Origin of the sequence: Streptomyces sp. NPDC050988, assembly GCF_044456225.1 — a bacterium.
Lineage (GTDB): Bacteria > Actinomycetota > Actinomycetes > Streptomycetales > Streptomycetaceae > Streptomyces.
In genome coordinates this window covers 219,926-275,403 of record NZ_JBITFQ010000008.1, presented here as the reverse complement: position 1 = coordinate 275,403, position 55,478 = coordinate 219,926, and the positions used below count along the sequence as shown (strand labels likewise).

Here is a 55,478-nt window from a genome sequence, read left to right as displayed (position 1 = left end):
GTCCGCCTGGAGCATCTGGAGGATGTCCTGATCGATGGCGTCCAGCGGACGCGGCGGCGGCAGGGAGGATCCGGCCTCCGGCCCCTCGGCCATTTGTTCAGGTGCCATGTCCCCCCGCCTCCCTACCATGGACGTACTGCGTCCATCTCAGGCTGTGGAGAACCGTTTGTCCACAGCCTGGAGGTGCCTGTAGCCAAAATGTGCCGACGACCGAACAATCGGTAGGTGAGGCGCGTCACTCTCGGCACGCCTCTCGAAGCCGCCCACGAGGAGGTGCCGACATGACGGTCATGGAGCAGCGAGGCGCGTACCGGCCGACCCCGCCACCCGCCTGGCAGCCCCGCACCGACCCCGCGCCGCTGCTGCCCGACGCGCTGCCCCACCGCGTCCTCGGCACCGAGGCGGCCGAGCGGGTCGACCCGGAGCTCCTGCGCCGGCTGTACGCGCAGCTGGTGCGCGGCCGCCGTTACAACGCCCAGGCCACGGCCCTCACCAAGCAGGGCCGCCTCGCCGTCTACCCCTCCTCCACCGGCCAGGAGGCCTGCGAGGTCGCCGCCGCGCTGGTCCTCGAAGAGCGCGACTGGCTCTTTCCCAGCTACCGCGACACGCTCGCCGCCGTCGCCCGAGGTCTCGACCCGGTCCAGGCGCTGACCCTGCTGCGCGGCGACTGGCACACCGGCTACGACCCGCACGAGCACCGGATCGCGCCCCTGTGCACACCGCTCGCCACCCAGCTCCCGCACGCCGTGGGCCTCGCGCACGCCGCCCACCTCAGGGGCGACGACGTGGTCGCGCTCGCCCTGGTCGGCGACGGCGGCACCAGCGAGGGCGACTTCCACGAGGCGCTGAACTTCGCCGCCGTCTGGCAGGCCCCGGTCGTCTTCCTCGTACAGAACAACGGCTTCGCGATCTCCGTCCCGCTCGCCAAGCAGACCGCGGCCCCGTCACTGGCCCACAAGGCCGTCGGCTACGGGATGCCCGGCCGCCTGGTCGACGGCAACGACGCCGCCGCCGTGCACGAGGTCCTCGGCGACGCCGTCGCCCACGCGCGCGCGGGCGGCGGTCCCACGCTCGTGGAGGCGGTCACGTACCGCATGGAGGCGCACACCAACGCCGACGACGACAAGCGCTACCGCGGCGACTCCGAGGTCGAGGCCTGGCGCGCGCACGACCCGATCGCCCTCCTGGAGCACGAGCTGACCGAGCGCGGGCTGCTCGACGAGGCCGGGATGCGCGCCGCGCGCGAGGACGCCGAGGCGATGGCAGCGGACCTGCGCGCGCGCATGAACCAGGACCCGTCGCTCGACCCCATGGACCTCTTCGCGCACGTCTACGCCCAGCCCACGACACAACTCCTGGAACAGGAAGCACAGTTGCGGGCCGAGCTGGACGCCGAGGCACGCCACCACGAGAACGAGAACGAGAACGAGCACGATTCGGAAGGAACGGCCCGATGACCACCGTCGCGGTGAAGCCGGCCACCATGGCACAGGCCCTCGGGCGCGCCCTGCGGGACGCCATGGCCGACGACCCGGCCGTGCACGTCATGGGCGAGGACGTCGGCACCCTCGGCGGCGTCTTCCGCGTCACCGACGGGCTCGCCAAGGAGTTCGGCGAGGACCGTGTCACGGACACACCGCTCGCCGAGGCGGGCATCCTCGGCACGGCCGTCGGCATGGCCATGTACGGGCTCAGGCCGGTCGTGGAGATGCAGTTCGACGCCTTCGCCTACCCGGCCTTCGAGCAGCTGATCTCGCACGTGGCCCGTATGCGCAACCGCACGCGCGGGGCGATGCCGCTGCCCATCACCGTGCGCGTGCCCTACGGGGGCGGCATCGGCGGCGTCGAACACCACAGCGACTCCTCCGAGGCGTACTACATCGCGACCCCGGGCCTCCATGTCGTCACACCCGCGACGGTCGCCGACGCGTACGGACTGCTGCGCGCCGCCATCGCCTCCGACGACCCGGTCGTCTTCCTCGAACCCAAGCGTCTGTACTGGTCGAAGGACACCTGGAACCCCGACGAGCCGCAGGCCGTGGACCCGATCGGCCGCGCGGTCGTGCGGCGACACGGCCGCAGCGCCACGCTCATCACGTACGGGCCGTCGGTGCCCGTCTGTATGGAAGCCGCCGAGGCGGCGCGCGCCGAGGGCTGGGACCTCGAAGTCGTCGACCTGCGCTCCCTGGTGCCGTTCGACGACGAGACGGTCTCCGCGTCCGTACGACGCACCGGGCGGGCCGTGGTCGTACACGAGTCGGGCGGCTTCGGCGGGCCCGGCGGGGAGATCGCCGCGCGGGTCACCGAGCGGTGCTTCCACTACCTGGAGGCGCCGGTGCTGCGCGTGGCCGGGTTCGACATCCCGTATCCGCCGCCGATGCTGGAGCGCCACCATCTCCCTGGCGTCGACCGGATCCTGGACGCGGTGGCGCGGCTCCAGTGGGAGGCACAGAGCTGATGGCACAGGTTCTGGAGTTCAAGCTGCCCGACCTCGGTGAGGGGCTCACCGAGGCCGAGATCGTCCGCTGGCTCGTCCAGGTCGGCGATGTCGTCGCCGTCGACCAGCCCGTCGTCGAGGTCGAGACGGCCAAGGCGATGGTCGAGGTGCCCTGCCCGTACGGCGGAGTGGTCACGGCCCGCTACGGCGAAGAGGGCACCGAACTGCCCGTCGGTTCCCCGTTGTTGACGGTCGCGGTGGGGGCACCCGCCTCCGGCGCACTGGCTTCCGGCCCGCTTGCCTCCGGCCCCGGGGACGAGGCCAAGGACGAGGGCTCCGGGAACGTACTCGTGGGCTACGGCACGCAGGCGCCTCCGGCGCGGCGCGGACGGCTGCGGCCGCCGGGGGCCGGATCGGCTCCGGGGCGGCGGTCACCGGGTTCGTCGTCCGTCGGCGGGCCGGTCCCGGACCGGCTCGGCAACGCCGGTGGGGCGGCCGGGACCGGGGCGCCGGGAAGCCGTCGCGCCGGTCTCCCGGACGCCGACCTGGCCGTCGCGTCGGCGCCTGCCGCGCCCACCGCGTCCGCCGGGTCCGGCACAGTCACCCGTCGTCCCGTACGGGACGAGGAGCCGGTCGCGGACAGGACCGGTGCCGATGCCGGGCGCCGGGCCGACGGCCCCGTGCCCGTGATCTCCCCGCTCGTGCGCAGGCTGGCCCGGGAGAACGGGCTTGACCTGCGGGAGCTGGCCGGCTCGGGTCCAGACGGGCTGATCACGCGCGCGGACGTCGAGCACGCCGCGCGGGCCGCCGCGTCCGCCCCGACCGCCGCGCGGCCACCACAGGCCGCGGCGCCCGCGCCCGCACCGGCCCAGTCGCCCACAGCCACGCACGCGCGTGGCACGCGCATCCCGCTGAAGGGCGTCCGAGGCGCCGTCGCCGACAAGCTCTCCCGGAGCCGGCGCGAGATTCCGGACGCGACCTGCTGGGTCGACGCCGACGCCACGGAACTGATGCACGCGCGCGTGCTGATGAACGAGACCGGAGGGCCGAAGATCTCCCTTCTCGCCCTCCTCGCCCGTATCTGCACCGCCGCGCTGGCCCGTTTCCCGGAGCTCAACTCGACGGTCGACATGGACGCCCGGGAGGTCGTCCGGCTCGACGCGGTGCACCTCGGGTTCGCCGCGCAGACCGAGCGTGGGCTCGTCGTGCCGGTGGTGAAGGACGCGCACACGCGGGACGCGGAGTTCCTGAGCGCGGAGTTCGCCCGGCTCACAGAGTCGGCACGGACCGGGACGCTGACACCGGCGGAACTCACCGGCGGGACCTTCACGTTGAACAACTACGGAGTGTTCGGCGTCGACGGCTCCACGCCGATCATCAACCACCCCGAGGCGGCCATGCTCGGCGTCGGCCGGATCGTCCCCAAGCCCTGGGTGCACCAGGGCGAGCTGGCGGTGCGGCAGGTCGTGCAGCTCTCGCTCACCTTCGACCACCGGGTGTGCGACGGCGGCACGGCGGGCGGATTCCTCCGGTATGTGGCGGACTGTGTGGAACAGCCCGCGGTCCTGCTGCGGACCCTGTAGCTCCCTCGGCCCGTACGACCTCGTCACCACCCCCGTCCACATGCTGTGCACGGGGGTGGAAATGATCCATCGGACGCCCATACTCGGGGGGTGACCGCGTACGAGCGTCCCAGCGCACCCGGTTCCTCCGGCAGGCCCGGCTCCTTCGTCGGACCCGGTTCCTCCGGCGCACTCGGTGCGGACAGCCGGGACACGGTCGGCCATGACGCCGTCGTGCTCGCCGGCGGCGCCTCCCGTCGCCTCGGCGGTGCGGACAAGCCCGGCGTTCGCGTGGGCGGCCGCGCGCTGCTCGACCGCGTCCTGGCCGCCTGCTCCGGCGCGGCCGTCACGGTGGTCGTCGCGGAGCCCCGGCCCACCGCGCGTCCGGTGGAGTGGGCGCGCGAGGACCCGCCCGGCGCGGGTCCGCTGGCCGCCCTCGACGCCGGCCTCCGGCACACCACCGCCGCGTACGTCGTGGTGCTCTCCGCCGACCTGCCGTTCCTGGACGAGAAGACGGTCGAGCGGCTGCTGACCGCTCTTCAGGAAGCGGGAACGGAGGGCGTGTTGCTCACTGACTCCGGCGGCCGCGACCAGCCGCTGGTGGCCGCGTACCGGAGTGCGGCGCTGCGCCGCGAGCTGGCGGCCCTCCGTGCCGAGCACGGCGAACTGGCCGGGCTGCCGCTGCGCCGGCTCACCGGTGCGCTCGAACTGACCCGTATCACCGACCCCGTCGCGTCCTTCGACTGCGACACCTGGGACGACATCGCCGCCGCCCGGGCACGTATCAGGGAGCATGGGCACGTGTTGGATGAATGGATCACCGCAGTCAAGGACGAGCTCGGCATCGACCTGGACGTCGACACCGGCACCCTGCTCGACCTCGCCCGCGACGCCGCGCACGGCGTGGCCCGCCCGGCGGCACCGCTGACCACGTTCCTCGTGGGGTACGCGGCCGCGCAGGCCAAGGGCGGCCCCGAGGCGGTCGCGGAGGCCGCCCGCAAGGCGACGGCACTGGCACTGCGCTGGGCGGCGGAGGCGGACGACGGCACCGCACCACCCCCGACGGCCCCGTCCGGCAGGGGAACCGGCACCAGCAGCGGGACCGGCCCGGGCAGCGGCACCGACGGCGGGACCGGTGCCGGGACAGCTGCTCCCGAAGCCCGCCCGGACGCCGGATGACCGCCCCGGGGCGGTACGAGGAGGTCGGCCTCGACGACCTCGACGTGGAGGAGGCCCTCGCCCTGGCCAAGGAAGGCGGTGCCCAGGTGCCCGACGGTTCCGGAGCCACTGGAGGCTCTCCTGCCGTGCCCCCGCCGTCTCCGGGGGGCGGAAGCCGGGAGCACGGGCAACACACCGCCGGAACCGCCGACGGAACCTCCAGGTCCCGCACGGCCGAGCACGGCCACCACAGGGCGACCCCCTGGCCCGAGGCACGCGCCCTCGCCGGACGGGCCCCCCGTCCACCGGACGCCCCCGTATCCGTATCCCTCGACGCCGCGCTGGGCCTCGTCCTCGCCGCTCCCCTCACCGCCCTCACGGACCTCCCGTCGTTCGACACCTCCGCGATGGACGGCTGGGCGGTCGCCGGGCCGGGGCCCTGGGACGTCCGGGCAGAGGGAGTCCTCGCGGGTCACGCCGAGCCCGAGCGCCTCACCGACGGCGAGGCCGTCCGTATCGCGACCGGCGCGCGGATCCCGCAGGACGTCACCGCGGTGATCCGCAGCGAGCACGGCCGCACCGACGAGAAGGAACGTCTCCACGCGACCCGCGAGGTCGTGCCCGGGCAGGACATCCGTCCCCGGGGCCAGGAGTGCCGCTCCGGCGATCCCCTCCTGCAGCGCGGCACGGTGATCACCCCGGCCGTGCTCGGGCTCGCCGCGGCCGCCGGATACGACACCGTCTCGACTCTCCCCCGGCCCCGCGCCGAAGTCCTCGTCCTCGGGGACGAGTTGCTCACCGAGGGCCTGCCCCACGACGGACTGATCAGGGACGCGCTCGGCCCGATGCTGCCGTCCTGGCTGCGCGCGCTGGGCGCGGACGTCATCGCCGTACGCAGGCTAGGCGACGACGCCGAAGCCCTCCGCAAGGCCCTGAAGAACTCCGACGCCGACCTCGTCGTCACGACCGGCGGCACCGCCGCGGGCCCCGTCGACCACGTGCACCCCACCCTGCGCCGCATCGGCGCCGAACTCCTCGTGGACGGCGTCAAGGTGCGCCCCGGCCACCCCATGCTCCTGGCCCGCACCAAGGAGAACCAGCACCTCGTCGGCCTCCCCGGCAACCCCCTCGCCGCCGTCTCCGGCCTGCTCACGCTCGCCGAACCCCTGCTGCGCACCCTCGCGGGACGCGCGGCCCCGGAGACGTACACACTGCCCTTGAAGGAGACCGTGCACGGCCACCCGTACGACACCCGGCTGATCCCCGTCGTCCTGCGCGAGGACCGGGCCGTGCCGCTGCACTACAACGGACCGGCCATGCTGCGGGGCATCGCCGTGGCCGACGCGCTCGCGGTCGTGCCGCCGGGTGGGGCGCGCCCCGGCCAGGAGCTGGAGATTCTCGACCTGCCCTGGGCGACGGCCGGGATCGGGGTGTGTTTCACGTGAAACTTCCGGGCCAGGACGCCATCGCCCGTCACGCGGACGAACGCGTCGTCACCCGCCGGGTGAAACTGCCTCGCCGACGGGTGGAACATCCGCTGAGGCAGGTCGCCAAACGAGTCACCATCGCGCTGCTCGTGCTGGTCGGCACCGCCCTCATCGTCTACGCCGACCACGACGGCTACAACGACAACTCGGACGGCTCGGTCGACCTGCTCGACGCCTTCTACTACGCGACCGTCACGCTCTCCACCACCGGATACGGCGACATCACCCCCGTCAGTGACGCCGCCCGGTTCACCAATATCTTCGTGATCACGCCCTTGCGCGTGATGTTCCTGATCATCCTGGTCGGCACCACTCTCGAGGTCCTCACCGAACGCACCCGGGAGGAGTGGCGACTGAACCGCTGGAGGACCGCTTTGAGGGAGCACACCGTTGTCATCGGGTTCGGCACGAAAGGCCGCTCCGCGATTCAGACCGTGTGCGCGACGGGGCTGAAGAAGGAGCAGGTCGTGGTCGTCGATCCCAACTTCAAGGTGATCGACGCGGCGACGGCGGACGGATACGCGGGCGTGGTCGGCGACGCCACCCGCAGTGACGTACTGATCCGAGCCGAGGTCCAGCGGGCCCGGCAGATCATCATCGCGACGCAGCGCGACGACACCGCCGTGCTCGTCACGCTGACGGCCCGGCAGCTCAACCGCGGGGCGAAGATCGTGGCCGCCGTGCGCGAGGAGGAGAACGCGCCGCTGCTGAAGCAGTCCGGCGCCGACGCCGTCATCACCAGCGCCAGCGCGGCAGGCCGCCTCCTCGGTCTCTCCGTGCTCAGCCCCAGCGCCGGCATGGTCATGGAGGACCTCATCCAGCAGGGCAGCGGCCTGGACATCGTGGAACGGCCCGTCATAAAGGTCGAGGTGGGCAAGGGCGTCCGCGAGACCGAGGATCTGGTGGTGAGCGTCGTACGAGGTCACCGCGTCCTCGGATACGACGATCCCGCCATCGGCAAGCTGCAGTTGACGGACCGTCTGATCACCATCGTCCGGGCCACCCCGCACACCCAGGTCGCACCGGACATGAGGCCACTGAGGCAGGACTGAACTTCGCTCACCGGGGGGCGCAGGCCCGGGCATTGGACTTTCGGCAGTGTCGGACCGCCCTCGACGTCCGTACCGTCGCGTGCATGGACAGCGTGGCGATCAACGGTGTGGCCCCGGCCGGGAGGGCCGGTTCCCGGCCGGTTCTCGATCCGGGCGGTCTTCTGACGGCGGGCGCCGTGCTGGCCGCGGGCCTCAGCATGGTGAGCCTGTGGTGGGCCGTCCCGACCGGCGTCGTCGCGTTCCTGGCGGGACGGCGGCCCGGGCCGACGGGGGCGACCGTGCTTGAGTGAGGACCGGCTGGGAGCACGCCGAGCAGTTGCAGCGCGAGCAGCGCCTGGTCGCGGATCAGGCACGGCTGCGGGAGCGGGCACGCATCGCGCAGGACATGCATGACGTACTCGGCCACGAGCTGAGCCTGATCGCGCTGTCGGCCGGTGCTCTGAAACTCGCGCCGGGTCTCGAAGAGCACCACCGAAAGGCCGCGGGCGACATCAGGATCAGGGCAGCGGGCGCGGTGGAACGGCTCGGAGAGGTGATCGGTGTCCTGCGGGAGGAGAACGACGACGCGCCGCTGCGCCCGCTCGGGGCCGACCTCACCGAGCTGACCGCGGAGGCTTCGTCGGCCGGGCTCATGGTCGAGTTGCGCATCGAGGGCGAGGCGGACGAGCTGCCGCCGATGGTCGAACGGGCCGCTCACCGCGTCGTGCAGGAGGCACTGACCAATGTCGCCAAGCACGCGCCCGACGCGACGGTGACCGTCCACGTGACGCATGCGGCCGCGGAGACAAGGGTGGTGGTGGAGAACGGCCCGCCCTCGTCCGCGACCGGTGCCCGGCCGCGGGGCGGCGGGCGTGGCCTCGTCGGGATCGAAGAGCGTGTGCGGTTGGCCGGTGGCTCGTGCGATCACGGCCCGCGTGGCGAGGGGTTCGCCGTCGTCGCACGGATTCCGCACGCACCCCCGGCACAGCCGTCACCACCCCTCACCTCCACGGTGTCGAGGTCCGACCGCGAGCTGCCGCAGGAACATCTGCGCGCTCGCCGCCGTGCCGGCCGGGCCTTTGTGGCCGCCCTCATGGTGCCTCTGCTGACCGGGGCAGTGCTGGGCGGAGCACTGGTGGGGTGGGAGATGCTCTCGGCGTCGAGGTCGGTCCTGGACCCGGGCGACTACGCCCGTCTGCGCGTGGGGCAGGATCGCGTCGAAGTGGAGCGTGTCCTGCCGGACCGTCAGACGAATCACCGGCCGTCGGCCGCCGAACCGAGAGGACCCGGTATGACGTGCGAGTACTACGCGATGACGGCCGACCGGTTCGACGACCGGTCCGGGGACGCCTACCGGCTCTGCTTCCGGAAGGACACGCTCGTGTCCCTGGCCGCCCTCACTCCGTGAGCGCCCGATGATCCGGGTGCTGATCGCCGACGACGAGCCGATGATCCGCGCGGGGGTGCGCGCCGTTCTCGCCACGGATCCGGACATCGAGGTCGTCGCCGAGGCCGTCGACGGGCACGACGCGGTGGAACTGGCCCGGCGCCACCGACCGGCGGTGGCCGTACTCGACATCCGCATGCCGGGGATCAACGGCATCGAGGCGGCGGCGGAGATCCGTAACACGGTGCCGGCCACGGGCATCGTCATGCTGACGACGTTCGGTGAGGACGACTACATCCTCCAGGCGCTCGGCGGTGGCGCGGCCGGCTTCCTGATCAAGTCGGGCGAGCCAGAGGAACTGATCAGGGGCGTTCGCGCGGTGGCCGAGGGCGCCGCCTATCTGTCACCGAAGGTCGCGGCCCGGGTCGTCACGCACCTCGCCGCGACGGGCGCGGGCACCCTGGCCGGCCGGCGCTCCGCCGCCCGCGACCGGGTCGGCGCTCTCACCGCCCGGGAACGGGACGTGCTGGCCTTCCTCGGCAGCGGGCTGTCCAACGGGCAGATCGCCAGGCGGCTGCAGGTGGTGGAGGGAACGGTCAAGGCCCATGTGAGTTCCATCCTGGCAAGGCTCGGTGTGGACAACCGGGCCTCTGCCGCCGTCGTGGCCCACGAAGCCGGAGTCCTTCCTCCTCCGCCTCCCCGGTCGTGACGCCCGCAGCTCCAGCGCTGACGCCGACCGCTGTGCAAGCGGCATGAACGCGAGCAGTACAGCCGCCACCACGGTTCCGCCGAGCACCGCACCGGCGAGTACATCGTGCGGGTAGTGAACCCCCACGAGGACCCGTAACAGCGCGGCGGCCCCCGCCAGCGGCAGCGTGACCGCGGCGAGGCGGGGCCGCAGCAGGGCCAGGCCGACCGCGAGCCCGGCGGCCAGGGTGGCGTGGTTGCTCGGGAACGACCAGTCACCCGCCGCGGGGCACTCCGCGATCACGTCGGCCGTCATCGGCAGCGCACGACAAGGCCGTTCCTCGTCCACCACCAGCTTCACGGCCTCACTGAGCGCGTAGGCCACGACGGTGCCGAGGCCGGTCAGCACGGCTCCCGCGACCCCTCGCGCGCTCCCGCGGCGGACCGCCGTCCAGCCCGCCCAGGCCAGCAGCATCCCGAGGATCACCAGCGTGCCCTCGGTGGCCACTTCCAGGAGTGGCCCCAGCCAGGACGGTGCGTCCGCCGTCCACCCGGTCACCGAGCGGTAGGCTGACACCGAGGATCCGTCGGTGACCTCGATCGCTCCGGCCTTTCCCAGCCCGCCCGGGGACCGCCAGGAGCCGCCCGGGGAGAGCGCGGCGACTCCTCCCGCACCCATGCCCAGGATGGCCGGCGCGGCCGGCAGCCGACCGGCCCTGATTCTCTCTCGCGACGCTTTTTCCATACGGCCTGAACGTAGAAGCGGGGGCAGCCGCGAACCCCGGGCCGAATGGCAACGCCCGGCCTTGACGATCGTCGGGGTTGACGTGATCGGGCACACGCGACTGTTGCCCGGTACCTGGCAGGGACACGCTGTGTGACAGGAGTAGCGTCGGCCCCATGAAGGCAGTGACCATCACCCAGCCCGGCGGCCCCGAAGTCCTCAAGTGGACGGAGGCGCCGGACCCCGTTCCCAGCGACGGGGAAGTCCTCATCCAGGTGGCGGCGAGCGCGGTGAACCGTGCCGATCTGCTGCAGCGGCAGGGGTTCTACGATCCGCCGCCCGGCTCGTCCCCGTACCCGGGCCTCGAATGCTCCGGGCGGATCGCGGCGCTGGGTGCCGGTGTCTCGGGGTGGGCCGTCGGGGACGAGGTGTGCGCGCTGCTCTCGGGCGGCGGGTACGCCGAGAAGGTGGCCGTGCCTGCCGGGCAGCTGCTGCCCGTGCCGGAGGGGGTCGGGCTCGACAAGGCGGCCGCGCTGCCCGAGGTGACCTGCACGGTCTGGTCCAACGTCTTCATGATCGCCCATCTGCGCCCCGGCGAGACGCTCCTGGTGCACGGCGGGGCGAGCGGCATCGGCACCATGGCGATCCAGCTGGCCAAGGCCGTCGGCGCGAAGGTCGCCGTCACCGCGGGGAGCAAGGAGAAGCTGGACTTCTGCGCCGAACTCGGCGCGGACGTGCTGATCAACTACCGCGAGCAGGACTTCGTCGAGGAGATCAAGGCGGCCACCGACGGGGCGGGCGCCGACGTCATCCTCGACAACATGGGCGCCAAGTACCTGGACCGCAACGTCAAGGCCCTCGCGGTCAACGGCCGGCTCGCGATCATCGGTATGCAGGGCGGCATCAAGGGCGAGCTGAACATCGCGACGCTCCTGGGCAAGCGCGGCGCCGTCACCGCGACCTCGCTGCGCGCCCGTCCCGCCGGGGAGAAGGCGGCGATCGTCGCGGCCGTACGGGAGCATGTCTGGCCGCTCGTCTCCGCGGGTCACGTACGTCCGGTGGTCGACCGCGAGCTGCCGATGAGCGACGCCGCCGCGGCACACCGGGTGCTGGAGGAGAGCGGGAACATCGGGAAGGTGCTGCTCACGGTCCCGTAGGGCTCGACGTCCGGGCCTGGCCGGGGGCGCGGGGTGAGGCGGACCGTGGGCCGCCCCGGCCCCCGCCCCCGTCTCAGCCCCGCCGTACGCGCAGTGCGACGAACGCGAGGCCCAGGCCCAGACCGATGAGGACCAGTCCGCTGCCGAGGGGCAGGACCCGCAGGACGGGTTCCGAGGCGCGTACGGGGCGGCCGGCGGCCTGCTCGGCATCGACGGGCGGCTGGGATCCCGGCGCGGTGTTCCCGGGCGTCTCGGGGGCGACAGCGCCTTCCGACTGCTCGCTGTCCGCTGGCCCGTCCGGGTGACCGACCCCGGCGCCCTCGTCCAGTGCCCCGTCCGGCGCCTCCTCCTGCGCCTCCTCCTCTGCCACTTCCTCTGCCTCTTCCTCCGCCTCCTCCGTCGGCGCGGGCGGCCGGCCCGGCCGCTCGCGTCCCTCTCCGGCCCGGCTGCCTGCCCGGGACTCGCCGGGCGCGGGTTCGTAGGAGGAGACGTACGGGACGGCGTACGACATCGGAGCGGGGCCCGCCAGCAGGACCAGCAGCAGGCCGGTCACGGGCAGGGGGCGGAGCCATGGAGTCACGTCGGTGACCCCCTCCTGGTGCGAAGGAACCAAGATCGACGGCACCAGAGTCACACGGGGCGCCCGCACCGGCATCTCGATCGTCCGGGTGCCGACGCGCTCACCCTCAGTGACACCCTTGGCGCGCACAGATGTACGGGGTACAGATACCGGTTATGTCGATACGTCACGGTCTGCTGGCGCTTCTCGAGCGTGGGCCCCGCTACGGGTCGCGGCTGCGCACCGAGTTCGAGGCGCGCACCGGCTCCACCTGGCCGCTGAACATCGGGCAGGTCTACACGACTCTGGGCCGGCTGGAGCGGGACGGTCTGGTCGTCCAGCAGGGTGCGGACGAGGCCGGACACGTGCTGTACGCGCTGACGGACGCGGGCCGGGCCGAGCTGTGGTCCTGGTTCACGCGTCCGGTGGAGCGCACGAACCTGCCGCGCGACGAGCTGGCGATCAAGCTGGCCATGGCGGTCGGGGCGCCGGGGGCCGACATAAGGGCGATCGTGGAGACACAGCGGCGGTATCTCTCGGAGGCGATGCACACGTACACCCGGATGCGGGCCCAGGCGCTCGCGGAGGGACCCGGGCACCGGGACGAGGTGGCCCGGCTGCTCGTCCTGGAGCACCTCGTCTTCCGTGCGGAGGCCGAGATGCGGTGGCTCGACCACTGTGAGGCCCGGCTGCTGCGCCTCGCGGACGCGGCGGCCACCGATCCGCCGCAGCCGCCCACGCCGCCGGTCTGACACACGACGCCGGTGCGTACATGGTGGATCACGCCCGGGAGGGGGCACCAGGGTGATGAAGTGTGCGGGTGCGAGAGAATGGCGGCATGGAGATGCCGAGGAACGAAAGGTCGCCGGAGAACCCCCAGATCCTGGTCGTTGGCCAGGACGGGATGGCTCTCGGCGGCGGAGGAGACGAGGACTCCCGTGAGGTCCCGGTGACGGAGATGGTGGAGCAGCCCGCCAAGGTCATGCGCATCGGGAGCATGATCAAGCAGCTGCTGGAGGAGGTGCGTGCGGCACCCCTCGACGAGGCGAGCCGGGTCCGGCTCAAGGAGATCCACGCCAGCTCGGTCAAGGAGCTGGAGGACGGGCTCGCCCCCGATCTCGTCGAGGAACTGGAGCGGCTGTCGTTGCCGTTCACGGACGACGGCATCCCTTCCGACGCCGAACTTCGGATCGCGCAGGCCCAGTTGGTCGGGTGGCTGGAGGGGCTCTTCCACGGGATCCAGACCACCCTGTTCGCCCAGCAGATGGCGGCCCGCGCCCAGCTGGAGTCGATGCGCCGGGCGCTTCCGCCGGGTGTGGGCGGCGGCGAGGAGGACGGCGACGATCCGCGTGCGGGCGGCCGTGTCGGGGGTCCGTACCTGTAACTACGGGCCGTACCCGTACCCGAATCTGAATCCGAACCTGCATCCGTAACTCCGACGACTCCCATCACTCCGAACAGCGCGCGGACGAAAGGGGCCCGGCAGAAATGCCGGGCCCCTTCGCGTGTCCGAACGGTCTTGGTGCGGGCGGTCCTGGTGCCCGAACGGTCAGGGAATCAGGCGGGGTTGCCCGTCGACACATAGAGCTGGATCTTGGGCATGCTCTTGGGGTCGACGTCCGCGTCCGCCGCGGGGATCTGGCTCATCACCGTGTCCTGGCCGTACGCGTTCTCGTCGACCGGCTGGCTCTCGTACTGCCAGCCCGCCGCTTGCAGGCAGGCCTTCACCGAGTCCATGTTCTTGAACTTGAAGTCCGGGACCTTGATCTTGTCGGCGTCGTTGTACGACTCCTCGGGCTCCGTGCACTCGGTCTTCTCGATCTTCTTCGTGGTGTCGGGCCCCTTGTGCCCGGCCACCGCGGACGCCGACGCCGACGCGCTGGATTCCGTACCGCCCCCGTCGTCGTCGCCCCCGCCGCCCAGCTGCAGCGCGGCGATCAGCCCGCCGACGGCGGCCAGCGCGACGACGATCGAGCCCACGATCACCGGCATGTTGCTCTTGCGCCCGCCACCGGAGGCGGGCGCCGAGGGCTGCTGCGGCGTGATCGTGTACGGCGGCGGGGTCGAGTAGCCCTGCTGCGGGGAGTACGCGGCGGTCTGGGCCGGCGTCGGGTAGCCGCCCTGCTGCGGATAGCCGTACGAAGGGGCGGGCGTGGACGAGTGCGCCGGGGTGGGCGGGCCGTAGGGGCCCGGCTGGTACGGCGTCTGTACGTTGCCCTGCGGAGCCTGGGCCGACTGGTCGACCGGCGGGAACACCGCGGAGCCGACACCGGCGCCGCTCGACGTCTGGGCGCCCGGCACGATGCTCGGCGGTGCGGCCTGGAACGACTGGGCCACGCGCAGGCACTCGTCGCGCATCGACTCGGCGCTCAGGAAACGCTCGTTGGGGTTCTTCTTCAGGGCGCGGGTGATCAGCGCGTCCACCGCCGGCGGCAGCGAGCGGTTGACCGAGGAGGCCAGGACGGGCTCCTCCTGGACGTGCGCATACGCTATGGCCAGCGGCGAGTCCGCCTCGAACGGCAACCGCCCGGTGACCAGCTGGAACAGCATGATGCCGACCGAGTACAGGTCCGAGCGGGCGTCCACGCCCCGGCCGAGGGCCTGCTCCGGCGACAGGTACTGCGGGGTGCCGACGACCATGCCGGTCTGCGTCATCGACGTCACACCGGACTGCATGGCGCGGGCGATGCCGAAGTCCATCACCTTGACGACGTTCCGCTTCGTCATCATCACGTTGCCCGGCTTGATGTCGCGGTGGACCAGGCCCATCTCGTGACTGATCTCCAGCGCCGCCAGCACGTCCGCCGTGATCTTCAGGGCCTTGTCGGCGGGCATGGCGCCGAACTGGGCGATGTCCTGGTCGAGGACCGAGCCGAGCGGGCGGCCCTCCACGTACTCCATGACGATGTACGGAGTCGGGGCGCCGGACCCCGCGGCGGAGCCGCTTTCGAGCAGCGTGTCCTCGCCGGTGTCGAAGACCGAGACGATGTTCGTGTGCGTGAGCTTGGCCACCGACTGGGCCTCGCGGCGGAAGCGCTCGCGGAAGGCCTGCTCACGGCCGAGTTCGGTGTGCAGTGTCTTGATCGCGACCTGTCGGTCGAGCACCGCGTCGTACGCGAGATGGACCGAGGCCATGCCGCCCTCGCCGAGCAGGTCGCGCAGTTGGTAGCGCCCGCCGGCGACCGAACGCCCCGCGTACCGGCCGTGTGCGCCGTCCTGGCTCATGTCTCTGCGTCCCCCATCGGCGTGCCCCGTCACGCGGGCCGAAGCTGCTGATGTGGCCCCCGAGGCGGTGATCCTTAGTGTTATTCCCGGCCAAGTCTGCCGGAGGCCACTGACACGTCAAGCTCGGTGCCCGTTCCGTGACCGTACGCGAAAGAAGAGTCGCGGAAGCGTTACAGGTGCCGTACGGCCGGTACACAGAATTTGCACCCGCGGACCGGGTGTGGGTTTCATGGCCGGTCCATCTCGGGTCGGCCGCTCACGCGGAGGCTGTAGCGTGGCCCGACGGAGACCGTAACAACCACCGCGCGTACTTCGACCGGTGCGGACAGAAACGACGGCGAGGACTGATGGCACAGCAGCAGCGCGCTCAGGGCCCGTCCGACCCCGAGGCGACTGGCGGCGGTATGTCAGATGCGCCGGAGTTGTGGGGTAACGGCGGGCTGGTCGGCGACGGCCGGTATCGGCTGACCCACAGACTCGGCCGGGGCGGCATGGCCGAGGTGTTCGCCGCCGAGGACGTCCGGCTGGGGCGCACGGTCGCGGTCAAACTGCTCCGCTCCGACCTGGCCGAGGACCCCGTGTCCAAGGCGCGGTTCACGCGCGAGGCACAGTCGGTGGCCGGGCTCAACCACCATGCGGTGGTGGCGGTCTACGACTCCGGCGAGGACGTGGTCGGCCACCAGGTCGTCCCGTACATCGTGATGGAGCTCGTCGAGGGCCGCACGATCCGTGACCTGCTGCTCAACGCCGAGGCGCCCGGGCCCGAGCAGGCTCTCATCATCGTCTCCGGAGTGCTCGAAGCGCTTGCTTATTCGCATCAGCACGGCATCGTGCACCGCGACATCAAGCCCGCGAACGTGATCATCACCAACACCGGCGCGGTCAAGGTGATGGACTTCGGCATCGCGCGCGCCCTGCACGGCGCCCAGTCGACAATGACTCAAACCGGCATGGTCATGGGCACGCCCCAGTACCTCTCGCCGGAGCAGGCGCTCGGCAAGGCGGTCGACCACCGGAGCGACCTGTACGCGACGGGCTGCCTCCTCTACGAACTCCTCGCGCTGCGGCCGCCGTTCACCGGTGAGACCCCGCTTTCGGTGGTCTACCAGCACGTCCAGGACATCCCGGTGCCCCCTTCCGAGGTCTCGGACGCGGCGCCGCCGGAGCTGGACGGCCTGGTCATGCGCTCACTCGCGAAGGAGCCGGACGACCGGTTCCAGACCGCTGAGGAGATGCGCGGGCTCACCCAGTACGGGCTGCAGATGCTGTACGACCAGGGCGGCCACACCGGGACCTGGAACACCGGTCCCGTGGAGATGCACGAGTCCGTGAACACCCCGGCGATGGGCCTCGCGGGCTCCGCCGGACTGCCGCACCCCGGCGACTCGGGCACCACCCAGATCCCGTCACCGATGCTGCCGCCCGGCCGTGGCGGTGGCGGCGACGACGGGGGCTTCGAGGGGCACGGCAACCGGGGCAGCGGCCGCGGCAAGCTGTGGATCCTGGCGGTTCTCGCGGTGGTCGCGATCGCGGCGGGGGTCGCGCTGGCGCTGCAGAACGGCAACGGCGACGGCGGCGGGGGCGGCACGACGCAGTCGCCGACCACCTCGCAGACCGAGAAGGAGACGACGCCGAGCGAGAGCACGTCCGACGAGCCCACGGACGAGCCCACGAACCAGGACACCGGCACGGGCGGCGACCCGGACTACTCGCCGTCGTACACACCATCGCCGAGCAACACCCCCTCGCCCTCGAAGACCGAGCCGACGGATCCGGAGACGACTCCGACGGACGATCCGACGCCTACGGACCCGGAGACGACTGCTACGGAGGAGCCGACCGACCCGGTGGAGACGGGCGGCAACGGCGGTGAGACAGGCGCGGACGGCGGTGCCGTCGGCTGACCCGGCGTCCTCACCCACGAACGTCCCACGCGCGCGTGGAACCCGGAATCGGGCTCCACGCGCGCGTGCCGTTTCCCGCGTCCCGCGGCTGAGACGGCTGAAGTGACGGACGCGGCTGAGCGTCATCCCACGAACGCCTCGCACACCGCGTCGTACTCCCGCGTCCACCACACCGCCAGCGCGGAGACCGCGGGGAACTGCGGGTCGGCGCGGGTGTCACCGCGCTCGTAGTGCCAGCGCAGTATCCAGAAGTCGTTGAGCCGCTCCCACCACACGCGGTGCACGGCGGCCGAGAGTTCGGAGGGGGTGGCCCGCGCGGAGCGCCGGTACGCGCGGGCGTAGGCCCGTACCTTCGGCAGGTCGAGCGTGCCGGCGGGCAGTACGAAGAAGATCACCGCGGAGCGCACCGCCTCCTCGGCCTGCGGCTGGACGCCGAGCCGGTCCCAGTCGACGATCGCGGCGGGGGTGTCTCCCCGGTAGAGCACGTTGAAGGGGTGGAAGTCCCCGTGCACCCAGCCCACCGAGCCTCCCTGCGGGGGCCGCCGGTCCGCGTGCCGTTCCAGGAGGGCGCGCCGCTCCAGGAGGCGGTGGCGGGCCAGCTCGTCGAAGGCGTCGGCCGGGTGGTGGCGGCGCACCCGGGCGAGCAGGTCGTCGATGAGGGCGAAGGTGTCGTCGGGGTCGGCGCTCTCCGCGCGCTCCTCGGTCGGCCTCGGTGGCATCACCTGCTCCAGGGACGCGTGTACGACGCCCAGGAGCGCCCCCAGGCGCCGGCACTGCTCGGTGGTGAGCTGGGCGCCGCTGCGGTGGCGTCCGTCGATCCAGGGGTGCAGCGCGTACGCGTGCCCGCCGACGACGGCGACCGTACGGCCGTCGGTGCCGGTCAGCGGCGGGGCCACCGGGACGCCGAGGTCGGCGAGGCGCTGGGTCGCGCGGTGCTGGCGGGCGATCGCGGCGGGGTCGGCTGTCTCGGGGTCGAAATGGTGCTTGAGGAAGTACCGGCCCCGGGTGGTGGCGAGGCGGTAGCCGCGGTTGAGCAGCCCCTGGTCGACGGGTTCGCAGGCCAGCGGGACCCCGGCGGCGTATCGCCGCAGCAGGGCGCCCAGAGGGGGTGCGGGGGAGAGGGCGGGCGAAACAGATGAGCGCGGCACGCGCCAGATGTTAGGGCACCGGAGAGGCCGTTGACCTCGGGCTTGTCACGGACAGTGCCGGTGTGCAAGCTCCAGGCCACCGTCCGTCGAGTGCACGGTGACGAACTCCGGTGTGACCTCCAGGTACACGGGCTCGAAGGGCGCGTCGTCCACTCGGCGCGGGGCCGGGCCGAAGAGCGTGAGCTGGGCGGCGGTCGGCTCGACGGCCTCGCACACCCCGACGACCTGGACCGACCAGTGGCCCTCGCCCGCGCGCGGGGAGCCCAGGTTGTCCGCGCCGTACGCGACGACGCTTCCCGCGCACGCCCGGTGGTGGCCGTGTCCCTTGTGCATCCGCAGCAGGACGCGGCCGCCCACCACGATGTGGCGGGCCGTGGCCAGGAAGGGCAGCGCGCGCATGCTGGCCGCCAGACGGCCGTGCTGGACGCGGCCGAGCAGTCCGGCGGCGAGGTGTTCGTCGGTCGGCATGCCTCTCAATGTGCGGCACAACGGGAGACGGAAAAAGGGGCGCCCGGCCCTCCACACAGGGACATAAGTCCCGAATAAACGACCTCTACGGAGCGCTGGACGCGTCCACGGAGCGCTGATCGGCCTCTACGGAGAGCGCGGATCACCCAACACGGTCCTACGGGGAGGGCGGAAGACTCAGCGCTGCTTCTCCGCCTGCATCCGGGCCACATAGGCGGCCGCCTGCGCACGCCGTTCCATGCCGAGTTTGGACAGCAGGCTGGAGACGTAGTTCTTGATCGTCTTCTCGGCGAGATGGAGCCGCTCGCCGATCACGCGATTGGTGAGCCCCTCGCCGATCAGGTCGAGGATCCTGCGCTCCTGGTCGGTGAGGCTCGCGAGCCGGGTGTCGCCCTTGGCGCTGCCTCCGCCGCGCAGTCGCTCCAGGACGCGGGCGGTGGCCTCCGGGTCGAGCAGGGACTTGCCGGCGGCGACGTCACGGACCGCCGAGAGCAGCTCCTCGCCGCGGATCGCCTTGAGGACGTAGCCCGAGGCGCCCGCCATGATCGCGTCGAAGAGGGCCTCGTCGTCGGCGTAGGACGTCAGCATCAGGCATTTGATGCTTTCGTCCCGGGAGCGGATCTCGCGGCACACCTCGACCCCGCTGCCGTCCGGCAGGCGTACGTCGAGGACGGCGACGTCCGGGTGGGTGGCCGGAATTCGCACCAGTGCGTCGGCCGCCGTACCCGCCTCGCCGACCACTTCGAAGTCGTCCTCCACCGAGAGCAACTCGTGCACACCCCGGCGGACCACCTCATGGTCGTCGAGAAGAAATACAGTGATTTTTCCTTCTTCGCGCACGGAGCCAGTCTCACACACGATCTTTCCGACCGCCCCGGTCGAACTCTTCCCGTCCCCGGGGTGACCGGGATAACGTGCCGGTGTTCCGGCCCCCTGCCAGGCTGTAACCAGTGCTCTGACCAGCGACTGTTCCGGATCGGCGCGAAGTACTTGGAAGTCCGAGTGGAAAGTACTCGGAAATCCAAGCAAAAACGCAGGTCAGGAGGGGTTTCACAGAAATGTGGAGCACTGGGTAACGTGCTATGTGCAGGGCGCTCGCCGGGGCACCTGTCACGCCTGTTCCCGGCCGAGCGCACCCACCCCGTGCGCGGGTACGGAGATCAGGCGAGCCGCACTGGTCACCCGGCAACCCCGGGGACCGGACCGACGGAGGAGCACACGTGACCGTGGAGAGCACTGCCGCGCGCAAGCCGCGACGCAGCGCCGGTACCAAGCGCACCGCTGCGAAGAAGCCGCCGGGCGCCCAGCCCGAGCTCGTACAGCTGCTGACGCCCGAGGGCAAGCGCGTCAAGAATGGCGAATATGACGCGTACGTAGCCGACATCACCCCCGAAGAGCTCCGCGGCCTGTACCGCGACATGGTGCTCACCCGACGCTTCGACGCCGAGGCCACCTCCCTGCAGCGCCAGGGCGAGCTGGGCCTGTGGGCCTCGCTGCTCGGCCAGGAGGCCGCACAGATCGGCTCCGGGCGGGCCACACGCGAGGACGACTACGTCTTCCCGACCTACCGTGAGCACGGCGTGGCCTGGTGCCGCGGGGTCGACCCGACCAACCTCCTCGGCATGTTCCGCGGCGTGAACAACGGCGGCTGGGACCCGAACAGCAACAACTTCCACCTCTACACGATCGTCATCGGCTCGCAGACGCTGCACGCCACCGGCTACGCCATGGGTGTGGCCAAGGACGGCGCCGACTCGGCCGTGATCGCGTACTTCGGGGACGGCGCCTCCAGCCAGGGCGACGTCGCTGAATCGTTCACCTTCTCCGCCGTCTACAACGCCCCCGTCGTGTTCTTCTGCCAGAACAACCAGTGGGCCATCTCCGAGCCCACCGAACGCCAGACCCGCGTGCCGCTCTACCAGCGCGCGCAGGGCTACGGCTTCCCGGGCGTCCGCGTCGACGGCAACGACGTCCTCGCCTGTCTCGCCGTCACCAAGTGGGCGCTGGAGCGGGCCCGCCGGGGTGAGGGGCCCACCCTCGTCGAGGCGTACACGTACCGCATGGGTGCCCACACCACGTCCGACGACCCGACCAAGTACCGGGCCGACGAGGAGCGCGAGGCGTGGGAGGCGAAGGACCCGATCCAGCGCATGCGCACGTACCTGGAGGCTTCAAACCACGCGGACGAGGGATTCTTCGCGGAACTTGAGGCCGAGAGCGAGGCGTTGGGAAGGCGAGTGCGCGAAGTGGTCCGCGCCATGCCGGACCCGGACCACTTCGCCATCTTCGAGAACGTGTACGCGGACGGGCACGCGCTCGTCGACGAGGAGCGGGCCCAGTTCGCCGCCTACCAGGCGTCGTTCGCCGATGAAGGGGAGGGCAAGTAGCGATGACCGCGGAAAAGATGGCATTGGCCAAGGCGATCAACGAATCGCTGCGCACGGCCCTCGACGCCGACCCCAAGGTCCTGATCATGGGCGAGGACGTCGGCAAGCTCGGCGGTGTGTTCCGCGTGACCGACGGTCTGCAGAAGGACTTCGGCGAGGAGCGGGTCATCGACACCCCGCTCGCCGAGTCGGGCATCGTCGGCACGGCGATCGGCCTCGCGCTGCGCGGCTACCGCCCGGTGGTGGAGATCCAGTTCGACGGCTTCGTCTTCCCGGCGTACGACCAGATCGTCACGCAGCTCGCGAAGATGCACGCGCGGGCGCTCGGCAAGATCAAGCTCCCCGTCGTGATCCGCATTCCGTACGGCGGCGGCATCGGCGCGGTCGAGCACCACTCCGAGTCCCCTGAGGCCCTGTTCGCGCACGTCGCGGGCCTCAAGGTCGTCTCGCCCTCGAACGCCTCCGACGCGTACTGGATGATGCAGCAGGCCATCCAGAGCGACGACCCGGTGATCTTCTTCGAGCCGAAGCGGCGCTACTGGGACAAGTCCGAGGTGAACCGGGAGGCGATCCCCGGCCCGCTGCACAAGGCACGCGTGGTGCGCGAGGGCAGCGACCTCACACTGGCCGCGTACGGCCCGATGGTGAAGGTCTGCCAGGAGGTCGCGGCCGCCGCCCAGGAGGAGGGCAAGTCCCTCGAAGTGGTGGACCTGCGGTCCATGTCCCCCATCGACTTCGACTCCATCCAGGCCTCGGTCGAGAAGACCCGCCGCCTGGTCGTGGTCCACGAGGCGCCGGTGTTCCTGGGGACGGGCGCGGAGATCGCGGCCCGGATCACGGAGCGGTGCTTCTACCACCTGGAGGCGCCCGTGCTGAGGGTCGGCGGCTATCACGCCCCGTACCCGCCGGCACGGCTGGAGGAGGAGTACCTGCCGGGCCTGGACCGGGTGCTCGACGCCGTCGACCGCTCGCTGGCGTACTGAGGAGAGGGTCGTGACGACGATGACTGAGACTGCCTCGGGACTTCGCGAGTTCAAGATGCCCGACGTGGGCGAGGGTCTGACCGAGGCCGAGATCCTCAAGTGGTACGTCCAGGCCGGTGACACGGTCACCGACGGCCAGGTGGTGTGCGAGGTCGAGACCGCCAAGGCCGCCGTCGAGCTGCCGATTCCCTTCGACGGGGTGGTGCACGAGCTGCGCTTCCCCGAGGGGACGACGGTGGACGTCGGCCAGGTGATCATCGCGGTGGACGTGAACGGCGGAGCCGCTCCGGCCGCCCCGCCGGCCGAGGCGCAGGCCCCGGCCGCGTCGGTGCCCACAGCGGCGGCTCCGGCAACCCCGTCCGCTCCGGCAGCCCCCGCCGAGCGGACCGAAGCTCCTCCGGAGAAGCCCGCGGCTGCCGGGGAGAAGGCCAAGCCCGCGGGCCGCACGCCGGTCCTCGTCGGGTACGGGGTCGCGGAGTCCTCCACGAAGCGCCGCCCCCGCAGGGGAGTTCCGGCCCAGCAGCCCGAGGCCGCCGCCGCGGCGGCGGTGGCCGTCCAGAGCGAGCTGAACGGGCACGGGCACGCGGCTCCGGCGGCGCGCCCGCTGGCCAAGCCTCCGGTGCGCAAGCTGGCCAAGGATCTCGGCGTCGACCTGGCGACGGTCACACCGTCAGGTCCCGACGGGATCATCACGCGCGAGGACGTGCACGCGGCGGTGGCCCCGGCCGCTCCCGTCCAGGAGACCCCGGCCGCGGCAGTGCCCGCGTCGGCGCCGGCTCCCGTCCGGGCTCCGGCTCCGGTCGCCACGTACGACGGCGCGCGGGAGACCCGTATCCCGGTCAAGGGGGTCCGGAAGGCGACCGCGGCCGCGATGGTGGGCTCGGCGTTCACGGCGCCGCATGTCACCGAGTTCGTCACGGTGGACGTGACGCGCACGATGAAGCTGGTCGAGGAGATCAAGCGGGCCCCCGACACATACGGGCTCCAGGGGCTGCGGGTCAATCCGCTGCTGCTGATCGCCAAGGCCCTGCTGGTCGCCATCAAGCGCCACCCGGAGGTCAACGCCTCGTGGGACGAGGCCAACCAGGAGATCGTCCAGAAGCACTATGTGAACCTGGGCATCGCCGCCGCCACGCCTCGCGGCCTGATCGTCCCGAACATCAAGGACGCCCACGCCAAGACCCTGCCCCAGCTCGCCGAATCACTCGCGGAGCTGGTCGCCACCGCCCGCGACGGCAAGACGTCACCGGCGGCCATGCAGGGAGGCACGGTGACGATCACGAACGTCGGTGTGTTCGGCGTCGACACGGGCACGCCGATTCTCAACCCCGGCGAGTCCGCGATCCTCGCCGTCGGCTCGATCAAGCTCCAGCCGTGGGTCCACAAGGGCAAGGTCAAGCCTCGTCAGGTGACGACGCTGGCGTTGTCCTTCGACCACCGCCTGGTCGACGGGGAGCTGGGCTCCAAGGTGCTGGCGGATGTGGCGGCGATCCTGGAGCAGCCCAAGCGGTTGATCACCTGGGCGTAGTGGTTCGGCTGCGCGTGGGTGGGGGCTTGTCGCGCGGTTCCCCGCGCCCCTAGATCTCTTAGGGGCGCGGGGAACTGCGCGAGTAACCACGTACCACCCGCGGAAGGGGGACGAGCCGAAGCCCGTCCCCCTTCCGTGGAGCGGCCCGCCTACTTCTGGAAGGCGTAGTTCATCAGCTTCTTCGCGTCGGACTCGCGAGCCGAGATCGACGACGAGGCAAGAACGGTGCCGATCACCGTCTTCCCGTTGCGGGTCGCGGCGAAGACCAGGCAGTACTTGGCCTCGGGGCCGGAGCCGGTCTTCACGCCGATGGCGCCGCTGTAGCTGCTGAGGAGACCGTTGGTGTTGGTCCACGCCGCCATCGTGCGGGTGCCGCCGGTCTTCGTGACGGTCTTCGCCGTGTACTTCTTCGTCTTCACGATCGCGCGGAAGTTGGCGCTCTTCATCGCGCTGCTGGCGATCTTCGTCAGATCGCGCGGCGTGGAGTAGTTTGAGCCGTTGCCGATCCCGTCGAACGAGTCGAACTTGGTGTTCGTCAGGCCGAGGTCCCTGGCCTGCTTGTTCATCTTGCCGATGAACGACTTTACGCGGGCGCCACGCGTCGAGCCGGAGCCGAACTTGTCGGCGAGCGCGTACGCGGCGTCGCAGCCGGACGGCAGCATCAGCCCGTACAGCAGCTGGCGGACGGTGACCTTGTCGCCGACGATCAGCCGTGCCGACGAGGCGTTGTTACGGACGATGTAGTCGCTGTACGCCTTCTGGATGGTGACCTTGGCGTCCAGGTTGAGGTTCGGCTGCGACAGCACGACCTTCGCGGTCATGATCTTCGTCGTGGAGCCGGTGGAACGGCGGGTGTCCGCGGCCTTGGTGTAGAGCGTCTTGGCCGTGCCGTTGTTCATCACGTAGCCGCCCTTGGCGACGACCGTGGGGGTGGCGAGGGCCTGCGCGGGCGCCGCTGTGAGGGCCCCGGTCGCGAGCACGGCTCCGGTGGTGACGACCACTGCGGCAGCTCTGCGAATCCGTGCGCCCTTTATGACGGTTATCAAGTCGATTACCCCGATTAGGTTGAAGGCACCGAAGGTGCCAAATGCCCCAGGATGGCGGTCACTTGAGAGTGGCGCCTTCTCGTGTGACATGTGAGTAGCACAAAAGGATGTGCGATTCCTGAACAGGGATGCGTTTTCTTACCCGGGCTCTTACTCGGATTCCCGCCCCGTCCGGATCCTGGACGGTCCGCGACCTTGCGTACGTGTTGTATCTATGATGTCGCCATGTCTTTGGCAGTGAAGCAACCTCCCGCCGCCGAACGCGTCTACGCGCACGTCAAGCAGGCTGTGCTGGAACGTCGTTACGAGGGCGGGACCCTGCTCACCGAGGGCGAACTGGCCGACGCGGTCGGGGTCTCACGGACTCCGGTGCGCGAGGCGCTGCTCAAGCTGGAGGTCGAGGGCCTGATCCGGCTCTACCCGAAGAAGGGCGCCCTCGTACTGCCCGTCTCCGCACAGGAGATCGCGGACGTCGTCGAGACCAGGCAGCTCGTCGAGGAGCACGCGATCCGCAAGGCGGTGCCCGCCTCCCCCGCGCTGATCGAGCGCCTCACCGAACTCCTCGCGAAACAGAAGGAGCAGGCAGCCGCCGGCGATCTGTCCGGAGCCGCCGTCACCGACCGCTGCTTCCACGCCGAGATCGTCCGCAGCGGGGGCAACCAGATCCTCTCCCGCCTCTACGACCAGCTGCGCGACCGCCAGTTGAGGATGGGCGTCGCCGTGATGCACGCCCACCCCGACCGGATCACCAAGACGCTCGTCGAACACCAGGAGATCCTCGACGCGCTGCGCTCCGGCGACGCGGAGGCGGCCGTCGCCCTGGTCCACCGCCACGTCAGCTGGTTCTCCAACCTGGCGCGGGGGGACGTCCGATGAGTTCGTCCTCCTCCTCGGCGCTCACCCTCCCCGGTGACCCGCCCGGCGGCCGTCGCGCGATCACGGTCTGGTCGGTCGGCGTCTCCGTCTACTTCGTCGCGGTCATCTTCCGTACGTCGCTGGGGGTGGCCGGCCTCGACGCCGCCGACCGCTTCCACGTCAACGCCTCCGCGCTCTCGACCTTCTCGATCCTGCAGCTCCTCGTCTACGCGGGCATGCAGATACCGGTCGGCCTGATGGTCGACAGGCTCGGTACCAAGAAGGTGCTGACCCTCGGCGTCGTCCTGTTCACGATCGGGCAGCTGGGCTTCGCGCTCTCGCCCTCGTACGGGATGGCGCTCGCCTCGCGCGCGCTGCTCGGGTGCGGTGACGCGATGACGTTCATCAGCGTGCTGCGTCTCGGCTCGCGCTGGTTCCCGGCCCGGCGCGGGCCGATGGTCGCGCAGCTCGCCGGCCTGGTGGGCATGGCGGGCAACCTCGTCTCGACGCTCGTCATCGCCCGGCTGCTGCACGGCGTCGGCTGGACGGCCGCCTTCGCGGGCAGCTCGGTCGCCGGCGTGGTCGTCCTCGTCCTGATGCTGCTCTTCCTGAAGGACCACCCCGAGGGACACGAGCCGGAGCCCTTCCCGCACCACGGAGCCGCGTACGTACGCCGTCAGATCGTGGCGTCCTGGCGGGAGCCCGGCACCCGGCTCGGGCTGTGGGTGCACTTCACGACGCAGTTCCCGGCGATGGTGTTCCTGCTGCTGTGGGGGCTGCCGTTCCTCGTCGAGGCCCAGGGCCTGTCACGGGCGGCGGCCGGGGAACTCCTCACACTGGTCGTGCTCTCCAACATGCTCATCGGCCTCGTGTACGGGCAGATCGTCGCCCGGCACCATGCGGCGCGGCTGCCGCTGGCGCTCGGTACGGTGCTGTCGACGGCCGTCGTGTGGGGTGCGACGCTCGCCTATCCCGCCGACCGTGCGCCGATGTGGCTGCTGATCGTGCTGTGCGTGGTTCTCGGTGCGTGCGGGCCCGCGTCGATGCTCGGGTTCGACTTCGCGCGGCCCGCGAATCCGCCGGAGCGTCAGGGGACTGCCTCCGGGATCACCAACATGGGCGGTTTCGTCGCCTCCATGACGACGTTGTTCGCGATCGGGGTGCTGCTGGATGCCACCGGGGGCGACTACTCGGTCGCGTTCTCCGTGGTGTTCGTTCTGCAGGCGTTCGGGGTGAGTCAGATACTGCGGTTGAGGAAGCAGGCGGCTCGGCGGGAGCGGGAGAGGCTCGTGGCGAGCCGGGTGGAGACGGTGCACGTTCCGGCGTAGGGCGGGCCGGCCCAGCCCGGCGGGGGTGGGGCGGGGTGGGTTTTTTCGCCCCCGCCGCCCCTTCCCGTCCCGAACCTGGGGCTCCGCCCCAGACCCCGCTCCTCAAACGCCGGAGGGGCTGGGAATGCCAACGTCAGGGTGTGACCGTGAAGTTCCTCAGGATTGCCGCTGTCAGTTCCGGGTCGCCCTCTGTCTTGAGGCGGTCTGCCACCGCTTCCGGGGTCACGCGGCCGCAGGCCAGGCGGAAGTAGGTTTCCCAGTCGAGGGTGAGGGTGGCGGCGGGGCCGAGGGAGGGGGCACCGTCTATCGAACCGACGCCCTCGGCGTCGACGCGGACCGTGCGCAGGAATTCGAGGGGGCCGTGGACGTCGAAGACGACCGCCGAGTTCGGCGGGGCGCCGGCGTCCTTGGCGACGACCTTCGGGAGCCTGCTGAGCAGCACGTCACGGGCGACGTACGCGCCGGGGGAGTCGAGGTTGCCCGGCCTGCCGAGGGCGGTGCGCAGGTCCTGCTCGTGCACCCAGAGGTCGAACGACCGGTTGCGCATGGACTCTTCGAGCGTGACCTCGGTGCTGAGCGGGCCGCGGACGAGGGCGTCCGGCTGCCGTGACTCGTTCCGCAGCTGGCGGTTGCGGCGGATGATCGTGTACTCCAGCTCGGAGGTCATCTCCGGGGCGGTGTGGTGACGGCGTACGTCGACCTGCATCTCCATGTACCGCTGGTGTTCGTTCGTCACGTGGTACAGGTCGCGGGGGAGCGTGTGGATCGGCCGGGGGTCGCCCAGCATCTCGCAGTCGAGGCCGATGACATGCGAGACGAGGTCGCGCACCGACCAGCCCGGGCAGGGAGTCCGCCGGTTCCATTCCCCCTCCACCAGCGGCGACACCAGTTCGGATATCGCGTCGATGGAGTGGGTCCAGGCGTCGGCGTAGGACTGAAGGCTGGGATGCAGACTCACGGAACGGGACCCCTCGGGCGGTTGGACGCGGGCAGTGCACAGTCAGCGGGTGTCTTGGGACGCTAAGTTACGCTGCTGTGAGGCACCCCGGCAGTGCTTTCGTGTGACGATCGTAGGCCCGTATCAAAGGCTCGAATGCCAGGACGGTGGTAGTGTGCGCGCCTCCCTGCTCCAGATCGCTGTGGACGAGGGCGAATCGATCGACTCCCGCAGGGAGCGTGTCGCCTCGCTGGTACGGGAACAGGCCGGTGCCGACCTGGTCGTGCTGCCCGAACTGTGGACGACGGGGGCCTTCGCCTTCGAGTCGTTCGGTGCCGAGGCGGAGCCGCTCGAAGGGCCCACGTACGAGGTGATGGCCAAGGCGGCGAGCGACGCGGGTGTGTGGTTGCACGCGGGTTCGATTCCCGAGCGGGATCCTGAGGGGCCGCTCTACAACACGTCCCTCGTCTTCTCCCCCGCCGGTGAACTGGCCGCCGCCTATCGGAAGATCCATCGGTTCGGCTTCGACAAGGGTGAGGCCGTGTTGATGGGGGCGGGGGCGGAGCTGGTGACGGTCCGGTTGCCCGAGACCGTCGTTGGGCTCGCCACCTGTTATGACCTCCGCTTCCCCGAGTTGTTCCGCGGTCTCGTCGACGCGGGCGCCGAGACCCTGGTGATTCCGGCGGGCTGGCCGGAGCGTCGCCGGGCGCACTGGACGCTGTTGGCCCAGGCGCGGGCGGTCGAGAACCAGGCGTTCGTGCTTGCGTGTGGGACGGCCGGGACGCATGCGGGGGTTCCGCAGGCCGGTCACTCGATCGTGGTTGATCCCTGGGGTGAGGTGCTTGCGGAGGCGGGTGCGGGTCAGGAGGTCCTCTCCGTGGAGTTCGATCCCGCGAGGGTCGGGGCGACTCGGGGGCAGTTTCCTGTGCTGAGGGATCGGGTACTGGGGGTTGAGCGTCCTCGGGGGTGAGTTGGCTGGCGGGGGGTGGCGCCGGGTCCTTTTTTCGCCCCCGCCGCCCCTACCCATTCCCGTCACTTACTCGGGGGCCAGCCCCCGAACCCCCGCTCCTCAAACGCCGGAGGGGCTGAGTCACCTCAGGGGCGCGGGGAACTGCGCGACCAGCCACCACGAACCCGCACCCACATCCCAACCTGGCGAGGGCGAGGAATGGTCGTCAGTCCGAGTCCCGTTCCCTCTCCGCCAGGTGGATCACGCATACCGCTACAGCGATCAGCAGGGCGGGGTCCGCGTCGTCGCGTACGACCTCGACGCCGTAGGTCTCCCGGACCCGGAGCCACCGGCGGGAGATGTGGGCGAGGAGTTCACCGTCGTACTCGACCACGAACTCACGGTCGAGGATCTTGCCGCTGACGTCGAGTTCGGTCCCGTCGGCGAGGGCCACGCGGTAGTGGTTGCGGAGGAGCGACAGCCGCTTGCGGCGGATGGTCGCCAGCGGCTCACCACCCCGCTCGACGACCATCGTGTCCCGCAGCGCGAGCATCTTCTTGTGGATGTCGATCAGCACCCGCCCCTGCGCGTCCTTCAGCTCGAAGGTGTCCCGCAGCCGCATCGCCTTGCCGTCGACGAGGAAGGCCTTGCGGCCGTGCTCGTCCTCGATCCAGTAGTCGTCACCGATGCCCAGAAGCCGGTCGCGTACGAGGAATTTCATGCTCTTAGCCGTTCCCCGGCGACAGGTCCGAAACGCCGTCGGTAGGCCGACGGGCTGAGCCCGGTCTCGCGGCGCAGCCGCGCCCGCAGGTTGGCGGCGGTGCCGAGGCCGCTGCGTGCCGCGACGACGTCCAGTCGCTCCTCGCCGCGTTCGATGAGCCGGCAGGCCAGCGCCACCCGTTCGCCCGTCAGCCACGCCAGTGGGGTCGTGCCCAGCTGGGCACGGAAGCGGCGGTGGAGCGTGGCGGGCGACACGGCCGCGTGCGTCGCGAGGTCCGCGACCGTCAGTGGTTCGCCGATCCGGGCCTGCGCCCAGGCCAGCAGCGGTGCCAGCGACTCGTCCCGTACGTCGGGCAGGGGGCGTTCGACGAACTGCCGCTGCCCGCCGTCGCGATGGGCGGCGAAGACGAGCCGCCGGGACACGGCGTTCGCGATCTCGGCGCCGTGGTCGCGGCGCACGACGTGCAGCCCGAGGTCGAGCGCGGCCGCGCTGCCCGCCGCGGTCAGCACGTCCCCCTCGTCGACGAAGAGCACGTCCGGCTCCAGGTCGACCTTCGGGTGCAGCTCCCGGAAGAGGTCGGCCCAGCGCCAGTGGGTGGTGGCCCGGCGCCCGTCCAGGATTCCGGCCTCGGCGAGCGCGAAGCTCCCGGTGCACAGGCTCACGACGCGGGCCCCGCGGGCGTGCGTGCGCCGGACGGCGTCGAGTACGGTCTCGCCGCGCGGCACGACGTTGTCGGGGCGGCCGGGGACGACGAGGGTGTCCGCGCCGTCCACCGCGTCGAGCCCGGGCACTCCGCTCAGCGTGAAGAAGCCGTGGTTCATACGGACCCCGGGCGTGGGGGTGCACAACGTCAGCTCGTACAGGGGCTGGGACAGGCCCAGTTCGGGCCTCGGCAGTCCGAACAGCTCGGTCGCGACGCCGACTTCGAAGGGGTTCGTGCCCTCGTCGACGATCACGGCGACGCGGTGCGGCCGGCGCCCCGGAGACGGGGGCCGATGCGGAGCCGGAATCGGAGCCGGAATCGGAGCCGGAGCCGGATGCGGTGTCGGAGCCGGGTGCTGCGAGGATCCTTGCGGCATGTGCGATTTCTAGCACTCGTACGCCCCGGCCGTCCCGCCGCACGATGAACTCATGGCCCAGAACACCGAACCCGTCTCCCTCGCCGCCGCGCTGGCCTCCTTCGACGACCTGTGGAGCCCGCGCATCGTCACCGCCGTCAACGACTACGACGTACGCCTCGCGAAGGTCGAGGGCGAGCACGTCTGGCACACCCACGACCACACCGACGAGTTCTTCCTGGTGGTGGAGGGCGAACTGCGCATCGCCCTGCGCGAGTCCGGTGGCGAGCGCACGGTGGTCCTGCCCAAGGGCTCGCTCTTCACGGTCCCGCGCGGCACCGAGCACAAGCCGAGTTCGCCCTCCGGCGCGGCGATCCTCGTCATCGAGCCCACCGGCACGCTGTCGGTCGGGGACCGCCACGAGGAGGTCCCCGACCATGTGGACGCCACCACCGGGCACGTGCTGAACAGCTGATTCGTACGGAGTGCGGCCTACGGCGATCAGGCGCCGTAACCGTCGCTGTACCCGCCGCGGTTGGGCCGTTCCTCGGTGACCACCGGTGTGCTCGGCGGCACCACGACCCGGCGCCGCTTGGCGATGCTGCTGAACGTCGCCACACCGATCAGTCCGACGATCATGAAGATGATGCCGACCAGGTCGAGGTTGACCCCCTGCATGTCCCAGTCGGTCGCGAACGTGAGGATCGCTCCTGTGGCGATCAGAATGATGCACCCGCCCAGGCCCATGGGTGTCGCCTCCTGTTTGAAACACATTTCGTTCCGGGCCCGGAGACCGTGCGGTTCCCGGGTCCGGGCCGAGTACCCGGACCCGGTCCCTCCATGCAGGGGAGACCTCCGCGGACCGCCTAGCGAAACGCGCCCACCCCTTCTGACACCCCGCCTGTTACCCCTCCAGGAACCCCACCAGCGAATTCGCCAGCAGGAACGGGTCGGTGGCGCCGCAGAGTTCGCGGGCGCTGTGCATCGAGAGGATGGCCACGCCGATGTCGACTGTTTTGATGCCGTGGCGGGCCGCGGTGATGGGGCCGATGGTGGTGCCGCAGGGCATGGAGTTGTTGGAGACGAAGGTCTGGAAGGGCACGTCGGCCTTCTCGCAGGCGGCGGCCCACACGGCGCGGCCCGAACCGTCCGTCGCGTAGCGGTTGTTGACGTTCACCTTGAGGATCGGGCCGCCGCCCGCGCGCGGGTGGTGCGTCGGGTCGTGCCGCTCGGCGTAGTTCGGGTGCACGGCGTGACCGGTGTCGGAGGAGAGGCAGACCGTGCCGGCGAAGGCGCGGGCCCTGTCCTCGTACGAGCCGCCGCGCGCGAACACCGAACGCTCCAGCACGCTGCCCAGCAGCGGCCCGTCGGCTCCCGTGTCCGACTGCGAGCCGTTCTCCTCGTGGTCGAACGCGGCGAGGACCGGGATGCAGGAGAGGGGCTCGTCGGCAGTCGCCACGCCCGCCAGCGCCGCCGTACCGGCGTGCACGGACAGCAGGTTGTCCATGCGCGGGCCCGCGAGCAGCTCCTTGTCGCGGCCCAGGTAGGCGGGCGGTTCGATGGAGTGCACCATCAGGTCCCAGCCGGTGGTCTCGCCCTCGGTGAGCCCCGACTCCTCCTCCAGGAAGCGGATCAGATCGCCGTCGCGCACGTCGTTGCCCAGGCCCCAGATGGGCTGCAGATGCCGCTGCTTGTCGAGCTTGAGGCCGTCCGAGGTGACGGACCGGTCCAGGTGGATGGCGAGCTGGGGCACGCGCAGCAGCGGCCGGTCGATGTTCACCAGGCGCGTCGAGCCGTCCCGGAGCGAGAGCCGTCCGGCGAGGCCCAGGTCCCGGTCGAGCCAGGAGTTGAGGAGCGGGCCGCCGTAGACCTCGACCGCCACCTGGCGCCAGCCGTGCGCACCGCTGTCCGGGCGCGGTTTCACCCGCAGGTTGGGGGAGTCGGTGTGCGCCCCGACGATGCGGAAGGCGGTGTGCGGCTCGGCGCCCTCCGGCACGTACCAGGCGATGATCGCGCCCCCGCGCAGCACGTACTTTCCACCGCTCGTCCCGTCCCACGCGTCGGTCTCCGCGACCTGCCGGAAGCCTGCCTTCTCCAGCCGCTCGGCGGCGTTCGCCACCGCGTGGTACGGGGACGGGCTCGCCGCCAGGAAGGACATGAGGTCGTCGGTGTGTCCGCGGTCGAAGCGTGGGGGTGTGCGCATGGGTTCACCTTAACGACGTACGAAGGCCCGCTCCCGGGGATGGGAACGGGCCTTCGTGAGGGGTGTGTACAGACGGCGGGACGGGTCCGGACGTTCGGCGCGAACGTGACGGCTCACGGCCCGAGCGCCGACCCTGCGGGTGCGTGGGGGCCGGTCGCGCAGTTCCCCGCGCCCCTGTGGAAAGGCGGGGGCGGCAGCACTCAGGGGCGGGCGCCGGTCAGAACGCGGACTCGTCCAGCTCCATCAGGTCCAGCTCGACGCCCTCGGCGAGCTTGCGCGCGCCGGTAACGCCCGGCAGGACGTTCGCCGCGAAGAACTTCGCCGCGGCGATCTTGCCGGTGTAGAACGGCCGGTCCTTCGCCGAGGCCGTCTCCAGCTTCTCGGCGGCGACGGCGGCACCCTTCAGGAGCAGGTAGCCGACGACGACGTCACCGGAGGCCATCAGCAGGCGGGTGCTGTTGAGCCCGACCTTGTAGATGTTCTTGACGTCCTGCTCGGTCGCCGCGAGGTCGGTGAGCATCAGGCCGACGATGGCCTCCAGCTCGACGGCCGCCTTGGCGAGGTGCTCACGGGCGCCGGACAGCTCCTCGCCGCCGGTGCCGAGCGCCAGGAACTTCTTGATGTCCTCGGCGAGCGAGTTCAGCGCGGCACCCTGGTTGCGGACGATCTTCCGGAAGAAGAAGTCCTGGCCCTGGATCGCGGTCGTGCCCTCGTACAGGGTGTCGATCTTGGCGTCGCGGATGTACTGCTCGATCGGGTACTCCTGGAGGAACCCGGAGCCGCCGAAGGTCTGCAGCGACTGGGCGAGCTGCTCGTAGCCCTTCTCGGAGCCGTAGCCCTTCACGATCGGCAGGAGCAGGTCGTTGAGGGCCTCCAGGGCGGACGCGTCCTCGCCCTCGGCCTCCTTGACCTGGATCTCGTCCTGGAGCGCGGCGGTGTGCAGCACCAGCGCGCGCATGCCCTCCGCGTACGCCTTCTGCGTCATCAGCGCACGCCGCACGTCCGGGTGGTGCGTGATGGTGACCTTGGGCGCGGTCTTGTCCATGAACTGCGCGAGGTCGGGGCCCTGGACGCGCTCCTTGGCGTACTCCAGGGCGTTCAGGTAGCCCGTCGACAGCGTCGAGATGGCCTTCGTGCCGACCATCATGCGGGCGAACTCGATGATGCGGAACATCTGGCGGATGCCGTCGTGCTTGTCGCCGATCAGCCAGCCCTTGGCGGGGTGGCGGTCGCCGAACGTCATCTCGCACGTGTTGGACGCCTTGAGGCCCATCTTGTGCTCGACGTTCGTCGCGTACGCGCCGTTGCGCTCGCCCAGCTCGCCGGTCTCGAAGTCGAACTCGTACTTCGGGACGAGGAAGAGGGACAGGCCCTTGGTGCCGGGGCCGGCGCCCTCGGGACGCGCGAGCACGTAGTGGAGGATGTTCTCCGACATGTCGTGCTCACCGGACGTGATGAAGCGCTTGACGCCCTCGATGTGCCAGGAGCCGTCCGCCTGCTCGACCGCCTTCGTGCGGCCCGCGCCCACGTCCGAGCCGGCGTCCGGCTCGGTGAGCACCATGGTGGAGCCCCACTGCTTGTCCACGGCGATCTTCGCGATGTGTTTCTGGACCTCGTTGCCCTCGTCGAAGAGGATGCCCGCGAAGGCGGGGCCGGACGAGTACATCCACACGGCGGGGTTGGCGCCGAGCACCAGCTCCGCGTACGCCCAGATCAGGGAGCGGGGGGCGGTGGTGCCGCCGATCTCCTCGGGGAGGCCGAGCCGCCAGTACTCGGAGTCCATGAAGGCCTGGTAGGACTTCTTGAAAGATGCCGGTACGGGAGCGGTGTTGGTCTCCGGGTCGAAGACCGGGGGGTTGCGGTCGGCGTCCGCGAAGGACTCCGCCAGCTCGTTCTCCGAGAGGCGGGTCAGCTCTTCGAGGATGCTCTTGGCGGTCTCGGTGTCCATCTCCGCGAACGGGCCGGTGCCGTACAGCTTGTCGCGCCCGAGCACCTCGAAGAGGTTGAACTCGATGTCGCGGAGATTCGACTTGTAGTGCCCCATGGCGACGGCTCCGTTAAAGATCGGGGAGGTGGGTGAGTCCTCGGTGACGAGTCCTCGTACCTGGTTCGAGTCTGGTGCGCATCCGGTCCACGTACCAACTAGTAGCTACGATGATGCTACCCGTCGGTAATAAGAATCAACCCCTGATTGCCCAAGTGTGAGCAGGGTCTACATTTCGGGGTCCACCTTCGGGTGGGAGTGTGCGACTCCGCCACCTGTTCGAGGAAATCCGCCGGGGACGACCGGGCGGCCCGCCCCGCCAGTAGTCTTGCCCCCATGTACGGCTACGACCAGAACGTGGGACCGGGGCAGCAGCAGTACGCGCAGCCGCCGCCGCAGCAGCAGATGCCCGGTGGTGTCGGCGGGGTCGGCGGATACGGCCAGCAGCCGCCGCTCTATCCCGAACCGTCGCCGCCGTCGCTCGCGGACGCGGTGCGCGCGTTCACCACGGGGTCGCTGACCCCCGAGGACTTCCAGCAGGTCTTCGCCACCTCCAAGGTCTACTGCCCGCGCGGTGACAACCCCGGATTCCTGGCGCTGCACAACACCCAGCAGCCCGTGATCCCGATGTTCACCTCGCTCAAGGAACTGCGCCGGTATGCCGGCAAGGAGTCCAAGTACTTCGTGATCACCGGCGCCGAGGTGATCGACCTGCTCCCCACCGGCTACGGCTTCGTCCTCGACATGGAGGGCGAGCATCGCATCGTCTTCGACGCCAAGGCGGTCGAGCAGATGGTCGACTTCGCCATGCGCCGGATGTACGGCTGACCGCGACTGCTCCACAGACGGCCCACAGACACCGCCGCAGGCGGAGGGCAAGCGCGTACTGCCCGGCGGGAGCGGCCCGCACGACTCGCTTCACGAACGACGCCCGGAGGGAATGCCCTCCGGGCGTTCTGCGTTCCAGGTGGCAGAAAGTTCGACATTCAACTAAACTTCGAGCACAAGGAGGTACCGACATGCCTGCAGTGACCGTCGAGAACCCGCTGACCCTGCCCCGTGTGGCCGCGTCGACCGAGGCCGTGGCACGTCCTGTGCTCGCCGTGACCACCGCGCCGAGCGGCTTCGAGGGCGAGGGCTTCCCGGTCCGCCGCGCGTTCGCCGGGATCAACTACCGCCACCTCGACCCGTTCATCATGATGGACCAGATGGGTGAGGTGGAGTACGCGCCGGGCGAGCCCAAGGGCACCCCCTGGCACCCCCACCGCGGCTTCGAGACCGTGACCTACATCATCGACGGCGTCTTCGACCACCAGGACTCGAACGGTGGCGGCGGCACCATCACCAACGGCGACACCCAGTGGATGACCGCGGGCTCGGGCCTTCTGCACATCGAGGCCCCGCCGGAGGCGCTCGTCGTGTCGGGCGGTCTCTTCCACGGGCTCCAGCTGTGGGTGAACCTGCCGGCCAAGGACAAGATGATGGCGCCGCGCTACCAGGACATCCGAGGCGGCTCGGTCCAGCTGCTCAGCACGCCCGACGGCGGCGCGCTCCTGCGTGTCATCGCCGGTGAGCTGGACGGCCACCAGGGTCCCGGCATCACGCACACGCCAATCACCATGATCCACGCGACCGTGACACCCGGCGCCGAGCTCACGCTGCCGTGGCGCGAGGACTTCAATGCCCTGGCGTATGTGATGGCAGGCCGCGGCAGTGTCGGTACGGACCGTCGCCCGGTCCACACCGGGCAGACCACCGTCTTCGGCGCGGGTTCCTCGCTGACCGTCCGCGCCGACGAGAAGCAGGACGCCAACACCCCGGACCTGGAGGTCGTCATCCTCGGCGGTCAGCCGATCCGGGAGCCGATGGCCCACTACGGCCCGTTCGTGATGAACACCCGCGAGGAGCTGCAGCAGGCCTTCGACGACTTCCAGAAGGGCCGGCTGGGAACCATTCCCGCCGTGCACGGGATGACGGAGGGCGGGCTGTAGTCGCCCGTTCGATGCCAGGTCCGCGATCAACTCGCGGGTCCGGTACGGTACGAGAAGGCCCGAAGCCGCAACTTCGTTTTGCGGCTTCGGGCCTGTTTTGCTGTGCGCCTACGGCTTTACGGGCAACTACGGCAGCACGTAGATCGGTGCCCCGTCCGGCGCGCAGCCCGTCTGCCGGACACACCCCCGTCTGAGCAGCATCCGTACGCAGTCGTGGACACGCTCCTGCGGCAGACCCGTGCGGGTGGCGATCTCCTCCAGCGGGTAGTGGGCCCCGCCGCGCAGGAGGGCCGGAGCCAGGTAGGCCGCCACGGCGTGGACGTCTCCCGTGACGACGAGATTCTTCGCCTTCCAGGTGGCGAGGAGCTGCTGAGGTGTCAGCTCGGGCTCCGGCGCCGCGGTGGGGCGAGGACGGCCATGGCCGTGGGCAGGCTTGAGCGCCTCGGCGATCTGCTGCAGCGCCTCGGCCATGACGTTCTGGCTGCGGCAGATCTGCCGCTGTGTTTCGACCATGGCGTGCTGGCTGTCGCTGATCTGCCGCAGCAGTTCGCCGCGCTCCTCCTGGAAGGTGAGCAGCAACTCGTCCGCCCGGATGTTCCGTTCTTCGAGCCGCACGATGGCGTCGGCGATCTGCTGGGGCATGACGTATGCGGTGGCGCCGTCGGGTGTGGGTTGGACGGGGGCCGGTTCCAGGGAGTAGGAGCCGGTGCGCTGGATGGTCTCGATGACTGTGGCCACCCAGGATTTGAAGGGCTGGGACTCCGGTTTCGTACAGCCGTTGACCAGTCGGATCAGACCTTCGAGGCTCACGAGATTCATGTCTCGTCGCCACTCTCGACCTGCGGGAATGCTGAGAGTGTGCCTCCCAAGCACACTCTCGGCGCTTCCGAAATTGGCTTTGTCCGCAATGTCGCGCAGAGCGGAGCCCGTGTGGACGTAGCCCAGCTGCTTGCACACGTCGACTGCGGGGAACCAGTGCGAGCCGTCAGGCAGAGTCAGCCTCCGCAGCCGCGCCCCCGTGGCCGCGAACACGAAGTCGTTGATGTCGATCGCGTCCTGTCGCGGTGCCGTCGCACTGTTCGGCGGCATGTTGTTCTGCTCGTACATCGAGCATCACCTCCGCCCCGGAACGTAGGCACGCGGAGGTGCAACTCATGTCCACGGCAAGGATGTTCACCCGATAGGGGCGAGGGGTATCGATTCTCCGCGCACGGCCCGGACCAAGCGGCCGGTCCCCGGTGTTACGTGCGGGCCCGCACCCGTACCCGTGCCGGACCCGTCGCCTGGAGGGTGATTCCCGCTGTCAGGGGGACCTCCGTGTCCACGGCTTCCAGTTCGTACGAGCGCAGCAGGGCCGCCAGGGCCAGTACGGACTCCAGCATCGAGAAGTACTGGCCGATGCAGGCGCGCGGGCCGCCGCCGAAGGGGAACCAGGCGTAGCGGTGGCGGGCCGCCTCCCGCTCGGGGGTGAAGCGGTCCGGGTCGAAGCGTTCCGGGTCGTCCCACAGGTCCGGGTGGCGGTGGGTGACCCAGGGCAGGACCAGGACGTCCGCGCCCGCCGGGATCAGGTGCCCGTCGACCTCCGCGGCCTCGACGGACCGGCGGCCGACCACCGGAGCGGCCGGATACAGCCGCATGGCCTCCTTCAGGACCCTTGTCAGGTACGGGAGTTCGTCGAGGTCGGCGGCCGAGGGCGCCCGGCCCGACGGCAGTCGGTCGGCCTCCGCCTGCGCCTGCTTCTGGGCCTCCGGGTGACGGGCGAGGAGGTGGAGCGCGAAGGCCATGGACGTCGCGGTCGTCTCGTGGCCCGCGACCAGGAAGACCAGCACCTGGTCGCGGAGTTCGTCCGCGTCGAGGCTGCCGTCCTCCTCGCTGCCCGCCCGGGCCAGAAGGGAGAGCAGGTCGTCGCCCTCGGTGGAGGCGGTTCCGTTGGAGGCGGTCGTGGCCGTCGCGTCGGCCGCCCTGCGCTCCGCGATGATCCGGTCGCAGACCGCGTACACCGCCTGGGACGCCGCCTCGTGCCGCCGGTTGGACGGGAGGGGCCAGGAGCGCGGCGGGTTGACGGGGGAGAAGCCGCGCCGCGTCACGTACTCGCTGACCACGGGGAAGTTGTCGTGGATGACGTCGACCGCGGCCTCGACGTCCGCGCCGAACAGGATGCGCGAGACCGTGCGCAGCGCGAGCCGGTCCATCTCCCGGACCACGTCGACGACGCCGTCGGCCGCGTCCCGCCAGCGCTCGACCGTGCCGTCGGCCTCCAACGTCACCGCCGTGGCATAGGTGTCCACCTGCCGTTTCGTGAACAGCGGCTGGATCAGACGGCGTTGGCGCCGGTAGTCGTCGTCCTGCGCGGTGAGCAGGCCGTTGCCGGCGGACTGCCTCAGCTCCTCGTAGAACTGGTTGTCCTTGCGGAAGTTGGCCGCCTGCGAGGCCAGGACCTGCTGCACGCCCTCCGCGGAGAAGACGCAGTGCAGCACGGTGCGGACTCCCGGCGGGCCCGCGGAGAGACGCACCACGTCGCCGTGGTCCCGCCGGGCGCGGAGGAAGACCTCCAGCGAATCGCGCCGGAGATCGAGTGCCGAGCCGAGCAGGGGGAGGCCTTTGGGCCCTGGTATGTCAGTGATGGCGGCCATGGTTCGCATCATCGCGCACCGGTCCCCCGACAGGTCCCCCTTTCAGCCCTCCCGGAGCGCCGCCCGGACTGACGCATGGTCAGGTGGAGGCGTGCAGCCCCTGCTTCCGGAGTCCGCCCGGCTCCTGCCCGAACCCGTGCGCCGCGTGGCCGCCTGGTGCGTCGTCGCTCTGCTGGTGACCGGGGTCGTGGTGGTCGGGGTGCGGCTGTGCGTCGAGTTCAAGACCGCGGTGGTGCCGGTGCTGCTCGCGCTGCTCGGGACGGCGCTGCTCCGGCCGCTGTACGGGCGGCTGGTGCGGGCGAAGGTGAACCGGTCGATCGCGGCCGGTGTGACCTGTGCCGCCGTGCTCGCCGTCGTCGGCGGGGCCACGTACATCGTGGTGGCCGCGCTGATCGACACCGGTGACGAGATCATCGCCTCGCTCAAGCAGGCCGCCGAGTCGCTGTCCGAGCATTTCGGGGCGGCCGGCACCTCGCTCGACGACATCGCCTCGAACGCCAAGGAGCTGCTGGGCAAGTTCGGCGGGACGGCGGCGTCCGGGGTGATCAGCGGGATCAGCGTGGTGGGCGAGGCCATCGCCATGGCCGTGCTCGCGCTGCTGCTCGTCTTCTTCTTCCTGCGGGACTCGCACCGGGCGGCCGGAACCCTGCGCTCGCTGGTGCCGCAGGGCTCGGGCGACATGGCCGAGGCAATGGCGCGGCGGGCGTACCAGGCCGTCGAGGGGTTCATGCGCGGGACGACGTTCATCGCGCTCATCGACGCGATCTGCATCACCGTGGGCCTGCTCGTCCTGCGGGTGCCGGGGGCCGTCGGGCTCGGGGCGCTCGTGTTCGTCGGCGCGTACCTCCCGTACCTGGGCGCTTTTCTGTCCGGCGCGGTGGCGATTCTGGTGGCTCTCGCGGACCGTGGTTTCGTGATCGCGCTGTGGGCGCTGGGGGTCGTCCTGGCCGTGCAGGTCCTTGAGGGACATGTGCTCCAGCCGATGATCCAGAGCCGGACCGTGCAGATGCACCCCGCCGTCGTCATGCTGGCGATCACCGCGGGCGCGTCGGTGGCGGGCATCCTCGGAATGCTGCTGGCGGTGCCCCTGACGGCGGCGGCCTTCGGGGTGATCGCTGAACTGCGGGGGCGTTACGCGTCTTTGGAGACCTCGGGGACGTCGGTGACCCCGGAGAAGCCGGGTACTCCGGGCTCGGCCTCGCCGCCCGGCCCCTCCTCATAGAGCTCGAACCAGATGCTCTTGCCCTCGCCCCGCGGGTCCACCCCCCACGCGTCCGCGAGCAGCTCCATCAGCATCAGGCCACGCCCGGAGGACGCCAGTTCGCCGGGATGCCGCTTGTGGGGCAGGGCGTCGCTCCGGTCCGACACCTGGATCCGTATCCGACGGGACCCGGCCCCGCCCGTCATCTCGGCGACGAGCAGCGCGTCCGCGTCCGTGTGGACGAGGACGTTCGTGATCATCTCGGAGACCAGCAGGACCGCCGAGTCGACCTGGTCGGCGGAGGCCCAGTCGTGCAGGAACTCCCGCAGCTGCTGGCGGGCCCCCGCGACCCGCTCGTGCTCGGCCTGTGCGACGGTCACCATGGTCCGGCGTACGGAGGGCCGCTCGGTGAGGGTGCCGCCGAGACCGCTGTGCTCCCCCGCCCTGTTCAGCAGCAGCACCGCTATGTCGTCCTCGCGGCGGTCCACCAGCGGCCCGGTCGTGTGGTGCGAGGAGGGCCCGTGCACGGCCTGGACCAGCGCGTCGGCGAGCTCCTCCATGTCGCCGTCGTGGCTCTCCAGGATCTTGCGGATCCGCCGCCAGCCGGTGTCCAGGTCGTGCCCGCCGGTCTCGATGAGCCCGTCCGTGCAGATCAGCATGGTCTCGCCGGGCTCCAGGACGAGCCGCGTTGTCGGATAGTCGGCGTCCGGGTCGATGCCGAGGGGCAGCCCGCCCGCGGTCGGCCGCGTCAGCACGGTCCCGTCGGCCATGCGTATCGCCGGGTCAGGATGCCCGGCCCTGGCTATCTCCAGGACCCCGCTCTCCGGATCGACCTCCACGTACAGGCACGTCGCGAAGCGCAGGTCCGCGACCTCCTCGTCGTACGTGATCCCGTACAGGAAGCGTGAGGCGCGCGAGAGGACCGCGTCCGGGCGGTGTCCCTCGGAGGCGTACGCCCGCAGTGCGATCCGGAGCTGGCCCATCAGTCCGGCGGCGCGTACGTCATGGCCCTGGACGTCGCCGATGACAAGGGCGAAGCGGCCACCCTCGGGGCTGTTCCGGGAGGTGCCGCCGGGCAGCGGGATCATGTCGTACCAGTCGCCGCCCACCTGGAGCCCGCCGCCGGTGGGCACATACCGGGCCGCGACGCTCATGCCCGGGATCTGCGGCCCCAGGGTGGGCAGCATCGAGCGCTGGAGGCCGTCCGTGAGCTCCCGCTCGGACTCGGCGACCCCGGCCCGGGAGAGGGCCTGCGCCAGCATCCGCGCCACCGTCGTCAGCACGGAACGCTCGTCGGGCGTGAACGTGACGGGGTACGTGAAGGCCGCCATCCACGCGCCCATGGTGCGCCCCGCGAACGTGAGCGGCAGGAACGCCCAGGACTGGCGGTCGAAGCGCTGGGCGAGCGGCCAGGCGGCCGGATAGCGGTCGCGGTAGCGGTCGGGCGAGGAGAGGTAGACGGCACGGCCGGTGCGGACGACCTCAGCGGCCGGATAGTCCGTGTCCAGCGGCATCTGGGTGAACGGCTCCTCGTCCCCGGGGTTGTGCCCGTGGTGGCCGATGACCGTCAGCCGGTCGCCCTCCGCGCCGAAGACCGCCAGCCCGTCCGGCGAGAAACCGGGCATCGACAGGCCCGCCGCGACCCGCAGCACCTCCGCCGTGGACCGCGCCTCGGCCAGCGCCCGCCCCGCGTCCAGCAGGAACGCCTCGCGCGAGCGTCTCCAGTCACCTGTGACCGGTGTACGCGCGGCGGAGCCCGGCTGCGGTTCGGTGACCTCCTGCATGGTGCCGATCAGCTGGTACGACCCGGTGCCCGGGTCGATCGACGGCTTGGAACGGCTGCGTACGGTACGGATCACATGGCCCTGCTCGTCCATGACCCTCAGCCGCAGCTCGGCGAGTGTGCCCTCGACGGCGGCGAGCTGGACGACCCCGTTGACCTCGTTCCAGTCGACGGGGTGGAAACGGGCGCGTACACCCGCCTCCGTGAGCACGGTCGGCTCCGCGGGCAGGCCGAGGAGCCGGGCGGCCTCGGCGTCGAGGGTGACCTTCCCGGCGGCGTCGTCCCACCTCCACAGGCCGGTGGCGAGGGTGGCGAGGACGTCCCCCACTGAGGGAAGGGGATCACCGATGCGCATTGCCCCACTGTATGGAGAGGTGAACGAAGGCTGCCACCGAGGCAGGTGAGACGCGGGTGAGCAGCCAGGGCCGACGGGGTGGCGGAACTATTGCGAACGGCGATCTTGGGGCGGCCGGTAGGCTTGCTGTGTTTCACGTGAAACAACGCCCCCGACCGCGAAGACTGGATGAAACGACGATGCATCGGTACAGGTCCCACACCTGCGGCGAGCTCCGCGCCTCTGACGTCGGCACCGACGTCCGGCTGAGCGGCTGGCTGCACAATCGCCGAGACCTGGGCGGCATCCTCTTCATCGATCTGCGCGACCACTACGGCATCACGCAGCTCGTCGCCCGCCCCGGCACCCCCGCGTACGAGGCCCTGGACAAGCTCTCCAAGGAGTCCACGGTCCGTATCGACGGCAAGGTCGTCTCGCGTGGCACGGAGAACGTGAACGCGGAGCTGCCGACCGGCGAGATCGAGGTCGAGGTGGGCGAGGTCGAGCTGCTCGGCGCGGCCGCCCCGCTGCCCTTCACGATCAACGCCGAGGACGGTGTGAACGAGGAGAGGCGTCTGGAGTACCGCTTCCTCGACCTGCGCCGCGAGCGCATGCACCGCAACATCCTGCTGCGTACGTCGGTCATCTCCGCCATCCGTCACAAGATGACGGCGCTGGGCTTCAACGAGATGGCGACCCCGATCCTCAGTGCCACCTCCCCCGAGGGCGCGCGCGACTTCGTGGTCCCGTCCCGTCTGAACCCGGGCAAGTTCTATGCCCTCCCCCAGGCGCCGCAGCAGTTCAAGCAGCTGCTGATGATCTCGGGCTTCGACCGGTACTTCCAGATCGCGCCCTGCTTCCGTGACGAGGACGCGCGTGCGGACCGTTCGCCGGGCGAGTTCTACCAGCTCGACGTGGAGATGTCCTTCGTCGAGCAGGAGGACGTGTTCCAGCCCATCGAGAAGCTCATGACCGAGCTGTTCGAGGAGTTCGGCAAGGGCCGTCACGTGACGTCCCCGTTCCCGCGCATCCCGTTCCGCGAGGCGATGCTGAAGTACGGCTCGGACAAGCCGGACCTGCGGGCCCAGCTGGAGCTGGTCGACATCACCGACGTCTTCGAGGGCTCGGAGTTCAAGGCCTTCGCGGGCAAGCACGTACGGGCCCTGCCGGTGCCGGACGTGGCCGCGCAGTCCCGGAAGTTCTTCGACCAGCTCGGTGACTACGCGGTCTCGCAGGGCGCGAAGGGCCTGGCCTGGGTGCGGGTGGCCGAGGACGGTTCGCTGACGGGCCCGATCGCGAAGTTCCTGACCGAGGAGAACGTCGCCGAGCTGACGAAGCGCCTGTCGCTCGCGGCCGGCCACGCCGTCTTCTTCGGCGCTGGCGAGTTCGACGAGGTCTCGAAGATCATGGGCGCGGTCCGCGTCGAGGCCGCCAAGCGCGCCGGGCACTTCGAGGACGGCGTCTTCCGGTTCTGCTGGATCGTCGACTTCCCGATGTACGAGAAGGACGAGGAGACCGGGAAGATCGACTTCTCGCACAACCCGTTCTCGATGCCGCAGGGCGGTCTGGAGGCCCTGGAGACCCAGGACCCGCTGGACATCCTGGGCTGGCAGTACGACATCGTCTGCAACGGTGTCGAGCTGTCCTCCGGCGCCATCCGGAACCACGAGCCGGACATCATGCTCAAGGCCTTCGAGATCGCGGGCTACGACCGTGAGACCGTCGAGGAGCAGTTCGCGGGCATGCTCCGCGCCTTCCGTTTCGGCGCCCCGCCGCACGGCGGTATCGCCCCGGGCGTCGACCGCATCGTCATGCTCCTCGCCGACGAGCCGAACATCCGGGAGACCATCGCGTTCCCGCTGAACGGCAACGCGCAGGACCTGATGATGGGTGCGCCTACGGAGCTGGACGAGACGCGACTGCGGGAACTGCACCTCTCGGTGCGCAAGCCTCAGCCGAAGTAGGGCCCTGCGGGCCCGGCTCTCCTCAGGTTCGGCTTGCGGGCCCGGCCCGAAAGCCCGGCCCGCGGAGCGCTCCGCGGGTCGGGCTCGTTTCGTCTGCGGGTTCGTTGTGGCTGGGCGCGCAGTTCCCCGCGCCCCTTTAGGGGCGCCCCTCGTTCGGAGTGTCGTCGCGGTCCAGGAGAGGCGGGAGTTGCAGGTCGCCCCGTACCGGGCCCTCCTCGTCGTGGCCGCGGGCGTAGCGGTGTATGCGTACCTGGAGGTTCATGCGCCGGGACTCCTTGCTGAGGCGGCGTCGCTCGCGTCGGCCGGCTTCGTCGTCGTCCAGGTCGTTGTACCGTCGGCGGGTCTCCCAGAACGAGCGCTCCTGGGCGGCCGCCGCCTCCCCGGGCGTGACGTCCTCCGGGTCCTGCGAGTCGTCCCGGCTCTCGCCGGATTCGTCTGTCATGTGACACAGAGTGGCATGAAGCGGCGGTCACGGAGTGTCAATTCCCGGATGCTGCCATGTGGGTGACGAAGATCCTTCGCGCGCCGTAGAGATCCGGACAGCGCTGCTGTGCCACGGCCGAGATCCTCCCGGGAGTGTCGTGCTTCCTCCCTGGTCGGAGCCACCTTGCGCGGCTTGCTCGCGCGGAAAACGCGCCCTCGTTTCACGCTCCTCAACTCTCCCTCGCGCGACGTCACTTACTGGCCATTCGCCTGTTTGACGACGAAGCGTCCCGGCCCACACGCTCCTTGGGCACGCGGTCTCCCTGTTGCTCAGGGTGACTCCGGATGGGCCCCAGGCTGCCCGGGGCCGGACGAGAGGAAGACCAACGATGGCCCGTAGCGCGGAGACCCAGCAGAAGCCGGTCCGCAAGTCGCTGACCGAGCGCACCCACGAGGAGCTGGAGATCGCAGGCTTCGACGAGGTCGAGACCCCCGAGGCGGACATCGTCAGCCTCGGCGGCGCCAGCTACACCAAGATGCTCGGCAAGATCTACGCCTGACCGCTCCCCCTCGCGGCTCCGGCGTGCGATGCGCCGGGGCCCCGAGATCCGTCGCGCCGGACCCCGGAGAGCCCGTCGATGCTGAGCATCACCTCGGAACTGCCCTACTTGGACCAGGCAGGTCACGTCTACGTGCCGCTCGCCGGACCGGCACGGTCCTGTCTGAAGCTCAACCGTCACGCGTCCCGCGTCTGGCGCGAGGCCCTGCGCCGCCCCGTGGACCTCGACACCCTGCCCGGGCCCGACCGGGACTTCCTCCTCGGCCTCACCCGGAGCGGCGTCCTGCGCACGACCCCCGCGCCGGCCTCGATGACACGGCCCGCATCCATGTCAGGGCCGGCGTCAGCCTCAGTGCCCTCGCCCGCGTCCCCGTCCGAGGGAGTGTGAGATGGGCACGCTGACACGGCCGGCCATCGCCTTCGTCAACCCCTCGGTCGGCTTCTCGGACCGCCGCAAGTCCAAGCCGATCGGGCTGGCCTACATCATGGCCTACCTGGAGAAAGCCGGATTCCCCAGCTCGGGCTTCGACTTCGGGGACTCCGAGGACGACGCCGTCGAACTCGCCGCGCACTACGGCCTCGACCGCTTCGACGTCGTCGGATTCTCCGTCTACAACGAGTCGTTCCGCGCGGCGATCGCCATGGCCGAGTGGATCAAGAACCGTAGACCGGAGTGCCTGATCGTCCTCGGCGGCCCGCACGCCACCGCCGTCCACGAGCACATCCTGCGCCGCTACCCCTGCGTCGACGTCGTGGTCCGGCGCGAGGGAGAGGAGGCCATGCTCGATCTCGTACGCGGCCTGGGCGCGGGCGCGGACGCGGACGGGGACGGGGACGGGGACAGGTACGTGGACGTGGACGTGGACGGGGGCGTGGACGACCGAGCCGGGCTGACCGGGATCAAGGGCACCACCTGGCGGGCGCCCGACGGCGGCGGCCTCCTGGTCAACGAGGACCGGGACTTCGTGCCCGACCTCGACCAGATCCCGTTCCCCGACGCCGAGTTCACCTCGCACTCCGGCTACCCCGACCTCACGTACTACCGCTCCCACGGCCGTACTCGACCTGGAGGCGGACGAGGACGGCCGACGGGCCTCGTACGGGATCTGGTGCGCGGAGGCCCGCGGACTGATCGACGAGGTCTGGCGGTGGCTCGCCGAGCGGCGTCGCGCCGCCGGTGAACTCCCCTGGTGGTGCGGGGAGTCGGCGCTCCCGCTGCCCCACGACTCCGTACGGCGGCTCGCTGAGGTGACGGCCCCGGTGCGGGACCTCTCGGAGATCGCCGCGGCCTGGGCCCGCCCGGCCGGGCTGCGCGGCAGCGCCACGGCCGAGTACAACTGGCGCTGGCTGATGCTGGGCAAAGGGGTGCTCGGGCCGTCCCTCCCCGGTGATGCGTTCAGCGGGAAGCTGCCCCCGCTCAACGAGCTGATCACCCTGCTGGTCGGGCAGGCGCGGCGGCGCGGGCTGCTGCCGTCCGCCCACCAGGTGAAGGTGTTGCGGCGCCCGAACACCCCGTCCATGGTGATGCCCGTACGGCTGCCCGGCTCCTCGTTGCTGTCCCTGCCGACCGCGGTCACTCCGGTGACGGTCCAGTACCTGCAGCACGAGCTGGCCCATCTCGCCGAGCACGCGCTGCGTCCGAGCGACGCCCCGCTCGTCGAACGGTGGACGTTCGATCCGCTGCGGTCGGAAGGCTGGGCGCTGCTGCTTGAGCACCTGGCGGGATCGACCGCGTTCCTCGCCCGGCTGGGGATCGACGAGGAGACCGCCGCGGTCCTCGCCCGTTTCCACGCCGAGGAGGAGCGCTTCAGCCGTGGCCTGATGGCGGCCGACCTGGCGCTCGACGCGGACCTCGCGGGCTGTCGTACGTCGGCCGAGGCGCTGGACGCCGCGTCGGCCGTGGCCGCCGGTACCGGACTGCGGTGGGCTCCCGCACTCCTCCTGCTGCGGCAGACCCGCGTCCTGCACTGGCGCTCCTACCTCGCGGGTTACGCCTGGCGGGACACCGTCCGCGCCGAACTCGCCTCCCGCTTCGGCAACAGCCATGGCAATGGTGGCGATGGCCATGGCGACGGCAATGGCAATGGCAATCGCTATGGCCATGGTGGCGACGGCTGGGCGGACCGGGACGAGGCCTGGGCGCTGCTCCGGAGCGCGCTGGCCCGAACGGGACCGGCAGGATCCGCCGCGGGATTCCTGGACGCGCTGCGGCTTCCCGGGCCGACACCACCGCATGCCCGCTCCCGACCCCACGAGGAGGCTCGATGAAGACGACCGAGGCAGCGAGCAGGACGGCGACCGGCCCGGCGGCGACGGAGACCGGCCCGGCGGCCAGGGCGACCACCGGCCCGCTGGACGGGCTCCGACTGCTCTGCCATGACCCCCGTACCGCGGACGACCTGCCCTGGGGCGAGGCGCACGCCGTCTTCGACGCCGCGCCGGAGGTCGCCGCGATCGTGTCCCGGCAGGACCTGGAGGACTGGCTGGACTGCAGCCTGCTCCACTACCCGGTGCTGAACGCGATGCGCGGCGGCATCCCGGTGCCACCCGAGGCGCTGACCAGGGTCATACACGTGTCCGGCGACCCCCGGGCCGGCTACGTGGACGCGGCGAAGGTCCGCTTCCAGTTGGCCGCCGGGGCCACCGTGGTCGTACAGAACCTGCACGAGTGGCACCGCCCCGCACAGCACCTGTGCCGTCGCCTGGCGCAGCTGTTCTCGGCCAAAGCGGGAGCCGTGGCGTTCTGGACGCGGGCGGGGGAGGACGGCCTGCGCGTCCACCGGGACGACGGCCATCTGTTCGTGGTGCAGATCTCCGGGACCAAGCGCTGGTATCTGTACGACACCCCGCGCGACGCGGCCGACTGGAGTCCCGGATACGTGGAGGACCTGGCGAGCGCGCAGACTGTTGACCTGCGGCCCGGCCAGGTGCTGTATCTGCCCGAGGGCATCGCCCACCACACCCGCACCCTCGACACGGAGTCCGTGCACGTCACCGTCGCGATCAGGGAGCCCCGGCTGCGGGACACGGTCGAACTGGCCGTACGCGCCTGTCTTGCGCGCATCCCCGACCACGCCACCCTCTCCGGAACCGCCGCCGAGCGGGAGGAGACCGCGGACGAACTCCTGACCCGGCTCGCCGAAGCACTCGGGCGCGTGGACCGGGCCGCCCTGGTACGCGACCTGTCGCGCCGCGCGGCCGAAACCCGCGGAAGCCGTTGAGCCGGCAGGGCTAGCTTGAGCCGGCAGGGCTCGGTCGAGCCGGCAGGGCTCGCTTGAGCCGCAGGGCTCTGTTGAGCCGCACGGATCGATCGATTCGCGCCACGTCGCCATGAACACAGCAACCCACAGTCCGTGCCCACGCCCTTGACAGTCTTCTTACCTAACTTCCCTCTCCATGACGGGAATCCAAGGAAACCAAGCAGCCCAAGGTCCGAAACACAAGCGGAACGTGACGCGCCGAAAGGTCGTCGTGGCAGGTGGCGCGGCAGTCGCCGCGGTGGGCGTGGGCGGCACGATCGCCGCGACCGCGAACGCCGGCCAGACGAAGAAGGGTGCCTCGCCGACCGCCTCCTCCACCTCCTCGGAGACGTGCTACAAGCTCACGTCGGAGACCACCGAGGGCCCGTACTACATCGACGCGGACAAGATCCGCCAGGACATCACCGAGGACCGGGAGGGCATCCCGCTCACCCTGCGCCTCAAGGTGATCGACAACGAGACCTGCAAGCCCATCAGAAACGCCGCCGTCGACATCTGGCACTGTGACGCGCTGGGCCTCTACTCCGGGTACGAGGACTCCTCCACCGGCGGCGGTGGCGGCACTCCGCCCAGCGGAACGCCCACGGATGTCCCGTCCGGTACGCCGACCGGTGCCCCGCCCGGAGGCGGCGGTGGCGGCCACCAGGAGCCCACCGACGACAAGCGCTACCTGCGCGGCACGTGGAAGACGGACAAGCAGGGCTTCGTCACCTTCAAGACGGTCTTCCCGGGCTGGTACCAGGGCCGCTGCGTCCACATCCACACCAAGGTGCACGTCAGCGGCACCTGGACGGACGCGGGCTACGAGGGCGGGAACACCTGCCACACCGGCCAGTTCTTCTTCGACGAGGAGTCCGTCCTCGCCTCGGCGGAGGTCGAGCCGTACTCCACGTCGACGACCGAGCGCACGACGCTCACCGAGGACACCATCTACGACCAGTCCGGTACGGCCGGCGGTCTCCTCAAGCTCAAGTACAAGAAGAACGGCATCGCGAAGGGCGTCCTCGGCACGATCACCATGGGCGTCGACCCGGACGCGACCCACGAGGGCACGGACGCCGCGGTGCAGCCGGGCGCGTCGGCGACCACGTCCGCCTCCGCCTCGGCCTCGTAGTCCGCATCGGCGAGCCGACCGCAGGGCGGGCCCGGGGAGTGGGACCCCGGGCCCGCCCTGCCCGTTCGGCGGCCATGGATCGGCAATTTGTGGGCATCTGATCAGGTGGCGCACAGGATTCTCGTCGGAGACGCACAGCGGCAGGGAGTCTCATGGGTCGTGCGGGATGAGAACCTCCCGCAGAAGACCGGCAGCGCCGGAGGAGACCACCGGAGGAGATCATGGGATTCGCCGTGCTGTTCGCACTGCTGCTGATCGTCGGGGCGGTGGCCGCGGTCGTCGTACAGCGGCGGTCGAACGGCGCGGGCGCCATGTCCGACCTGGACGCGGAGGCCGAGGCCAACCGCTGGGTGGTCCGGCTGGGCGGCAGCCTGTCCGCCTTCACCGCCGGGGCGCGGGCCGACCGGACCGCGGCCCGCGAACTGTCGGCCGCCGCCGAACGCCACCGCACCGCCCGCCACCAGCTGGCCACCGCCCGCACCCCCGCCGAGTACGCGGTGGTGACCCGCACGGCCCTGGAGGGCATGCACCACGTCCGCGCGGCCCGCACAGCGCTGGGCATCGCCCCGCCTCCGGGTTTGCCGTCCGTGGGGATGCCGTCCCCGGGCCAACGCCGACACCAGAGAGATCGCGTCCGGACGTAACCGGATCCCGTTACGAGATCCCGTTACGAGATCCCGTTACGACATCCAGTCCTGACCTGGTGAGGCGACGCCTGACGTTCGGCTCTCAGGACCAGGCGGAGATGACGTCCCGCGGGCCCCACACCAGCTCGACCCCGCCCCCCATCCCGCTTCCGTCCACGGGTCCGGTCGCCCCCGACAAGGACACCACGGCCAGCCCCGTGGAGCCCGGAGTGAAGCCGGGAACCTGGGCGGCGCCCGTCCGCAGCGCGGTCAGGTCGTGCTGGTCGAACGGCGAGGCCAGCCACTTCACGGAGCCCGCGAAGCAGAGGGTGCCCGCGACGGGGGCACGGTCCGCGCCGACCAGATCGATCTCCGGGGAGAACTGCCGGTTCCACCAGCCGCCCACGAACTCGGTGTCCGGCCAGGGGAAGTCCCCTGAGGCAGCGGCCAGTTCCAGTGCCTCGCGGATCAGTGGTTCGACGGCCCGCCCCCGCCAGGATGCCCATCGTCGCTGGACGACCGCGTACGCGGCCTCGGGCCGGCCTCGCCTCGACAGCTCCTGAGCGGAACGCATCGCGGCCAGATACAGACGAAGGTTGCTGTCGGCCACGCGGTAGAGGGCGGGTTTGCCGGGGCGTGTGGAGAGGGGGGTGTCGGCGGCGAGGACACGCTTCTCCTCAGTGAGCCGCCGCAGCAGGGGGGACAGTATCCCGGAGGGCAGCGCTCCACTCTGGCTCCCGGCCGTCGCCGCGATGGTGGCGTGCGTACGGTCGCCGCTTCCCACGGCCTCCAGTACCCGGCGGGACTGGTCGGGGGCGGGGAACTCGGCCATGAGGGCGGCCTCGGGGACCCCGAAGAGCGGTGAGGCGGGATCGGCGCACTCGGCCTCGATGAAGTCGAGAGCCGGGGTGCCGTGCGGCCAGGCGCGCAGAATCCCCGGCAGCCCGCCGGAGACGAGGTGCGCGTCGATGGCGTCCGCCGCGTCCAGCCCCAGTGCGTCCCCGGTCTCGGCCGGGTTGAGCGGACCGAGAACCAGGTTGTCGGCCCGCCCGTAGAAGGGCCGGTCGTACGCCGTGAAGCGTTCCATCATGTGGAGATCACTGCCGAGCAGCAACAGGAGCACGGGCCGGTTGGCCAGCAGCCGGTCCCAGGCGGTCTGCAGCGCCCCGTCGAACACGGGGTCCTGCTCGGCGAGCCAGGGCAGTTCGTCGATGACGACGATGCTGGGCGACTCGGGCAGCACGGCCGCGAGCGCGCGAAAGGCGTCGGGCCAGTTGGTCGGCGCGCTCGCCGGTACGAGTTCGGGTTCGGCGGGGAGAGAGGACTCCCGCAGCTCGGCCATGAACGCGGCGATGCCCTCCACCGGGGAGGCCCCCTTGGTCGCGGTGAAGAAGACGTACGGCCGCCGAGCCCCGTCACAGAACTCCTGCACGAGCCGCGACTTCCCGACCTGCCGCCGCCCCCTTATGGCAAGGGCAGCCCCCGCGCCGCCGGCGGTGACACGGTCGAGACGCTTGCGGAGGAGAGCCAGCTCCGCCTGACGGCCTACGAAGGGGGTGGGCATGGGGCGCCTCCCGGACAGGGAATCTACGTACCTAGAAGCATTCTACGTAGATTCAATCTACATAACATTCCCATGGGTGCCCAGGCGGACGTTCACGCAGCCGGGGTGAGCTCGCACCAGACGTACTTGCCGGGCTCACCGCTGCTCCTGGCGTCCCGCTGGAGCGTCCAGCCCCAGGTGTCCGCGCAGGTGTGGACGAGGGCCAGGCCGCGGCCGTGTTCGGCGTCGGGGGTGGTGCCGTGCGCCGGCCTGGGCGGGTTGGGGTCCGAGTCCCACACGCCGATGCGCAGGGCTCCGGCGGAGACGCGGAGCCGTATGGCGGCAGGGCCCTTCGTGTGCTGCACGGCGTTGGTGATCAGCTCGGTCGCCAGGAGTTCGGCGGCCTCCGTGAAGTGAGGAAGGCCGTGGGCGATGAGGATCAGGCGGAGGGTGCGGCGGCAGATCGTGACGGCCCGCAGGTCGTTGGGGATGTGGAGGGTGTACTCCAATGGTTCTTCGGGTTCTTCGACGGCTTCAGACATGCGTCAACTCCGGTTCGTGGTCAGTGAGATGGAGTACGCGGCGGCTGTCTGGCGGTGGCTGTGTCGCTCCCGTCGTGGCATGGCGGGGCGGTGCGCTTCCGGGGTCCCGGGGTTCCGCAGCGTGTGCGTCGCGTCACCGACGGTAGGGCCAAATGTTTCGCCCCGGCAAGTCGTTCGCGTAACCTGACACCCGATCGGGGACGTTCAACCCCGTCCGAGGACCGTGTTGTTCAGGAAGTGGGGGCAGTGTGCCCGCGAGGATTCAGCCGACGGCTCGGCAAGTACGCCTCGGTGCTGAGCTGCGGAAATTGCGGGAGGCGGCGGGGCTGACCTCCCGGCAGGCGGCCGCGTTGCTGGGGACCAACCCGGCTCAGATGAGTCAGATCGAAGCGGGCAACGCGGGAGTCAGCGGAGAGCGCGTGCGCAAGCTCGGGGTGCAGTACGACTGCTCCGACACCGAGTTGATCGACGCCCTGGTGGAGATGGCGACAGACCGTACGCGCGGGTGGTGGGAGGAGTACCGAGGTGCGCTTCCCGCCGTCTTTCAGGACCTGGCGGAGCTGGAACACCACGCCACCTTCATGCGGGTGGTCGGTACCGTCCACGTGCCCGGACTGCTTCAGACCGAGGAGTACGCGCGGGCGGTGTTCGGCTACGTGGTGCCGGAACTTCCCGAGAACGAGGTGGAGTTGCGAGTGGAGCACCGGATGCGCCGCCAACAGATCCTCTCCGGAGCCCCCTACGAGGCGGTGCTCCACGAGTCCGTACTGCGCACGCGCGTCACCGATCGCCGGGGTGCCCGTGCTCAACTCGACGAGTTGCTGCGCCAGTCGGAGCGGTCGAACGTAAGCGTGCGGGTCATCCCGTTCGACGCCGATGGGTTTGCCGGGGCGGGCGCGATGATGCTCTACGCCGGTGGGCGGGTACCGGCGCTGGACACCGTGCAGCGGGACGCCCCGTACGGCTCGATGTTCCTGGACGCCTCTGCTCGACTGCTGGCCATGCGAACGCTCTTCCGTAGGGTGGAGTCGGCAGCCCTGACACCTGCCCGGTCTCGGGACTACATCAGCCGACTGACGAAGGAGCTGTGAGCCGTGATCCAGTGGCAGAAATCCTCATTCTCCGGTGGCGGAGACGGCAACGAGTGCGTTGAACTCGCCCCCGGAGACGGCTTGTTGCTCCTCCGTGAAAGCGATGACCCCGCCCGAATACTCTCCGCCACCCCCACCGGCCTCGCCGCCCTCCTCCACCACCTCCGGGCGAACCGTCCCTGACCGCGGACGACGACGAGACGAGTCTCGTGGGGTCATGCTCTACGCCCCCGACGGCTCCGGCCAGTGTGTGTACGCGGAGCCGGACGGCAGGCCCGCCATGCTGCTCAGTCGGCGGTCTGGCCCCGGTGCCCGAGCCACCCGAAGCGGACTCGGTCTGGGTCTGCCCAAGTACTGGCGACACCGCGGCCCGCATCGGCGAGCTGCCTGTGTCGGAATCGGGTGCAGGTGTGAGCGGCCGAGCGTTTCGCCGAGGCCGAGGCGGACGAAGGCGCTCACGGCGAGGCCGCTGATCAGGTCGACCCGTCGCCGTTCTGGGCGCTGTTGAGCGTTTCCTCGATGGTGATGTCGATGCAGCGCTCGCGCTCTGCCGGGCTGATCCCCGCCTGGGGTGTGTCGAGCCGGTCGAGCTGCACGCGGACGCGGCGGGTGACTGCCTCGGGTGGTGGCGTGGGGTTGCTCTTCCTGAGGTCGTTGTAAACGGTCCAGGTGAGGCTGGCGATGCTCACGATGAGGGCACCGAGGGAGACGGGGTCGACGTACTGGTCGGGGCGGGTTGTGGTTCCGCGGGTGTGGAGGGCGACTTCCACGTCCGTGGTGAGCGCCGGGGCATGCGGCGTGATCAGCCGCTTTGCCGCGGCTCGGGCGCCGAGTTCGACCGGGTCGGCCATGGGTGGTCTCCTTGCGGTGCTCAGTCGGTGGCGGGTGGGTCTTCTGCGAGGACGAAGGCGCGGATGGACGGGGGCAGGGGGCTGCCTGTGACTGACTGCCAGGTCTGTTCGAGGGCGCCGATTCCCAGGGAATTGGTCATGCGCTTGAGGTGGGCTGGGCCGGGGCCGGTCGATGGGTGAGGGAACTGCTCAAACTGGGTGACGCATTGGACCATCCACTTGAGAGCCTCCCCCGGCTGCTGCTGGTTCTCGGCCAGAAGGCCGAGTTGCCCGTAGGTGCTGGCCATGCCGGGCTTATTGTCGAGGCCCTCTTTGATGGTGAGGGATTGGCGGTACCAGTTTTCGGCTTCGTCTAGTCGGCCTCGTTCTTCGGCAATCACGCCGAGCTGGTGGTAGGAACTGGCCATGCCGGGCCTGTTGTTGAGGTCTTCTTCGATGGTGAGGGATTGGCGGTACCAGTTTTCGGCTTCGTCTAGTCGGCCTCGTTCTTCGGCGACCCTGCCGAGCTGGTGGTAGGTGCTGGCCATGCCGGGTCGGTCGCCGAGGTCTTCGTTGATGGTGAGGGATTGGCGGTACCAGTTTTCGGCTTCGTCTAGTCGGCCTCGTTCTTCGGCGACCCTGCCGAGCTGGTGGTAGGTGCTGGCCATGCG

The 55,478-nt window shown here is 70.6% G+C and carries 54 protein-coding genes and 1 pseudogene (1 of these 55 cut by a window edge); 33 read left to right on the top strand and 22 right to left on the bottom strand.

The annotated features are described in order from the left end of the window. Positions 1-108: the 5' portion of an Lrp/AsnC family transcriptional regulator gene (locus ACIBEI_RS20535; protein WP_383393764.1), read on the bottom strand. The gene continues 393 nt to the left of window position 1, outside the view; only the first 108 of its 501 coding nucleotides appear in the window; its start codon is at positions 106-108; its stop codon lies beyond the left edge, outside the window. Positions 109-281: 173 nt separating this feature from the next. On the opposite strand from ACIBEI_RS20535, the gene pdhA (ACIBEI_RS20530) reads away from it, so the two are divergent. The 9 genes from pdhA (ACIBEI_RS20530) (at position 282) to ACIBEI_RS20490 (ending at position 9,771) form a co-directional block, all read left to right on the top strand. Beyond that, positions 282-1,457, top strand: a complete 1,176-nt coding sequence (gene pdhA, locus ACIBEI_RS20530; RefSeq protein WP_398890707.1) for a pyruvate dehydrogenase (acetyl-transferring) E1 component subunit alpha — start codon at positions 282-284, stop codon at positions 1,455-1,457. Further along, positions 1,454-2,458: an alpha-ketoacid dehydrogenase subunit beta gene (locus ACIBEI_RS20525; protein WP_398890705.1), complete on the top strand. Its 1,005-nt coding sequence runs from the start codon at positions 1,454-1,456 to the stop codon at positions 2,456-2,458. The genes pdhA (ACIBEI_RS20530) and ACIBEI_RS20525 overlap by 4 nt, the downstream gene beginning before the upstream one ends. Next, positions 2,458-4,020, top strand: coding sequence for a dihydrolipoamide acetyltransferase family protein (locus ACIBEI_RS20520; protein WP_398890703.1), 1,563 nt, complete (start codon positions 2,458-2,460; stop codon positions 4,018-4,020). The genes ACIBEI_RS20525 and ACIBEI_RS20520 overlap by 1 nt, the downstream gene beginning before the upstream one ends. A gap of 90 nt (positions 4,021-4,110) precedes the next feature. Further along, positions 4,111-5,178 (top strand): NTP transferase domain-containing protein, encoded by a 1,068-nt coding sequence (locus tag ACIBEI_RS20515; RefSeq protein WP_398890701.1) that lies wholly within the window; start codon positions 4,111-4,113, stop codon positions 5,176-5,178. Then, positions 5,175-6,602 carry a molybdopterin molybdotransferase MoeA gene (locus ACIBEI_RS20510; protein ID WP_398890699.1) on the top strand — a complete coding sequence of 476 codons (1,428 nt, stop codon included), beginning with the start codon at positions 5,175-5,177 and terminating at the stop codon, positions 6,600-6,602. The genes ACIBEI_RS20515 and ACIBEI_RS20510 overlap by 4 nt, the downstream gene beginning before the upstream one ends. Further along, complete coding sequence (locus ACIBEI_RS20505) at positions 6,599-7,696, top strand: potassium channel family protein (RefSeq protein WP_398890697.1); 1,098 nt, start codon at positions 6,599-6,601, stop codon at positions 7,694-7,696. The genes ACIBEI_RS20510 and ACIBEI_RS20505 overlap by 4 nt, the downstream gene beginning before the upstream one ends. 83 nt (positions 7,697-7,779) lie before the next feature. Further along, the gene (locus ACIBEI_RS20500; protein WP_398890695.1) at positions 7,780-7,986 is read left to right on the top strand and encodes a hypothetical protein; all 207 of its coding nucleotides are present in this window, start codon (positions 7,780-7,782) and stop codon (positions 7,984-7,986) included. Continuing rightward, complete coding sequence (locus ACIBEI_RS20495; RefSeq protein ID WP_398890693.1) at positions 7,983-9,083, top strand: sensor histidine kinase; 1,101 nt, start codon at positions 7,983-7,985, stop codon at positions 9,081-9,083. The genes ACIBEI_RS20500 and ACIBEI_RS20495 overlap by 4 nt, the downstream gene beginning before the upstream one ends. A 7-nt stretch (positions 9,084-9,090) precedes the next feature. After that, a complete protein-coding gene (locus ACIBEI_RS20490; protein ID WP_398890691.1) occupies positions 9,091-9,771 on the top strand; it encodes a response regulator in 681 nt (226 codons plus the stop codon). A 60-nt stretch (positions 9,772-9,831) separates the two neighbouring features. Here the strand turns inward: ACIBEI_RS20490 and ACIBEI_RS20485 are convergent. Continuing rightward, positions 9,832-10,224, bottom strand: a pseudogene (locus ACIBEI_RS20485) (phosphatase PAP2 family protein); the annotation flags it as partial. 425 nt (positions 10,225-10,649) lie between these two features. Here ACIBEI_RS20485 and ACIBEI_RS20480 point away from each other — a divergent pair. Beyond that, positions 10,650-11,630, top strand: a complete 981-nt coding sequence (locus ACIBEI_RS20480) for an NAD(P)H-quinone oxidoreductase (protein ID WP_398890689.1) — start codon at positions 10,650-10,652, stop codon at positions 11,628-11,630. Between the two features lie 73 nt (positions 11,631-11,703). On the opposite strand, the gene ACIBEI_RS20475 is transcribed toward ACIBEI_RS20480, so the two are convergent. Continuing rightward, positions 11,704-12,210: a hypothetical protein gene (locus tag ACIBEI_RS20475; protein WP_398890687.1), complete on the bottom strand. Its 507-nt coding sequence runs from the start codon at positions 12,208-12,210 to the stop codon at positions 11,704-11,706. 155 nt (positions 12,211-12,365) lie between these two features. Between ACIBEI_RS20475 and ACIBEI_RS20470 the strand changes: the two genes are divergently transcribed. Both ACIBEI_RS20470 and ACIBEI_RS20465 read left to right on the top strand, forming a co-directional pair. Next, positions 12,366-12,941, top strand: a complete 576-nt coding sequence (locus tag ACIBEI_RS20470; RefSeq protein WP_398890685.1) for a PadR family transcriptional regulator — start codon at positions 12,366-12,368, stop codon at positions 12,939-12,941. 86 nt (positions 12,942-13,027) lie between these two features. Next, positions 13,028-13,573, top strand: a complete 546-nt coding sequence (locus tag ACIBEI_RS20465; protein ID WP_398890683.1) for a bacterial proteasome activator family protein — start codon at positions 13,028-13,030, stop codon at positions 13,571-13,573. Between the two features lie 173 nt (positions 13,574-13,746). Here the strand turns inward: ACIBEI_RS20465 and ACIBEI_RS20460 are convergent, their stop codons facing one another. Then, positions 13,747-15,414: a protein kinase gene (locus tag ACIBEI_RS20460; protein WP_398890681.1), complete on the bottom strand. Its 1,668-nt coding sequence runs from the start codon at positions 15,412-15,414 to the stop codon at positions 13,747-13,749. Between the two features lie 347 nt (positions 15,415-15,761). Between ACIBEI_RS20460 and ACIBEI_RS20455 the strand changes: the two genes are divergently transcribed. Next, positions 15,762-17,318 (top strand): protein kinase, encoded by a 1,557-nt coding sequence (locus tag ACIBEI_RS20455; RefSeq protein WP_398890679.1) that lies wholly within the window; start codon positions 15,762-15,764, stop codon positions 17,316-17,318. 122 nt (positions 17,319-17,440) lie between these two features. Here the strand turns inward: ACIBEI_RS20455 and ACIBEI_RS20450 are convergent, their stop codons facing one another. The 3 genes from ACIBEI_RS20450 to ACIBEI_RS20440 form a co-directional block, all read right to left on the bottom strand. After that, a complete protein-coding gene (locus ACIBEI_RS20450) occupies positions 17,441-18,466 on the bottom strand; it encodes a phosphotransferase (protein ID WP_398890677.1) in 1,026 nt (341 codons plus the stop codon). A gap of 45 nt (positions 18,467-18,511) precedes the next feature. Further along, complete coding sequence (locus ACIBEI_RS20445) at positions 18,512-18,934, bottom strand: pyridoxamine 5'-phosphate oxidase family protein (protein WP_398890675.1); 423 nt, start codon at positions 18,932-18,934, stop codon at positions 18,512-18,514. Positions 18,935-19,111: 177 nt separating this feature from the next. Then, positions 19,112-19,774: a response regulator gene (locus ACIBEI_RS20440; RefSeq protein WP_398890673.1), complete on the bottom strand. Its 663-nt coding sequence runs from the start codon at positions 19,772-19,774 to the stop codon at positions 19,112-19,114. A gap of 380 nt (positions 19,775-20,154) precedes the next feature. Between ACIBEI_RS20440 and pdhA (ACIBEI_RS20435) the strand changes: the two genes are divergently transcribed. From pdhA (ACIBEI_RS20435) to ACIBEI_RS20425, 3 genes are read left to right on the top strand one after another with little or no spacing between them, the layout of a single operon-like run. Beyond that, the gene (gene pdhA, locus ACIBEI_RS20435) at positions 20,155-21,321 is read left to right on the top strand and encodes a pyruvate dehydrogenase (acetyl-transferring) E1 component subunit alpha (RefSeq protein WP_362071432.1); all 1,167 of its coding nucleotides are present in this window, start codon (positions 20,155-20,157) and stop codon (positions 21,319-21,321) included. Between the two features lie 2 nt (positions 21,322-21,323). After that, positions 21,324-22,304, top strand: a complete 981-nt coding sequence (locus tag ACIBEI_RS20430; protein WP_143641408.1) for an alpha-ketoacid dehydrogenase subunit beta — start codon at positions 21,324-21,326, stop codon at positions 22,302-22,304. Positions 22,305-22,314: 10 nt separating this feature from the next. After that, a complete protein-coding gene (locus ACIBEI_RS20425) occupies positions 22,315-23,832 on the top strand; it encodes a dihydrolipoamide acetyltransferase family protein (RefSeq protein WP_398890670.1) in 1,518 nt (505 codons plus the stop codon). Between the two features lie 149 nt (positions 23,833-23,981). Here the strand turns inward: ACIBEI_RS20425 and ACIBEI_RS20420 are convergent, their stop codons facing one another. Further along, complete coding sequence (locus ACIBEI_RS20420; protein WP_398890668.1) at positions 23,982-24,878, bottom strand: D-alanyl-D-alanine carboxypeptidase family protein; 897 nt, start codon at positions 24,876-24,878, stop codon at positions 23,982-23,984. Positions 24,879-25,103: 225 nt separating this feature from the next. On the opposite strand from ACIBEI_RS20420, the gene ACIBEI_RS20415 reads away from it, so the two are divergent. Both ACIBEI_RS20415 and ACIBEI_RS20410 read left to right on the top strand, forming a co-directional pair. After that, on the top strand, positions 25,104-25,754 hold the full coding sequence (locus ACIBEI_RS20415) for a GntR family transcriptional regulator (protein WP_398890666.1): 651 nt from the start codon (positions 25,104-25,106) through the stop codon (positions 25,752-25,754). After that, positions 25,751-27,061, top strand: a complete 1,311-nt coding sequence (locus ACIBEI_RS20410) for a nitrate/nitrite transporter (protein WP_398890664.1) — start codon at positions 25,751-25,753, stop codon at positions 27,059-27,061. The genes ACIBEI_RS20415 and ACIBEI_RS20410 overlap by 4 nt, the downstream gene beginning before the upstream one ends. Before the next feature lie 133 nt (positions 27,062-27,194). Here ACIBEI_RS20410 and ACIBEI_RS20405 read toward each other — a convergent pair whose 3' ends face one another. Further along, positions 27,195-28,019 (bottom strand): maleylpyruvate isomerase family mycothiol-dependent enzyme, encoded by an 825-nt coding sequence (locus ACIBEI_RS20405; protein WP_398890662.1) that lies wholly within the window; start codon positions 28,017-28,019, stop codon positions 27,195-27,197. Between the two features lie 154 nt (positions 28,020-28,173). Between ACIBEI_RS20405 and ACIBEI_RS20400 the strand changes: the two genes are divergently transcribed. Further along, positions 28,174-28,968, top strand: a complete 795-nt coding sequence (locus tag ACIBEI_RS20400) for a carbon-nitrogen family hydrolase (protein ID WP_398890660.1) — start codon at positions 28,174-28,176, stop codon at positions 28,966-28,968. Between the two features lie 205 nt (positions 28,969-29,173). On the opposite strand, the gene ACIBEI_RS20395 is transcribed toward ACIBEI_RS20400, so the two are convergent. Beyond that, positions 29,174-29,668 carry an LURP-one-related/scramblase family protein gene (locus ACIBEI_RS20395; RefSeq protein WP_398890658.1) on the bottom strand — a complete coding sequence of 165 codons (495 nt, stop codon included), beginning with the start codon at positions 29,666-29,668 and terminating at the stop codon, positions 29,174-29,176. After that, complete coding sequence (locus ACIBEI_RS20390; RefSeq protein ID WP_398890656.1) at positions 29,665-30,747, bottom strand: GlxA family transcriptional regulator; 1,083 nt, start codon at positions 30,745-30,747, stop codon at positions 29,665-29,667. Before ACIBEI_RS20390 ends, ACIBEI_RS20395 begins: the two co-directional genes overlap by 4 nt. 52 nt (positions 30,748-30,799) lie before the next feature. Here ACIBEI_RS20390 and ACIBEI_RS20385 point away from each other — a divergent pair, with 52 nt between their 5' ends. Then, the gene (locus ACIBEI_RS20385) at positions 30,800-31,201 is read left to right on the top strand and encodes a cupin domain-containing protein (RefSeq protein ID WP_398890654.1); all 402 of its coding nucleotides are present in this window, start codon (positions 30,800-30,802) and stop codon (positions 31,199-31,201) included. 26 nt (positions 31,202-31,227) lie between these two features. Here ACIBEI_RS20385 and ACIBEI_RS20380 read toward each other — a convergent pair whose 3' ends face one another. The 3 genes from ACIBEI_RS20380 to ACIBEI_RS20370 form a co-directional block, all read right to left on the bottom strand. Continuing rightward, positions 31,228-31,473 carry a hypothetical protein gene (locus tag ACIBEI_RS20380; protein ID WP_398890652.1) on the bottom strand — a complete coding sequence of 82 codons (246 nt, stop codon included), beginning with the start codon at positions 31,471-31,473 and terminating at the stop codon, positions 31,228-31,230. A gap of 157 nt (positions 31,474-31,630) precedes the next feature. Next, entirely contained in the window at positions 31,631-32,929 is a 1,299-nt protein-coding gene (locus ACIBEI_RS20375; protein WP_398890650.1) for a M18 family aminopeptidase, read from the bottom strand. A 217-nt stretch (positions 32,930-33,146) separates the two neighbouring features. Then, positions 33,147-34,973, bottom strand: coding sequence for an acyl-CoA dehydrogenase (locus ACIBEI_RS20370; protein WP_398890649.1), 1,827 nt, complete (start codon positions 34,971-34,973; stop codon positions 33,147-33,149). Positions 34,974-35,249: 276 nt separating this feature from the next. Here ACIBEI_RS20370 and ACIBEI_RS20365 point away from each other — a divergent pair, with 276 nt between their 5' ends. Further along, positions 35,250-35,741: an SseB family protein gene (locus tag ACIBEI_RS20365; protein WP_398890647.1), complete on the top strand. Its 492-nt coding sequence runs from the start codon at positions 35,250-35,252 to the stop codon at positions 35,739-35,741. A 191-nt stretch (positions 35,742-35,932) separates the two neighbouring features. Further along, the gene (locus tag ACIBEI_RS20360) at positions 35,933-36,904 is read left to right on the top strand and encodes a pirin family protein (protein WP_307523145.1); all 972 of its coding nucleotides are present in this window, start codon (positions 35,933-35,935) and stop codon (positions 36,902-36,904) included. Between the two features lie 126 nt (positions 36,905-37,030). On the opposite strand, the gene ACIBEI_RS20355 is transcribed toward ACIBEI_RS20360, so the two are convergent. Next, positions 37,031-37,993 carry a Bro-N domain-containing protein gene (locus ACIBEI_RS20355; RefSeq protein ID WP_398890853.1) on the bottom strand — a complete coding sequence of 321 codons (963 nt, stop codon included), beginning with the start codon at positions 37,991-37,993 and terminating at the stop codon, positions 37,031-37,033. A 152-nt stretch (positions 37,994-38,145) separates the two neighbouring features. Next, the gene (locus ACIBEI_RS20350; RefSeq protein WP_398890645.1) at positions 38,146-39,537 is read right to left on the bottom strand and encodes a cytochrome P450; all 1,392 of its coding nucleotides are present in this window, start codon (positions 39,535-39,537) and stop codon (positions 38,146-38,148) included. A 91-nt stretch (positions 39,538-39,628) separates the two neighbouring features. On the opposite strand from ACIBEI_RS20350, the gene ACIBEI_RS20345 reads away from it, so the two are divergent. Continuing rightward, positions 39,629-40,759 (top strand): AI-2E family transporter, encoded by a 1,131-nt coding sequence (locus ACIBEI_RS20345; protein WP_398890643.1) that lies wholly within the window; start codon positions 39,629-39,631, stop codon positions 40,757-40,759. Here the strand turns inward: ACIBEI_RS20345 and ACIBEI_RS20340 are convergent. Further along, a complete protein-coding gene (locus ACIBEI_RS20340; RefSeq protein WP_398890641.1) occupies positions 40,669-42,876 on the bottom strand; it encodes a SpoIIE family protein phosphatase in 2,208 nt (735 codons plus the stop codon). The genes ACIBEI_RS20345 and ACIBEI_RS20340 overlap by 91 nt on opposite strands. 179 nt (positions 42,877-43,055) lie before the next feature. Between ACIBEI_RS20340 and aspS the strand changes: the two genes are divergently transcribed. Then, entirely contained in the window at positions 43,056-44,819 is a 1,764-nt protein-coding gene (gene aspS, locus ACIBEI_RS20335; protein WP_398890639.1) for an aspartate--tRNA ligase, read from the top strand. Between the two features lie 136 nt (positions 44,820-44,955). Here aspS and ACIBEI_RS20330 read toward each other — a convergent pair whose 3' ends face one another. Beyond that, positions 44,956-45,261 carry a hypothetical protein gene (locus ACIBEI_RS20330; protein ID WP_398890637.1) on the bottom strand — a complete coding sequence of 102 codons (306 nt, stop codon included), beginning with the start codon at positions 45,259-45,261 and terminating at the stop codon, positions 44,956-44,958. A 370-nt stretch (positions 45,262-45,631) separates the two neighbouring features. Between ACIBEI_RS20330 and ACIBEI_RS20325 the strand changes: the two genes are divergently transcribed. The 7 genes from ACIBEI_RS20325 (at position 45,632) to ACIBEI_RS20295 (ending at position 50,819) form a co-directional block, all read left to right on the top strand. Further along, entirely contained in the window at positions 45,632-45,802 is a 171-nt protein-coding gene (locus tag ACIBEI_RS20325) for a hypothetical protein (protein ID WP_398890635.1), read from the top strand. Positions 45,803-45,880: 78 nt separating this feature from the next. Beyond that, positions 45,881-46,189, top strand: a complete 309-nt coding sequence (locus ACIBEI_RS20320; RefSeq protein WP_398890633.1) for a hypothetical protein — start codon at positions 45,881-45,883, stop codon at positions 46,187-46,189. A 1-nt stretch (position 46,190) separates the two neighbouring features. After that, on the top strand, positions 46,191-46,982 hold the full coding sequence (locus ACIBEI_RS20315) for a B12-binding domain-containing radical SAM protein (RefSeq protein WP_398890631.1): 792 nt from the start codon (positions 46,191-46,193) through the stop codon (positions 46,980-46,982). A 79-nt stretch (positions 46,983-47,061) separates the two neighbouring features. Then, positions 47,062-48,069: a hypothetical protein gene (locus ACIBEI_RS20310; protein WP_398890629.1), complete on the top strand. Its 1,008-nt coding sequence runs from the start codon at positions 47,062-47,064 to the stop codon at positions 48,067-48,069. Then, positions 48,066-49,022 (top strand): JmjC domain-containing protein, encoded by a 957-nt coding sequence (locus ACIBEI_RS20305; protein ID WP_398890627.1) that lies wholly within the window; start codon positions 48,066-48,068, stop codon positions 49,020-49,022. The genes ACIBEI_RS20310 and ACIBEI_RS20305 overlap by 4 nt, the downstream gene beginning before the upstream one ends. A gap of 175 nt (positions 49,023-49,197) precedes the next feature. Next, the gene (locus tag ACIBEI_RS20300; protein WP_398890625.1) at positions 49,198-50,175 is read left to right on the top strand and encodes an intradiol ring-cleavage dioxygenase; all 978 of its coding nucleotides are present in this window, start codon (positions 49,198-49,200) and stop codon (positions 50,173-50,175) included. Between the two features lie 221 nt (positions 50,176-50,396). Then, positions 50,397-50,819 (top strand): hypothetical protein, encoded by a 423-nt coding sequence (locus tag ACIBEI_RS20295; protein WP_398890623.1) that lies wholly within the window; start codon positions 50,397-50,399, stop codon positions 50,817-50,819. 85 nt (positions 50,820-50,904) lie between these two features. Here the strand turns inward: ACIBEI_RS20295 and ACIBEI_RS20290 are convergent, their stop codons facing one another. Both ACIBEI_RS20290 and ACIBEI_RS20285 read right to left on the bottom strand, forming a co-directional pair. Next, positions 50,905-52,365, bottom strand: a complete 1,461-nt coding sequence (locus tag ACIBEI_RS20290) for an ATP-binding protein (RefSeq protein WP_398890621.1) — start codon at positions 52,363-52,365, stop codon at positions 50,905-50,907. Positions 52,366-52,457: 92 nt separating this feature from the next. After that, the gene (locus ACIBEI_RS20285; RefSeq protein WP_398890619.1) at positions 52,458-52,886 is read right to left on the bottom strand and encodes an ATP-binding protein; all 429 of its coding nucleotides are present in this window, start codon (positions 52,884-52,886) and stop codon (positions 52,458-52,460) included. A 248-nt stretch (positions 52,887-53,134) separates the two neighbouring features. Here ACIBEI_RS20285 and ACIBEI_RS20280 point away from each other — a divergent pair, with 248 nt between their 5' ends. Further along, the gene (locus ACIBEI_RS20280; RefSeq protein WP_398890617.1) at positions 53,135-53,977 is read left to right on the top strand and encodes a helix-turn-helix domain-containing protein; all 843 of its coding nucleotides are present in this window, start codon (positions 53,135-53,137) and stop codon (positions 53,975-53,977) included. A 3-nt stretch (positions 53,978-53,980) separates the two neighbouring features. After that, positions 53,981-54,160: a DUF397 domain-containing protein gene (locus tag ACIBEI_RS20275; protein WP_079053342.1), complete on the top strand. Its 180-nt coding sequence runs from the start codon at positions 53,981-53,983 to the stop codon at positions 54,158-54,160. A gap of 290 nt (positions 54,161-54,450) precedes the next feature. Here ACIBEI_RS20275 and ACIBEI_RS20270 read toward each other — a convergent pair whose 3' ends face one another. Together ACIBEI_RS20270 and ACIBEI_RS20265 are read right to left on the bottom strand one after the other, a co-directional pair. After that, positions 54,451-54,828: a hypothetical protein gene (locus tag ACIBEI_RS20270; protein ID WP_398890614.1), complete on the bottom strand. Its 378-nt coding sequence runs from the start codon at positions 54,826-54,828 to the stop codon at positions 54,451-54,453. 20 nt (positions 54,829-54,848) lie between these two features. After that, positions 54,849-55,478, bottom strand: a 630-nt coding sequence (locus ACIBEI_RS20265; protein ID WP_398890612.1) for a tetratricopeptide repeat protein, incomplete at its 5' end; no start/stop codon positions are given.

Bases quoted from the DNA above. Each gene is read 5' to 3' on its own strand.
- pdhA (WP_398890707.1), top strand. From the start codon at position 282: ATGACGGTCATGGAGCAGCGAGGCGCGTACCGGCCGACCCCGCCACCC.
- ACIBEI_RS20525 (WP_398890705.1), top strand. From the start codon at position 1,454: ATGACCACCGTCGCGGTGAAGCCGGCCACCATGGCACAGGCCCTCGGG.
- ACIBEI_RS20520 (WP_398890703.1), top strand. From the start codon at position 2,458: ATGGCACAGGTTCTGGAGTTCAAGCTGCCCGACCTCGGTGAGGGGCTC.
- ACIBEI_RS20510 (WP_398890699.1), top strand. From the start codon at position 5,175: ATGACCGCCCCGGGGCGGTACGAGGAGGTCGGCCTCGACGACCTCGAC.
- ACIBEI_RS20500 (WP_398890695.1), top strand. From the start codon at position 7,780: ATGGACAGCGTGGCGATCAACGGTGTGGCCCCGGCCGGGAGGGCCGGT.
- ACIBEI_RS20490 (WP_398890691.1), top strand. From the start codon at position 9,091: ATGATCCGGGTGCTGATCGCCGACGACGAGCCGATGATCCGCGCGGGG.
- ACIBEI_RS20480 (WP_398890689.1), top strand. From the start codon at position 10,650: ATGAAGGCAGTGACCATCACCCAGCCCGGCGGCCCCGAAGTCCTCAAG.
- ACIBEI_RS20470 (WP_398890685.1), top strand. From the start codon at position 12,366: ATGTCGATACGTCACGGTCTGCTGGCGCTTCTCGAGCGTGGGCCCCGC.
- ACIBEI_RS20465 (WP_398890683.1), top strand. From the start codon at position 13,028: ATGGAGATGCCGAGGAACGAAAGGTCGCCGGAGAACCCCCAGATCCTG.
- ACIBEI_RS20460 (WP_398890681.1), bottom strand. From the start codon at position 15,414: ATGAGCCAGGACGGCGCACACGGCCGGTACGCGGGGCGTTCGGTCGCC.
- ACIBEI_RS20455 (WP_398890679.1), top strand. From the start codon at position 15,762: ATGGCACAGCAGCAGCGCGCTCAGGGCCCGTCCGACCCCGAGGCGACT.
- ACIBEI_RS20445 (WP_398890675.1), bottom strand. From the start codon at position 18,934: ATGCCGACCGACGAACACCTCGCCGCCGGACTGCTCGGCCGCGTCCAG.
- ACIBEI_RS20430 (WP_143641408.1), top strand. From the start codon at position 21,324: ATGACCGCGGAAAAGATGGCATTGGCCAAGGCGATCAACGAATCGCTG.
- ACIBEI_RS20415 (WP_398890666.1), top strand. From the start codon at position 25,104: ATGTCTTTGGCAGTGAAGCAACCTCCCGCCGCCGAACGCGTCTACGCG.
- ACIBEI_RS20410 (WP_398890664.1), top strand. From the start codon at position 25,751: ATGAGTTCGTCCTCCTCCTCGGCGCTCACCCTCCCCGGTGACCCGCCC.
- ACIBEI_RS20395 (WP_398890658.1), bottom strand. From the start codon at position 29,668: ATGAAATTCCTCGTACGCGACCGGCTTCTGGGCATCGGTGACGACTAC.
- ACIBEI_RS20390 (WP_398890656.1), bottom strand. From the start codon at position 30,747: ATGCCGCAAGGATCCTCGCAGCACCCGGCTCCGACACCGCATCCGGCT.
- ACIBEI_RS20385 (WP_398890654.1), top strand. From the start codon at position 30,800: ATGGCCCAGAACACCGAACCCGTCTCCCTCGCCGCCGCGCTGGCCTCC.
- ACIBEI_RS20380 (WP_398890652.1), bottom strand. From the start codon at position 31,473: ATGGGCCTGGGCGGGTGCATCATTCTGATCGCCACAGGAGCGATCCTC.
- ACIBEI_RS20375 (WP_398890650.1), bottom strand. From the start codon at position 32,929: ATGCGCACACCCCCACGCTTCGACCGCGGACACACCGACGACCTCATG.
- ACIBEI_RS20370 (WP_398890649.1), bottom strand. From the start codon at position 34,973: ATGGGGCACTACAAGTCGAATCTCCGCGACATCGAGTTCAACCTCTTC.
- ACIBEI_RS20365 (WP_398890647.1), top strand. From the start codon at position 35,250: ATGTACGGCTACGACCAGAACGTGGGACCGGGGCAGCAGCAGTACGCG.
- ACIBEI_RS20360 (WP_307523145.1), top strand. From the start codon at position 35,933: ATGCCTGCAGTGACCGTCGAGAACCCGCTGACCCTGCCCCGTGTGGCC.
- ACIBEI_RS20355 (WP_398890853.1), bottom strand. From the start codon at position 37,993: ATGCCGCCGAACAGTGCGACGGCACCGCGACAGGACGCGATCGACATC.
- ACIBEI_RS20350 (WP_398890645.1), bottom strand. From the start codon at position 39,537: ATGGCCGCCATCACTGACATACCAGGGCCCAAAGGCCTCCCCCTGCTC.
- ACIBEI_RS20340 (WP_398890641.1), bottom strand. From the start codon at position 42,876: ATGCGCATCGGTGATCCCCTTCCCTCAGTGGGGGACGTCCTCGCCACC.
- aspS (WP_398890639.1), top strand. From the start codon at position 43,056: ATGCATCGGTACAGGTCCCACACCTGCGGCGAGCTCCGCGCCTCTGAC.
- ACIBEI_RS20330 (WP_398890637.1), bottom strand. From the start codon at position 45,261: ATGACAGACGAATCCGGCGAGAGCCGGGACGACTCGCAGGACCCGGAG.
- ACIBEI_RS20325 (WP_398890635.1), top strand. From the start codon at position 45,632: ATGGCCCGTAGCGCGGAGACCCAGCAGAAGCCGGTCCGCAAGTCGCTG.
- ACIBEI_RS20320 (WP_398890633.1), top strand. From the start codon at position 45,881: ATGCTGAGCATCACCTCGGAACTGCCCTACTTGGACCAGGCAGGTCAC.
- ACIBEI_RS20315 (WP_398890631.1), top strand. From the start codon at position 46,191: ATGGGCACGCTGACACGGCCGGCCATCGCCTTCGTCAACCCCTCGGTC.
- ACIBEI_RS20305 (WP_398890627.1), top strand. From the start codon at position 48,066: ATGAAGACGACCGAGGCAGCGAGCAGGACGGCGACCGGCCCGGCGGCG.
- ACIBEI_RS20300 (WP_398890625.1), top strand. From the start codon at position 49,198: ATGACGGGAATCCAAGGAAACCAAGCAGCCCAAGGTCCGAAACACAAG.
- ACIBEI_RS20295 (WP_398890623.1), top strand. From the start codon at position 50,397: ATGGGATTCGCCGTGCTGTTCGCACTGCTGCTGATCGTCGGGGCGGTG.
- ACIBEI_RS20290 (WP_398890621.1), bottom strand. From the start codon at position 52,365: ATGCCCACCCCCTTCGTAGGCCGTCAGGCGGAGCTGGCTCTCCTCCGC.
- ACIBEI_RS20285 (WP_398890619.1), bottom strand. From the start codon at position 52,886: ATGTCTGAAGCCGTCGAAGAACCCGAAGAACCATTGGAGTACACCCTC.
- ACIBEI_RS20270 (WP_398890614.1), bottom strand. From the start codon at position 54,828: ATGGCCGACCCGGTCGAACTCGGCGCCCGAGCCGCGGCAAAGCGGCTG.